Raw genomic sequence first — 57,671 nt, forward strand, 5'->3', positions numbered from 1 at the left:
TTTGACGAATGTATGCAATAGCTTGAGCTTCTGGAACCAAATTGGCTTGGATGAGTTCAGCTAACGTCTGCCCCGGAATATATTCCATGACTAGGTAAGGTCGTCCGGCAGCTTCAAAGGATTCGATTACCCTGACTAAATGCTGATGCTGACAGCCGCTCAAGAGCCTACCAAGGGCAATAAATTGCCGCTTGAACTGGTCACCATGGGGATGGTGGCACAGATTGTCGCTGAGGGTTTTGATCACCACGGTTTGACCAGACTCAGCGTTGATAGCTAGGTAGGTTATGCTAAAGACACCTTTGCCGAGCTGGCTATGAAGAACATATTTGCCGTTGTGCAAGACTGTGCCTGCCTTTAAGTCCATGAAAGTTCAGTTCAACTCCCACCTATGCTAACCTTAAGTGGTGCAGAATGGTTGACACGCCCTAGGTTTCGTTCCTCGTTTTTTGAGCAATCTTGGATCAAGGAAAAACCAGGATAACTATCAGCTAAATTATTCAGCTTCATTATTCTATGCTAGGAGTCGTTAATCAGGAGCAAAGATTACCAAGGGTTCCCAATTAGGGTAAAAGCGCTCCAATAGTAGGGATGTCGTAACTCCACATCTGGCAACTTGGCTAAGGCTGGTGGTAAAGGAAAACTGCCCTGATCCGTTACCAACTGCCCTCTCTCCAGACGGACTGTACCCCTGAGCAGATTTAACTGAGCTTTCCGTATCGCCTCGGCTTTCACTGGGACTTCCTGTAATTTTTCGTAAAACGTTGTCATTAGCCCCAGGGTACCCTCATCGCTGACATACCAGAGACTTCCCAATGCGGACTTGACCCCCGCTAGCACTGCTAGACCGGCAAATCCTAATTCGGCTTGCTCGTCTCCTAAGGCAGTACGACAGGCACTTAAGACCAACAACTCTACCTTAGGCTTACTTAAGCCTAGTTTATGGAGCTGGTTAAGTTGCAGCTTGGTATCCCACAGCTGGATGTAGGAATTACTGGGCTTACCGGCTAGGAATTCACTATGGGTAGCCAAATGAACGATACCAAAGGGTTGTGAGGCACGAGCTTTTCTCAAATTTGCTACGGTGAACGCTTCGTTAAGTAATGCCTTTCCTGACCAGAGTTTTTCTGTAACCATCGATAACTCTACAGGAACGGCTGGTAATGGGTTTTTGTTCTTAAAGTAGGATGCTCCCATGGCCAAGACTTGAAATTTCCTAATGTCTACATAGTTCATGTTGGTTAATGATAGAGTTGGCATTAAACCAAGGCTATATCGTTCTACAATAAAACCAGTGCCATCATGGAGTGCTGCCATGGGTAAGGAGCGCAAACCAACGTCCATGATAAAGGCAAGATTATTTATTTTTTTGGCTTTTAGCTCCTGCTCTACCGGACTAATCAACCAACGATACAACTGCTGAGCCAAGGGTAGGTAGACATTTGCGCTTTCGAAATTGGTGATACTCTTTTGGAATTCCCGAGCAACAGAGAGAACTTGCGATCGCGTTGCTCCCTGCACCTGTTTTCTAATTACTGTTCCCGAAGCCGTAACGACTAGTAATTCGAGCTGTGTATCGAGATTTTCTTCCCAGTGTGACCTAGTCTTTTGCCGATTTTCCGTTGTCTCTCGTTCCGGTTTGGTTGACGTCAATCCCTTGGAATTAAATGGCTTTCCCTTGGTAGTTTCCGCTTTAAATCCCGGTTTAAAGAACAGGTAAATTATGGCAGGTTTGAGTCCAGTAATAGTTTCAATTTTGCCTAGGTGGGCTTGGGCTTCTTCCAGGGTAACTATGGGAGTTTTGCTAATGCCTAGATGTTTTTCAAACGCATAGGTGAAGCCTCCCTCAAGTTGTTTAACATCAGCTTCTGCTTCTAGGGTAGAGTTAGATAATTTCCTGGTAACTAGCCGTGGTTCCGATTGTGCCGGGGATTGACTACTATTAGTATTAGGAATCTCTGCTTCTAGGGTAGAGTTAGATAATTTCCTGGTAAATAGCCGTGGTTCCGATTGTGCCAGGGATTGACTACTATTAGTATTAGGAATCTCTACTTCTAGATTAGAGTTAGATAATTTCCTGGTAACTAGCTGTGGGTCCGATTGTTCCAGTGATTGAATACTATTAGTATTAGTAATTTCTGCTATAGGATTTGTTTCTATTGGATTGAAATTCATTTTGTTTAAATTCAGATCAGCTTCTCTTTTAGTAGACTGCTCTTCTATTTCATTGGAGTCGGTTTGAGTTGGCCTATTGGAATTTGGAATCAAATTGGTAGCCATTGCTTGACCTTGGCTAGTCAAATTTGAAGATGGCTCCCCAGTCTTAATTTCTATATCACCTGAATCTGAGATCGTCGAAGTCAAAAAGGATCCTGGGGGAAGAATGGTAGAATCACCTGTAGAAATAGCTCCCTCTGTACCATTAGTACTGCTATTTCCCACCTCAAAGGGGGTTTGCCCGTTTCCCCCATGACCGATGGTGATTTTTCCTCCACCATCTCCCCCAACTGTAGCAATGCTCACTGCTGTTTCTTTGCCCTCGATTTAAGGTATTAAAGGTATCAGTGGCTGTAAACNTATCTTCTGTGGTAATTTCCACATTCCCGCCTTTGCGATCGCTACCACCTTGGGCATTGATCCAGCTAACCTGAATATTACCGCCATCGAGGGTAACATCCCCTCCCTTGCCAACTGTTGCTGATGAGTTAAGCTCTTCCGTGCTCAGAGTCTCAGACGCTGTGATTGTAATCGCTCCACCATCTGTGTTGATATCACCTACAGTGACATTAACGCCATCAATGGTGATCTCTCTACCCAAAGTAGTGATCGATTGGGTAGGATCCATTGAAAAATCCCCACCGTCAATGCCATCAGCATTAGCAGTAAACTTTAGGGATAGGGGATTAGCACCACTAACCCCTTGATCAGAGAAGTTCAGAGAGACGTTAGGGGCAATGGTAATATCATTACTAGCGTTGAGAACAATGTTGCCCAAGACTTGTTCTAGGGCATTCGCGCTAAGGCCAGGTGTCCCCCCATCCCCGGACAAAATTTCCATCACATCAAAACCAAGGGGATTATCCCCTAGCTGCTGACCAGCAATCCCTGTCCCAGGTACAATAGTAATGTTATTGTGGTCGAATGTAATCGTGCCGTTTTGACCAACAGGGGCGGTGAGATCAACTTTTTTGCCATCAAAGATTAAAGTCTGTTGGCTAGATATCTCAACTGTCCCACCATCTGGTGTTTTATCACTTCCGGCCTGTGAAGTTTGCTCTTGAGCGCCACGGGCAGTAATATCCCCGTAGAATGCTGTAGTTTCCTCTGACCAGACAGTAACTCGACCTCCGTCTCTATCTGCCGCTTGTCCATCAACCTTAATCACGGAATCACGGCTGACAAAGGTGCGATTGGCATTTAATTTCACATTGTCTGGATTGTCTTGGGGGTTCTTCCCAATCCACACCTGGCCACCATTACTACCGGAAGAGTTAATCGTGGCATCAATTAGAGCAATGCGATCGCCTAATACTGTTACACTGCGTCGCCTAAGTTCTTGGTTGGAAACATCTAGGGTACCGGACACAATGGTTGTTCCTGTCTCAGTGGGAACTATGGTGCCAGAATCCGTCAGCTGTACTGTTCCATTGGAATTGGCACTGAGTCCGGTCTCAACGCCTTGGGCTGGTCCTGTGAGTAGCTCTGGTATATCTAGTGCGGTAATTAATGGTTGCCCATCTAGTGTACGAGGGGGGTCAATCTCTAGATTCAACAAATTTCCAGATTGAGAAATCTTAACCAAACTTTGCCCTGGTACAGCAGCGATAGTAATATTGCCTCCCGGTGCGTTCAGTTGCCCAGTGTTAATCACACTACCCCCGATCAAGGCGATCCGTTGATTGTCTGGCACTTCCAGGTCACCAGCGTTAATGATACTTCCAGGTTGGGCTAAATCAAAGGCAAAGCTAGTGGGCTCACCAATTAAGTCCTGGTACCTCTTATTGTCACCAAAGGCATCAAACCAATTCCCGTCCTCAAAGCCAATCCCAGTTGCTGTGGTTGCTGTAAAGGAAGCAGGGACATTCAGTCGAGCATCAGCCCCAAAAATAATCCCTGCTGGGTTCATTAAGTATAAGTTAGGGCTCCCATTACCGCTTATGATTTGAATTAGACCATTAATAATTGAGGGATTACCGCCTACGACTCGCCCCAAAATATTCCTAACCTGGGGATTATTAGGGATAAAATTGGCAATCTGACCGGAATCGAGTCCAAATTCCTCAAAACTGTGGAACAGATTCGGTTGATTGCTATTAGAGAGGCTACCACCAGTGATCTCGAAGCTTTGACCATTAGGAGTTACAATTGTCCCTGCACTGTCTTCTGCTGAAGTGATTTGTGCTATTGCTGGTAGCCCACTTGGGGAGAGCAACATGGCTACCCCCCAGGGCATGACTTGAGCTAGAGATAAGCGGTTGAGGAATGAAGGAGAGATTTTTCCCTTAGAGCCTTGAGGGGGGAAAATCTTGCCCTCTAGGGGACTGCACCGCCCTTGGTACTTAGAATTGCTGGGCTTGGGTCTTACTACCGGTTTCCCCATAATCTTCATAGCAACCCCTAACGTTCTCTGTCTATTAGTCATGCAGTGTAGTGTTCATGCACCTAGTTGGAAACAGCTGTAGCACCGATCCACTAGGGTAAGGCCATGGTAATTTTACTAATTTAAAACTAAAATAGCCATGGTAAAATAGCCATGGTAGGATAGCCATCCTTAGTGATCACTGATCACAGTAACAGAATAGGTGTAACTTATGGGATATTCTGTCTAGCTGACAACAGCTAAATGGTTGTCTTGTGGTACCTGCTGAGGTGCTTCTGCAGGTAATCCTACAATATCTTGGTACATATTGATATATTCCCTGGCTGACTTCTCCCAACTAAAGTCTTGGCTCATAGCTCGTTGCTGCAAACTCCGCCATTCTTTCTTGTAGCGGAAACCTTCCCAAGCCCGAACCATACAAGTATATAAATCTAACGGTTCGTAGCGGTCAAAGCAGTAACCCGTTCCAGTTTGGTTGATAGGATCATGGTGGGAAACCGTATCCACCAAACCGCCAGTACGTCGTACAATGGGAATACAGCCGTAACCCATGGCCAGCATTTGGCTAATCCCACAGGGTTCAAAGCGGGAAGGCATTAAGAATACATCACTACCAGCATAGATCCGTCGAGCTAGAGGATCGTTATAGAGGATTTGAGCAGACATTCGTCCTGGATAGCGGGATGCGATTTCCCACAGTTGGGTTTCATAGTAGCGCTCTCCCGTACCTAGGACTAAAAATTGACAATCGGTGTAAGCTAGGAAACCCTGTAAAACTTGCACGAGCAGGTCAATCCCTTTCTGTTCCACTAAGCGGGAAACCATACTGATCAGACAGGTATCGGGATTGATGGCTAAGCCGACTTCTTTCTGGAGGGCTACTTTGTTTTTGCTGCGGATGTCGAGAGTATCAGCGGTGAAGTTGTGAGGAATGTAGTTATCGGTTTCGGGATTGTAACTTTCTGTATCAATCCCATTGACAATTCCAACAGTTTTACCACTGATAAATGACAGCAAACCTTCTAAGGACTCACCGTATTCAGCAGTTTGAATTTGTTGAGCGTAGGTGGGAGAAACAGTATTTACCCGGTTAGCATACTGTACAGCTGCCGCCATAGTATTATGACCTTGCATATACCAGGGACACCAAGTCATTTCTTCTAAGCGCCAGCGCTGGGGGCCTTGATAAGCCAGGTTGTGAATTGTGAAAACTGTGCTGATATCTGATGATTGGTTCATCCAAACGGGAATCATGCCCGTGTGCCAATCATGACAGTGAATAACATCAGGCTTCCAGTAGTTCCAAGCAAACTCAGCTGCACCATTGGCAAATAGGGTGAATCGCCAGTCTTCATCATCTCCAGAGTAGATTTGGCGACCAGCAAAGGCAGCATGACCAAATAAATATAAGGGGACATCAGTCTTGGGTAGTAGGGTTTCAAACACATTGAAGTGTTGAAACATAGCATCACCGGACCAGACTGGTTCCTCTTGAATCTCCATTTTATCGGGCAAAAAGCCGTAGTAAGGCATGAAAATTCGGACATCCTGTCCCAATTGCCTCAAGGTTTTGGGTAATGATCCCACTACATCCCCCATACCGCCAATTTTCGCGATGGGAGCTGCTTCCGCCGCAACGAATAGAATCTTCATCTGTTAGTTGTAAATTATTGGTTGTTAGTGCCTAGGAAATAGCTGCAAGCTTGAAGGATGAAGTGCATTTGATCAAGCCTGAAACATGGAGCAGAACTTTTCAGGAATTGACCTTGAACTCCTATCAGACTTGATCGAAGAACCTTCAGCTTTCCGGCTATCAAGGCTTACTGTAGCCTGAGCAAAAATTCTACGGGAAAAGAAAAAGGCTATGGCTTAAAAAACCTTTTCCTTAGCCTTTTCCTACACTGAAAGCGGATCAGGAAAATTATAAAATCTATAACGCTTGGCACAGGAATTGAATTGACTTTTCAGCTATATTCCTATTCCCGCTCGATTTGAGCCAAAATTTCAGCCAAAATCTCTTGTGCTCCTTGTTTTTTGAGCTGTTCGGCAAGTTCGAGTCCCAAATTTTCTGCCTGACTCTGCTCCCCTTGAATGGTATCTTTGACAAGTTTTTGCCCATCCACACTAGCCACTATAGCTGTTAGGGTTAGGGTATTGCCTTCCAACTGAGTGTCTACACCGATGGGAACTTGACAGCCACCTTCGAGCGCCCTTAATAATGACCGTTCCGCGTAACAGCGTTGAGCAGTGGGGGGATGTGCGATCGCATTGAGCAGTTCTAAGACTTCTTGATCATCCTCACGGCATTCAATTCCCAAAGCCCCTTGTCCCACAGCATGGAGTGATATCTCTGGTGGTAAAATTTGGTGAATGCGATCGCTCATGTCCAGTCGTTTTAGCCCAGCTACTGCTAAAATTAGTGCATCGTAGTCACCAGCATCCAGTTTGGCCAGTCTGGTGTTTAGGTTACCTCTGACATCTTTAAAACTCAGATGGGGAAAATGGTAGCGCAGCTGAGCCAGCCGTCTGAGGGAGGAGGTTCCAATGATCGAGCCTTCTGGCAACGTTTCTATCTGTTTATCAAGGTGCTTTTGGTGCATTACTAAAGCATCGGCGGGGTTCTCCCGTTCTGTGACGCACCCTAACACTAACCCTTCTGGCAATCTGGTTGGCAAGTCTTTGAGGGAATGCACTGCAAAATCGATCTCATCCCTAAGCATTCCCAATTCCAGTTCCTTAGTGAATAACCCTTTATCCCCAATCTTAGATAAAGCCACATCCAGGATTTTATCTCCGTGGGTACTCATGGTCTGGACTTCAAACTCTCGATCTGGAAAATGCTTTTTCAGTTGCTCTTGTACCCAGTAAGTCTGAATCAGAGCAAGTTGGCTTTTCCGAGAACCGATGCGAATTGTCCGGGCAGGACTGGTAACGGTAGAGGTCATAGGGCTGTCAATTTCTACAAGGCAGATCAATTTACTTGTTCTAGACTACCGCAGAAGGTGACGTTTCCGTTTCCATTTCTGTAATTAGCTATTTGTCATTTGTCATTTGTCAAAAACTAAGGCGTAGTATATAGCATTTATCAAATAGGTGAGGTACACAAGTTTGAGATTTTAGGGAACTCGAATCCACCCTACCTTATTAAGGGTGGCAGGGAACTCAGAAGAGGGAACTTCGGATCAGGTAAAAAATCCTGTCTACCTCATTAATATGACAGCGGTATTCGCATCTTATTTTGAAATGCCTACTGGATATGAGAGTCATACGATTAGTATTTTTGCTTAGAAATTTTTAAATCTTTGTTAGGTGCGCTTTCCGGAGACGAAACCTTGAAGAGGGTCGCCTTATTACAAAAGTTTTAACCCTTTTACGTATAGCCAGTAACCCATAAAGGCGACCCTCTTCTTACGGTAACTTCGTTCCCGCATTAAGAATTTAATTCGCTACGGGTCGCACCTTTTGATGCAAAGCGCGAGTGGGGCAAACCACGGCAGTTGCTCATGGTTTGAACGCGCCCCGCGTCGGCAGGCCTTGAAGTTACCGTAAGAGAGGGTGGCCTTATTAAAAAATATTTAACCCTTTTCTGCATAACCTACTGACATTAAAGGCGACCCTCTCTAAGGTTTCGTCTCCGGGGGAACCCCCAAGACCGCATTGCCTCCCCGTGAGGCTACTGCATCGCTTTTGAGTAAGGCTTCTATAATTTAGATACCTTTGCATTGATTAATATGAGAACCACTATAACTCAATACTAATGACTCAAAATTTCACTACTTGAGTGGTGGGATGAGTTAACCTTTATCAGCGACGCCAAAATTTTTTTCAGTGATAGTATAGCGCTTTTTATCCTCATGAGGTACACATTTTTTTTTACCTCTTCCCTCTTCCGAAGTCCCTGCTCCGAACCAGCACACCGTGGCCTACGGCCTCAGTACCTGCTCCCTAAAACCCAAAAACTTGTACCTTACTAGATTAAAAACCGCTATATTCAAACAGACATCATGGCTTTGTAAACAATTGTATAGTCGCTGAGGGGGTGACATGCAAGCTGAAATCCTTACTGGGTAATATTTTCAGCCGATGTGTTACAAAAAGATACATGCTGTTTTGGGCTGACCTTGGATGTAGTTATAAGGGTTTGAGCTTGCCATTAAATCACAGGAGGGTCAATTTGGGAGTTTATCTTTTCTAAGAGAATTGGAATCAAAGGCTTATCTAGTAAGCTTTTCAGGGCTCATGTCACCCCCTCAGGTATAGTCGTTATGTTGAAATATATTGAGTTCACAGTAAATTTTAAGTTACTTATACTATTGTTGTACTAATTGGTTGAGGTGCAGTGTAATTGACTTAATCGGGAAGAGGTAAATGGTGGGAGGGAAAGAAAGGTGGAAATTACCACTAAACTTTCGAAATTTTTCCTAAATTTTGCCAATTTTATCTTGATTATCTAAATTTTACTTCTATGACCACAACTGCCCCAGAAACCAAGGCATATTCGAGTCTAAGTAATAGTGGTTTGTGTAAATAGTTAACGGGTTGACTCGAAAATATTTCCTTTACCCCCACGGAAATTCCTCCCCTAAAACGGTTTTATCCTGACTTAATCAGGGTGCTCGCTAGATTCGCGCTTATATAACATTGATTATTTAATAGTAGGTCACGTCGCCTGCGGTTGCTGAGGAAAAGGACCGTGAGAGGCTGATGGGTGCTTAAAAGTTAAAGATTTGCAAATAAATATTGCAGGAATTTAAGCAATGCCAAGTTTCAACACTGATAACCCCTGTATGCGAGTTGGTATATTGCATTCCTTAAGGGGAACTATGGCAATTAGCGAAGCCGCCCTGGTGGAAGCTGAGCTGATGGCGATCGCAGAAATTAACCAAACCGGAGGAGTTCTTGGTCAATATATCAAACCGATCGTTGAGGATGGGGCATCGAAGTCAGCGGAATTTGAGAGCAAGGCCAGAAAACTGATTCAAGAGGATCAGGTAGCCACAGTCTTTGGCTGCTGGACGTCTGCTTCTCGTAAAGCAGTTTTGCCCGTATTTGAGGTGTTAAATTCTCTGCTATGGTACCCCCTACAATATGAGGGTCTGGAATGTTCCCCAAATATTTTTTATACCGGGTCTTGTCCAAATCAACAAATTGAGCCAGCGGTGAACTGGCTGGTGAAAAATTACGGTAAGCGATTTTATCTGATCGGTAGCGACTATATTTTCCCCCTGACTGCCAACAAGATTATTAAAGCGCAACTGAAACAACTGGGGGGAACAGTGGTTGGGGAAGATTACATTCCTCTAGGCACTCAAGATATGGGTGAGGTGATCACCAAAATTAAACAAGTTCGACCAGATGTGGTCTTCAACACCCTTAATGGTGACAGTAATGTAGCCTTCTATCGCCAGTACAAATCCTCTGGAATTACAGCTGATCAGATTCCGATTATGGCAGTGAGTGTGGCTGAGGCGGAACTGCAAAGGATAGGGGATACAGCGGCGGGACATTATGCCAGCTGGAGCTATTTCCAGAGTCTGGACACTCCTAATAATCAACGGTTTGTCCAGAATTTTCAGCGTCGTTACGGAGCTAACCGAGTGACTAGTGACCCCATTGAAGCTGCCTATGCTCAGGTTTACCTCTGGAAACAAGCCGTGGAATCCGCTCAATCATTTGAGGTAGACCGGGTAAGGGTGGCAGCTTATGGTCAGAAATTTGATGCTCCGGGAGGATTAATCCAAATCGAACCCAATCACCATATTGGCAAAGAATGCCGGATTGGACGGATTTTGCCGACTGGACAATTTGAAATTCTGTTTACCAGTGAACGTCCGATTAAACCCCTACCCTGGTTAGGGGTTGAAACCTGTAACTGTGCCTCAGATGCACGAACTCACCAATACAATGGGTCGGCTAGGGCCACACCATTGATCGAACCCTACAGCACAAATGTGGTGATTGAATTATTGGCTGAGGTTGCTCAATGGATTGAAAAAGCTAGGTATCTAGAGACCAATGCACAAGCATTAGAAATGGCAACGGAACAGTTGAAACATGAAATAGTTGAGCGGCGACGAATTGAAGCAGAACTCCAGAAAGCCTTCGATGAGCTGGAGCTCAAGGTTGAACAACGCACAGCTGACTTAAAAGCATCTAATGCTCAGCTTATGATGGAGGTGCGAGAGCGTGAGCAAGCTCAAGAAGAACTCAGGGCAGCTAAAGATCAGTTACAGGCAGTGTTGGAAGCGGTACCAGGGATTGTCTCTTGGATTAGTTCGGATTTGCGCTACTTGGGTGTGAATCGCCATTTAGCCAAAACTTTTAACTTGTCCTCAGAGGGGTTTGTGGGTCAAGACATTGGGTTTCTTCAGGCTAGCTCAGAGTTTAATGACTTTGTCAAGGAGTTTTTTGCTAGCCCAGAGCAAGATGCTTGCCGAGAGGTTTTTGCTATTGTTAATGACGAAAAGCGAAACTATGTAATTGTTGCCCAGAAGTACCATCAAGGCTCAGCCGCTTTCACCGTTGGGATTGATATTACCGAACGTCAGCAGGCTCTTGATGACCTGCGCAAGACCAAAGATCAGTTACAGGCCGTGTTGGAGGCAGTACCGGGAATTGTCTCTTGGATTAGTTCGGATTTGCTCTACTTGGGTGTGAATCGCCATTTAGCCAAAACGTTTAACTTGTCCTCAGAGGGGTTTGTGGGTCAAGACATTGGCTTTCTTCAGGCTAGCTCAGAGTTTAATGACTTTGTCAAGGAGTTTTTTGCCAGCCCAGAACAAGATGCTTGCCGAGAGGTTTCGGCTATTGTTAATCACAAAAAGCACAATTATGTGATTGTTGCCCAGAAGTACCATCAAGGCTCAGCTGCTTTCACTATTGGGATTGATATTACCGAGCGTCGGCAAGCTGAAGAAGCCCTGAGGCAAGCTGAAGCGAAATATCGCAATATTTTTGAAAATGCTGTAGAAGGCATCTTCCAAACCACCCCCTCAGGACGTTACCTCAGTGCTAACCCAGCCTTAGCTCGCATCTATGGTTATGAGTCCCCAGAAGTATTAATTAATACTGTCACGAATATTGAGCAGGAACTTTATGTTGATCCGAACCGTCGCTCCCAATTCATCCAGTTGTTGGAAGAAAATGGTACCTTAGTGGATTTCGAGTCCCAAGTCTATCGCCAGGATGGCAGTTTGACTTGGATTTGCGAAAATGCCCGTGCCATTAAAGATGAGCATCGCAATCTGCTCTATTACGAAGGTACTGTGGAAGACATCTCTGAGCGTAAGCAAGCTCAGGAAGCCTTGCAAAGAGCCAATGAAGTGTTAGAAACCCGAGTGGAGCAACGGACAGCAGCACTACGGGACGCCAATCATCAACTACGGATTGAGATTGTAGAGCGCAAACACATCGAAGCAGCACTACGTAAATCCGAAGCTGAGTTGCGGGTGCTATTTGGGGCGATGACCGATGTGATTACCGTTTTTGATGCTCAAGGACGATACATGAAAGTAGTCTCCACCAATTCTGAAGTTTTATATAGTCCAACGACCGAACTACTTGGTAAGAGTGTCTACGAGGTTTTTCCCCCCAAGCAAGCTGAACTTTTTGTCACCCATATCCGGCAAGTCTTAGATACTAAACAAACCCTGAATATAGAATACAGCTTACCTATAGGAAATTATCAAGTAGGAAGTATTAAGGATGAAATTAGTTCTAACTCAGACTTGAATGGCCACAAACTTTCGGACTTCGATTCCAAGAATATAGGGCATCACACTAACAAATATTATCACAATTCATCCGATTATGAAAAATTTTCGGAATTCAATGGCCAAAAGCTAGTGGAGCAAACTGAAAAACCCTTTCATACTTCACACTTTAGAGGTGATAATTCCCAGGTGTGGTTTGCTGCGAGTGTCTCACCCCTGCCAAACAATTGTGTGATTTGGGTCGCTCGTAATATTACAGAGCGCAAACGGGTTCTAGATGCACTTCAGGAAGCTGAAGAGAAGTATCGTAGCATCTTTGAAAATGCCGCTGAGGGGATTTTTCAGATTACACCAGATGGGCGGTATCTCAGTGTCAATCCAGCTTTAGCTCGGATGTATGGCTACTCTTGCCCAGAAGAAATAGTGGCTAAAGTGACCGATATTGAACAGCAACTCTATGTCAACCCCAACAGCTATGCTGAGTTTATTGCTGCGGTTGAGGAGCATGGTGCTATCTCTGATTTTGAAGCTCGGGTTTATCGACAAGATGGCCAAATCATCTGGACGTCTCAGAATGCTCGTGTTGTGGGTGATACTCAAGGGAAACTACTATACTACGAAGGCACTGTAGCCGACATTACCAAGGGCAAACAGGCAGAAGCAGCACTGAGAGCTGAACAAGAAAAGTCGGAACACTTGTTGTTGAATATTTTACCTCACTCCATCGCCCAACGATTAAAACAAGAGCCAAAAGCTATTGCGAATCGCTTTGACGAAGTAACAATTCTGTTTGCTGATATTGTGGAGTTTACCAAGCTTTCTGCTCGCATCTCTCCCACAGAATTGGTTAATCTACTTAATCAAATTTTCTCAAGCTTTGACCAACTAGCGCAGCACCATGGATTAGAGAAAATTAAGACCATTGGAGATGCCTACATGGTGGTTGGTGGTCTACCAAACCCTAGGGATGACCATCCAGAAGCGATCGCAAACATGGCATTGGATCTCCAACAGGAAATTAGTCGTTTCCAGCGGCATGATGGGGAACCATTCCGCCTGCGCATCGGGATTAACACTGGTCCTGTGGTAGCTGGGGTGATCGGTATCCAGAAGTTCATTTATGATTTGTGGGGCGATGCGGTTAATGTGGCATCTCGGATGGACTCTCAAGGGGAACCTGGGAGAATTCAAGTTACTGCTAACACTTACGAGCGTTTACGAGACAAGTATTTGTTTGAAGAGCGAGGGATTATTAATGTTAAGGGCAAAGGAGAGATGATCACCTATTGGCTGACTGGAAGAAAGTAACTCATTGTTGAAGGTTGTTCGCCCTTGGCGTCCGAAGTAGGGTGGGTTGAGGGTTGAAGGTTGAGGGTTGAAGGTTGAGGGTTGAAGGTTGAGGGTTGAAGGTTGAGGGTTTAAGGTTGTTCGCGTAGCGTGGCCGAAAGCCCAAGGTTTAAGGTTGTTCGCGTAGCGTGGCCGAAAGCCCAAGGTTTAAGGTTGTTCGCGTAGCGTGGCCGAAAGCCCAAGGTTTAAGGTTGTTCGCGTAGCGTGGCCGAAAGCCCAAGGTTGTTCGCCTTTGGCGTTCCCGTAGGGTAGGTTGACCGCCTGCCGATCTTTGGGGGGATCAAAGCTTGACTGTTAACTAGCCCTTACCTTATTAATCCTCCATCTGCTTCTGCTTTTGGATAGAAATTTTTAGCCAGGTGTTCCTTGACGGAGTCTGATGGGAATCCTAGAGGAATAAATATTTCTGATTTACTAAAATCTAGGTTAACCATGAGCAGAGTTTCTGTTACCCAACAGATTGGTTTGATGTTAGGTATCTCCCTGGTGTTCGGTAACTGTTTGGCCAGTCGCAGTCTTGCCCAAACACTGTTTGAACTTGATGGTCGTGCTTACTTGGTGGGAGCTGATGGTGCTTTCCTGGGTTTAGTGTCTAGTAACCCTGTGGATGAAAAGTCGATTTGTAATCAGCTAGGGGATTATGGTAATCTGTCGGGCGTTGATAGTGTGTGGAATCGGGAGGGAAATTATGGGAGTTCTAAGTCACACCTCAGTGCCTATAACCCCAGCACAGAATTACCCCCTGCAATTTATTACAGAAAGGCTCAAATCGGTTTTTTGACGGTAAACCCACAAATCGAAAATTCTTTTGATCCTGATCTTTTATTTCAGGCTTTCTGCAAATAACAGCTTCATCAGGTTGTCAGGAATCGCCCTTTCTCCCCTTCTTTAACACAATAAGGAGGGGATAAGGGTAAGAAGTTAGGCGCTTTCGCCCTTTGACAACATATCGGTTAAAATATGGCAATTATAAAACTGACTCATCCTAAATCTCTCACTTCCTCATCGAAGTTTGATGTGCATGTTCGTGGCGTGACGTTACACTCACAGCCTGCTACGCTGCATATCGACCTTGAGATTGCGGGGCGGTCATTTTTTTCACACATAACCTATCAATCTATTCCCTCTTGGGATGCCTTATGGGAGCGGTATGATCAGAGCATTGAGCCTGAACTGTTGGGGGCACTTGTGGCATGGGAATGTATGCGATTTTTGGCACTGGGGGGCGAGAAGGTTGTTCTTTGTGAAGGGTTGCAATGCAGTGCGACCGTTCGTGAGTTGTGGACTGATTGCTTTCGTAAACAACTCGGCGAATGGCGCTATCTGAATCAATTGCGCTATCCATCACCGACTTATCCGAAGCTCGTGGTACAAGAACCCATTTCCCAGATTGAGTGTGACGGCTCGACTGCACCTCCACAGGCTCAGTATCCCCGTGCCGAAGTCTCGCCGCCACCACGCAAGAGCAGCTTGTTAACCAATGGTGGCGGTAAGGATACCCTGGCTGGCATGTTGTTACTGAGGGAAGCTGGTGTGCCATTCGACATGTATGAGGGCTATGTGCCAATCGCCAAGAGCAGCATTGCGCTACAGGAAGCCTTGCTTCAGCGGCTGAAAGAAGCGGCAGCCCCGCCAGAAAGCAAGACAATTAAGGTTAAGATTGAAGATAATTTCTTTAGTTGCCCTGATCACGTTTTCGAAGCGATGGGGGTAGAAGCTAAATACAATAAAATTGACTTTATAGTGGGACATACCGCCAATTATATTGGTTACTTTCCTGTCATCCTTTACCATCAATATACCAAAGTATGGTTCAATATCGAACGATCCGCCGATAACAGCATGGCCGACTGGGATGGTAATCCCATTAATCACCAATGGTGCAAAAGTGTTTAATACCAACAAAAGGCCAAGCAGATATTTACACAGATCACGAATTGCCATTGGTTTGAAGGCTTTTTCAGTACGCTTCGCGGACTGTACGACATCTCGATCTATGCCATTGTGGCTCAGCATCCTCAGCTGATGAAAGCGACACATTCTTGCAACTACGGTAAACCTTGGTGCAACCGTTGCCCTAAATGTTGTTTTTGCTACTTGATGATGTGTGCTTATTTTGATGAAGAGTTTGCTCAAGAGGTTGTCGGCTCTCAAATCAGCCTCTTTAAGATCCCAGAGAACAGAACACACTTCGAAAACCTACTCGATCGGGACAAAGTGGCTTGGGAATGTGTGCCTTCCCATGAAGAGTGCCGCTTGGCTGGGTACATGTGCTTGCAAAAAGGGATAGACTATCCCTTTTTGCGAGATTTTGCCCAATTGTCAAAGAAAGAAGCCGATCGACTTTGGAAAACATACACCGAAATTAATTGGGAAGTCGTTCCTAACAAACTTCATTCCGTCCTTTCGGCACGTTTAAGGTCAGCACAACAGTATTCAGAATCCCAATAGCAATGCTAAGTTGTATATTGGAATAGCCGGTGAAGCAAGTGTTTAATTTTACTTACGAATGAAGAAATCAGTGTTGTGGTCAATTGCCCTATTTTCAATTGCCCTATCTGTACCTTTAGTCTTAGCGAAATCTCTGTCACCTGGCTCTGAGTTAGAAACATCTTCCTCAACCTCTTCTGCTCCAAATTCCCCAGATCAAGTTTCCCCTGAATCGGATGGGCTGGCTAACAACGAGGAGACTCCCACATCCGAACTAACCTCTACCGCCACAGATCCAAAACCATCCCAATCTCCTACCCCCAAGGATGAGAATTCTACTGCTTCTAACTCACCACCCTCACCAACCCTAGCCCAAACTAAAGCTACCCAAGCATCAACCGCTAGCAACCAGGGCACGAAACAAGCTACTGCTACTACCAAGGATAAATCCCAGGATAAATCGGATAAATCAGCCAAGACTGAGTCTTCTAATCACAACAACCAGCCGCCCAGCCAGTCTGAAGCGGCTACCAAAAATCAGCAACCAGCAGCAAAGCCATTGAATGATGCTCCGATCCTAGAAATGCGAGTTGCTGTAGCTAATGGTGTTAAGTCTCTGGTAGTGGCTACCTCAACACCGGGTGAGTTGCTGGATGCTAGGGGTCAGCCCCTGGGTAAACTAACCGCCAATCAGGGAAGTAATGTTAAACCATTAGGGGACTATATTCAAATTGGTAACTATAAGACCCCCGCAGGGCTTTGGGTGAAGCCCACAAATGGAGGGTATGTATTAGTAGGAAACCGGTGGTATCGAGGGGATTTGCTATTGATTTATAAGGGAGATAGCATCTTGGCAGTAAACTACGTTGACCTTGAGCTTTACCTGACTTCGGTGGTGGGAGCGGAAGTGTATCCTAGTTGGCCAATGGCAGCTCTCAAAGCACAAGCCATTGCTGCTCGCTCCTATGCTTTGGTTCATGCGATTCGACCCGCTAGTAAATTCTATGATTTGGGAAACACTCAGCGTTGGCAAGTTTACAAAGGAATCAAATATGAGTGGAACACCACGGCTCAGGCAGTTCAAGAAACTCGCGGCATTTTTCTAAGTTACAAAGGTGGGGTGGTAGAATCCTTGTACGCGGCTTCTGACCATATTGTCAAAAATGTATTTGGTGGTCAGGGTATGAGTCAAACCGGAGCTCGTGACTTGGCTAAGCAGGGTTACACGTATCAAGAAATTTTAGGCAACTATTATCCAGGCACTAGTTTGGCTTGGATTGATACTGTTGAGGCGGATTACGATTAGAGTTTTGTGGCAATTCAGCAACCATATTCTGGAAATATGTGGATAGAATAGATATTTTGTTGTTTTCCACAGGGTGAAACTATCATGAGCCGTGCTGAAAAAGTTGTTCTAGCATATTCCGGTGGCGTAGATACTTCGGTTTGTATCCCTTATCTTAAAGAAGAATGGGGAGTCAAAGAGGTGATCACCCTAGCCGCAAATTTAGGTCAGGGAGATGAATTAGAACCAATCAGACAAAAAGCTTTGGACGCTGGGGCAACAGAATCCTTGGTTGCTGATGCTACCTACAGCTTTGTCAAGGACTATGCGTTTCCAGCAATTCAGGCTAATGCTCTTTATGAAAGTCGCTATCCCCTCTCTACTGCTCTGGCTCGTCCCCTGATTGCTAAATTATTGGTGGAAACTGCTGAAAAATATGGTGCAGATGCGGTAGCTCATGGTTGTACCGGTAAGGGCAATGACCAGGTGCGTTTTGATGTGTCGATTATCGCCCTTAACCCCAACTTGAAAATATTGGCACCAGCTAGGGAGTGGGGGTTCTCTCGTGAAGACTCGATCGCATATGGTGAGCGCTTTGGTATTCCCTCACCAGTCAAAAAGTCTTCCCCCTACAGCATTGACCGTAACCTGCTAGGGCGCAGTATTGAAGCGGGGGTGCTTGAAGATCCGATGGTAGAACCACCAGAGGAAGTTTATGCCATGACAAAAGCGATCGCAAATACGCCAGATGAGCCAGAATATATTGAAATTGGCTTTGAGCGGGGTGTCCCCACTATTCTTAACGGTAATCTCCTTGACCCCGTGACTTTTATTAGTCAACTGAACGAGTTGGCTGGCAATCATGGTGTGGGACGGATTGACATGGTTGAGAACCGGGTAGTCGGTATCAAAAGCCGAGAAATTTACGAAACACCAGCCCTATCGGTGTTGATCCAAGCTCATCGTGACTTGGAAAGTCTGACCTTGACTGCTGATGTTACCCAGTACAAGCGAGGGCTTGAAGACACCTACAGTCAAATGGTCTACAAAGGCTTGTGGTATAGTCCTCTTAAGGAGGCTTTGGATGCTTTCATTCAAAAAACCCAGGAGCGGGTATCCGGTACAGTCAAGGTTAAACTTTTCAAGGGTAATGCCATAATTGTAGGGCGTCAGTCAGAGAATTCTCTCTACACTCCGGAACTGGCTACCTACACCTCGGAAGACCAGTTTGACCACAAGGCGGCTGAAGGTTTCATCTACTTGTGGGGATTACCGACTCGGGTGTGGTCAGCAAAAACCAGGAGTTAGTAATTTTGGGTTACGGTAATTGGCTAAGGTAATCCTTAACTACCAATTACCGATTGCCCTTAGCCAATCTCAATTAATCCCCGATCTCCAATTTCTGTCTACGAGACTCCAACCATTTAGGAACAACAATCGAGCCAATCACCAAGATCAGAGCAACAATCGCAAATTTAGATACCGAAGAGATTAATAGTTCCAGAGGTATCAAGCGTCCGCAAAAGTAGGATAAACTTACCATCACTGATGCCCAGATCGTAGCACCAGCGAAATTGCATAAGAGAAATTTCGGGTAAGGCATCTGAACAATCCCTGCCATTGGAGCAGCAAAGATCCGCAGTACTGCCACAAATCGACCAAAAAAAACTGCCTTAGCAGCGTTCTTACGAAATTCGGTTTTAGCCTCTGTCAGTTGTGCTTCTGTGATCCGGACTAAACCCCCAATTCGCACTAGTAATGGCCAACCACCGATTTTCCCAATCCAGTAACCACAGTTATCTCCTAGGACAGCACCAGCGATCGCAGAGCATAGGACTACCCAATAATTGAGTTCGCCGCTACCTGCGAGGAAGCCACCTACCAGGGTAATGGTTTCTCCCGGTATGGGTACCCCAGCGTTTTCCAGGGCAATCCCAAAAAAAACTGCCCAGTAGCCATAGTCGTTAGCTATGTTCTGGACCGTTTCCAACGATAAAAGCTCAAAAGACATCCAGCGTTACAAAAATTAATCCTTTTTAATATCTTGGCTCGATCGTCTCTTTTGTGTCAATTAAAGCAGTATTATAGAAAATACTGGACAAACACAAACAGAAGCAATCCGAGCTTTTATCAAAAGCTTGCTCAGTAAAATTAAAACTTGACTGGCGATTAATCCCATGCTGATATTAGGTGCATAGTGGAGCTTCTCGCCAGAGTAGCTAAAATTCACAAAGATATCAGGTTGGTACCAGCTCACCAGGACGAAGCTTTGCCCACTTCCCAGTTTCCTGCTTAAAGCTATTACACCCCACAACGTCCCATTCCATTTCGATTATATCTTCAGTAGAACGGATATTGACATTGATGGTGGGCTCAACCGCTTCAAAGTTGGGAGATTCCGTCAGGTGAGGTACCTGATGCTGGGTTTCCACAGCATGGTATGTAGTACAGCGGTCTACGTAGTGGCAGTTAATGCAAATACACATTGCTTAAACTCCAATTCCTTTATTTTAGCATAGCTCAAACCAGACATTTCTTGAGTAGCTTATAGGATAAAATAGTTAACTATTAGCTACTTTGTTTGCTACTTTATTTTCCAAAAAATTTCTGTTTCCGATTCCGAAGTTGCGATGTTCTCTATTCGATTTTAGCACATATTGATATATAGTATTCATTCTGAGATTTCAGAAAATGACTAATGACTAATTATCAAACTGCTCTATCACCCCAAAATTGGCCGTTTAACTGGGAGTTACTCCCTTCTGACGCTTGCTTGGTGGGTGGTGCGGTTAGGGATGCTGTGATCAACCGACAGTCGGTAACCCAAGACTTAGACTTTGTTTTACCCACTAAAGCAGTACGGTCAGCCAGCAAGCTAGCAAGACGTTATAAGGCCGGATTTGTGGTGTTGGATGCCCAGCGTCAAATAGCTAGGGTAGTGTTTGGCAACGCAACAGTTGACTTTGCTCAACAGGACGGGGATAGCTTAGAGGCTGACTTACATAGGCGGGATTATACGATTAATGCGATCGCATTTAATCCCCACACCAAGGAATTCATTGATCCATTACAGGGTATCTTGGATTGCCGTAAAGGCATAATCCGGATGGTGTCACCAGAAAACTTACAAAAAGACCCATTACGATTACTGCGGGGTTATCGACAAGCCGCTCAGTTGGGTTTTCAGATTGACCCAGCCACCCAGTCAGTGATTAGAAAGCTAGCACCGTTATTGAGCAAAATCGCAGCAGAACGGGTACGGACAGAATTGGGCTATCTCCTCAAGTCACCTCAGGGTGTACCTTGGCTAAAAGCCGCCTGGGAGGATAATGTGTTACGACCATGGCTGCCTGATGCCACGGCTGAGGGTTTAGAGCACATGGCAGCAGTTGACCAATCCGCTGTGGTACTGGCAGAAACCTGGCCTAAGCTTGGGGTGGAATTGAAATTACAGGTGACTAAGCATTCTTTATCGTTGCTAAATCTGGCTAAGCTAGCAAATTTATTATCATCAATACCAGCAGTTGCTGAACAACAGCTGTTAGCTCTAAAGTACTCTCGTGTTCAGACTCGGATAGTAGTCAGGGCAATCCAACATTTGCCCCAACTGCTGTCTTATACTACTGCCAAGGATATCCCATTACGGGAGCAGTATTTCTTCTTTCTTAACGTTGGAGCTGTCTTTCCTGTGGTAGCGCTTTTGGCAGTTGCCAGGGGTATGGCTGTGGATACTATAGCACCGTTGATTGAGCACTATTTGAATCCCAATGACCAGGTTGCCCATCCGACACCACTAGTTACTGGTAAAGATTTAATCAAATCCCTTAAGTTATCCCCTAGTTCTAAAATTGGTGAGTTACTGACTGAGATTCAAATTGCACGGATTGAGGGCAATATCAATAGTATTAAAGGTGCTCTGGAATTTGCTGCCAAGCTCGACTCAATAAACTGTGGCTCTGAAGATAAAGACAAATAACACATGATATTAAATCCGATTAACTTATTATCATAAGCTATCAGCTATCAGCTATCAGCTTTTTAATAAAATCAGCTGACCGTTGACCCTTCTGTTGAAATCCTCAGCAAAGTTTTTAGTTAGAATTGGAGGCTATCAGCAGTCATTTTGACCGCCGATTGATAATTCGATCCAAAATAAACGCAGCGATCGCACCAACTCCAACACCAATCAAAATATGAAATACCACAAACACTACACTGTATAGTTATTTTAAATAAGGAGGAGACACTAAGAAGCACAATATTCACGAATTACTTCATCCAGAGAAGTGTCTATAGAAGTATACATTCTGGCTCTCTTTAAAGCACTAAAATCATGCTCTATATCATTGAAATCTGGAGAGTATTTCGGCAAAAATAATACTTGATGACCGGCTGACTCTACTAATTCTCTAATTGCATTTTTTCTATGAATTGGTGCATTATCCATAATTAATACTGAAGGAATTGTTAATGAGGCTAATAAATATTGGCTTAACCATCCTTCAAATACTTCTGCATTAAGACTACCACTAAACAAGGGGCTATTAAATCTTTTGATTTCTTCCTTCTTCCTGCTACTAAATTTTCTCTTTTTATTCGTTTTCCTGTTTGTTCACCATACAGTTTTTTCCCTTTTTTTGACCATCCATAAAGGCATGACTGTATTTTGTCAAACCCCGACTCATCAATGAATACAAGGCTTTTAATTCCAGATATTTTTATTAATTCTCTTAATGCTCTTAAATACTTTATTCTTTCTTTCCTATCTCTTTCCCGATAACGAAGTTCTTTTTTTTTACGAGTTATTTTCATTTTTTTGAGTGCGTATAATATTGCACTTGGGCGCACTCCAAATTTTTTGGCTCTCTCTATTAATTTAGCATCTGGATTTTCTTTGACATCTTGTTCTAAGGCTTTCCAATCTAGCTTTCTTTGACGACGTTCTACTTTATTAGCCTTTAGTTCGGAACGATTCAACCACTTGTATATTGTCGCTCTTCCTATCCCAAATACTTTCGCTGCCTCTGTAATTTTTCCACCTTTTTCTATATAGTTTATTACTTTTTTTCTGAAATCTAGACTGTATGGCATTGCTGTCAGTTATTGAAAATATACCCTTTTCATTTTACCTCATCACCGTCTTATCCTTAATTGAAACAACTATAACTCAAGCAAGGGTAGAATCCAGCTTCAGGGCAATCTAAGGATCCCTTCCGGTCTAGTTCGATCAGGATGGCTTCTAGAGGTTGTTTAGCGTCGGTTTGGGAAGAAATACCACTGACCGCTAGGCCAGTACCGACGAAGGTGATCCAAAGTTGTAGTCTTTTCTCCTGTTTCTCAGCTTGTTTGTCTCGGGCTCGATCAGCCTCTTCCTTATCTCTGAGGGCTTTTCCCAAAGCGCGATCGCGTTCTGCTTGTTCAATTTCCACAATACCTCTGATTGAGGAAATCGCTTTGTCTAACAGTGCGGAGCTATGGGCAAAATAGCTTAAGTTTATTTGAATTTGATTTTGATAAGTAGGGCTGATTTTATGCTCAAATACTGACAAAAAGCTTAAATCTTCATCCTTTGGTAATTTTGCTTTAATTTGTTGAAGCTTTTCGGAATAATTGTGAGCATTAATCTTCATTGTCAAGCTATAGCTTTCTAACTGTCTCAGCCAGTCTGAATAGTTCAAGTCTAGCTTCGGCAGTATTCTCAGCTTCTTCTTAAACTCCAACAGTTCAGCTTCAGATAATACAGCAACTTTCGCCCCCCTAGCCCCCCAATTTTGGGGGGAACTTGAGTTAAAGTCCCCCAGAATTGGGGGATTTAGGGGGCTTGCAGCTCTCGGTAGTGAGGTCAATTCATCTGGCTGTAAGCTCTGATTATCTTTACTTTGGGTGGTTTCATTGATAATTTGTTTAATGTCTTGATATCCTTGGTAAGCATCACTATACACTTCCCTGCTGATTTGATAAGCTTTAATTACTTTTTGGCGATCAAAAAATAAATCAATAAAGTATTGATAAAACCAGCAAAAATTTTCCTCCGCTCGGGCAGCATAGTTGCCATTGATATCTTCTCCTAAAAATAGCCAAACAAAAATTTGGCCATAGTCTTGAGATTGATCAGGAATGCCATATTCAAAAATCGGACTATCAAATAATTGACCTTCTTGATAAAGCGGTGGACATTTATCCTGATCGTTTTCCCCCAGAAAATTCTGCACACACTGATCAGCTATCTCTTTCCATAAATGGGAATCTTGCGCTTGCTTCTGGGGTAGCCAAGCAGTTAGCAACAGAATTTGTCCTAGGGAACTGTTAATGTTACTGGGAAGAAAGCACTGGTCTGGATTAAAATCCTTGAATACAGTCAGGTCTACGTCTTCGCTTTTCTGATTATTCTCACGTTCAGGAATCCGAATATTCAAACCCAGAGCATAACTATCATAGATCTGGAGTGGACAAGCTTGACCAGTAATCGTTATTCTTTTGCCATGATTGAGAGATAATTTACCCTCCAAAGGTAAGAGAATATTATCCTTGGTGGCTCCTGTTAGTAAAGCAATGCGGGAACCTTCGGCAACGTCTCTCAGGTCTAGCTTCTCTTGAATTTGGAATTTAGCACAAATCTGATCGTACTTGTGCCAAAGTAGTTCGTTGTCATAGTCGGTGTCTGCTTGGGAATCACTACTAGATAGATTCCTAAGATGGAAGGCAAACAGATGAATATTAGGTGCGTAGATTTTGTGAGTCATTGTTTGACATTTTTAGTAGCTATTCAGCTGTCAGCCGTCAGCCGTCAGCCGTCAGCCTTCAGATTATTTTATTCAATAGCTGTTCGCGTAGCGCATTAGCTGATAGCTGATAGCTGATAGCTGATAGCTGATAGCTGATAGCTGATAGCTGATAGCTGATAGCTCAATGCTTACCCTTGTTTTGATTGCTTACTCTTGTCTTGATTAGTTTTAGCTTTAATAGTTTCTTGGTTGGTTTCTCGCAGTTCAAATAGGTTTTGAAGAATACTTGCTTCGGAATTAGGAGGAGGCTCGGGTGACTTCTTTAATTCCTGAGTAGTTTGAGCAAATTTGCGTATAGTTTCTGTAACTTTTGTATGGTTTTGGAACCAATTTTTGAGTAAATTAACTAATTCGCCTTCTGTTTGAGTGTCTAAAGCTGCTAAAACTTGGTCTAAGTCTTGCAAGTCTTCAAGTTCAAACTTTTCAGAGTGAGTTTTGAGTACTTGCGGAAAAACTTGGATAATTTTTTTAAATTTCATATTTTTTTTGGTTTACTTAACTAAATATATGATTCTCCAATGGCGCAGTAAGCCGCCCAATAATAAGGAGAATAAAAGGGTTTGTAGTCATTTTTAAATAACTCTATTTCTTCCTCCACTTCTTCCTTAAAGTTATTCTCCAAAGTCAACTGTTTAGTTAACTGTTCAGCCCAATTTCGCAAGTCCTGTACAGTGGCATCCCGCAGCCAGAGTTGGGCTTGATTCAGGGCAACTGCTAAGGACATCTGGTTTAGCAGATTCTGATAAAATTTAATCATCAACAACGCTGTAGAAACCTCCTCTACCTTCCATAGGCTACTAACTACTGCTGGACTTCCGGCAACTAAGAAACCACTGGGTAAACCAATGTATTCATCAGTACGTTTGGATTGAACTAATCCTGTTTCGCAAGCAGAAAGGGTGACAAGGCGACATTGTGCTAATTTCTGTTGTGATTTAAGGGCAAAGATGGCATCTAAGGTGAGGCATTTGTGTAAGTCAATTACTTCACCGTCATCCAAAACTAGATGTTGTTCTGGATTTAGTTCAGCCGGTGCAGAGTTGAGGTACGCATCTGCCAGGATTAAGGCGGATTTCTGAGGCTGGTTAAGATTAAAGTAACCGTGACAGCTAAAATGGACACAGTGGTAAGTGTTGAGAGGTTTGCTATCTATGGCAGCTTTGGTGGCAGCGTTTTCCACAAGAACCTCTGTATCCGCTGGATTGAAGTAGCTTTTAATCACTTCTACTCCGATGTTAGCGTAACTTAAGTCACCCGTGGGGTTTTGAACGGCAAACAGGTGGGTAAAGTCCTGGCGTTCTCTGGTTTGAGCAAGTTGGAGTAGTTGACAGCTAGGGGCATAACTTACCCCTGCTGGAAACCGATCCATAAGAATTTGAGATGTAGCTTCTCCCTGCTGACTGTTGATAGGTAAAGCATGAAGGGGGAACAAATGTAAAACCTGATGGGGGATTAAAATTAAGCGATCGCACTCTGGGGCTATTTGCTGAATGATGTCATCAATGTGCAGGATCTCAGCCAGCAAATGTAAGCGGTTACTCAGGTCGTTTTGCCAATCATATTTTTCGTTGTTGTAGGCTTGCCAATATCCATTTTCCCAATTTAGGAACTTGTCGAAGTGGGAAGATCCAAGTTTTTCACAAACATATCTCATTAAGCTGTAGGATCCTGATTCTACCGCCCACCTCAAAAAATATATTTGCCACAATGGGATGCTCTCTTCCAAGTCTTCTAACTTAGAATGCCAAACTATATGGCGGTTGAATAGGAAACACAGAAGCTGATTTCCCGTAATGTAAAATTCTGCAATGGTGGTGCGATCATCCAGCTTCTGCTGAAATTGCTTAAACTGAAAGGTAGAACCGATAGGTAAATATTGGTCTTGTAAATCATTGCGCTGCTGTCGCAACTGTTGGAGATGTGGTGCTAAGACTTTTTGATTTTCAGCTTTGCCATGTTGGATTTGATATTGTCCTGCCGCTATTTCATCCCTGTATTGTTCTAGTTCAGTGACAACATCTGTGGTAAAGATTGTTTTCAGGTCACGGCTGAGGATCTCTTCAACTAAATTGCGGGTTTTGCTCCGTTCCACGTATTCTAGGGCTTGGGTGTAGTCCTTTAACTCTAAGCAGACTTCCACCATGCGTCGATAGACTTTATTCCATTGTTCAGCTAGTCTGGTCTTGTATTCTTCTACTCCAGAACCAGAAATAATTTCATCTCGCAGGAATTCTACTGTTTTAATGGCAGCATCAAAAGCATTGTAAGCTTCAGGGAAATTTTGAGCATCTTGGTAAGCAATACCGAGATGGTTTTGAGTCATTGCCCAATATTCGGGAAAAGCTTGACGGGTGTAAACGTCTTTTGCCGATTGGTAGCAAGCGATGGCATCTTCTAGGTTTTGTGCTTTGGGACCTGTGATTCTTTTAGAGTAAGCATTACCGAGATTGTTTTGAGTCTGTGCCCATTTTTCCGGAAAAACTTCACGGGTGTAAACGGCTAAAGCCGATTGGTAGCAAGCGATGGCATCTTCTAGGTTTTGTGCTTTCTTTCCTTTGATTCTGTTAGAGTAAGCAAGACCGAGATTATTTTGAGTCTGTGCCCATTTTTCCGGAAATGCTTCACTGGTGCGTACTTCTAAAGCCAATTGGTAGCAAGCGATCGCATCTTCTAGGTTTTGTGCTTTCTTTCCTTTGATTCTGTTAGAGTAAGCAAGACCGAGATTGTTTTGAGTCTGTGCCCATTCATAGGGAAAAGCTTCACGGGTGCGAACTTCTAAAGCGGATTGGTAGCAAGCGATGGCATCTTCTAGGTTTTGTGCTTTCTTTCCTTTGATTCTGTTAGAGTAAGCAAGACCGAGATTGTTTTGAGTGATTGCCCATTTTTCCGGAAATGCTTCACTGGTGCGAACTGCTAAGGCCAATTGGTAGCAAGCGATGGCATCTTCTAGGTTTTGTGCCTTCTCTCCTCTGATTCTGTCAGAGTAAGCAAGACCGAGATTGTTTTGAGTCTGTGCCCATTTTTCCGGAAATGCTTCACGAGTGCGAACTTCTAAAGCCAATTGGTAGCAAGCGATGGCCTCTTCTAGGTTTTGTGCCTTCTCTCCTCTGATTCTGTCATAGTAAGCAATACCGAGATTGTTTTGAGTCTGTGCCCATTTTTCCGGAAATGCTTCACTGGTGCGTACTTTTAAAGCCAATTGGAAGCAAGCGATCGCTTCTTCGAGGTTTTGTGCTTTGGGACCTGTGATTCTGTCATAGTAAGCATTTCCGAGATTGTTTTGAGTCTGTGCCCATTCATAGGGAAATGCTTCACGGGTGCGAATTGCTAAAGCCAATTGGTAGCAAGCGATGGCATCTTCTAGGTTTTGTGCCTTCTCTCCTCTGATTCTGTCATAGTAAGCAATACCGAGATTGTTTTGAGTCATTGCCCATTTTTCCGGAAATGTTTCACGGGTGTAAACTTCTTTTGCCGATTGGTAGCAAGCGATGGCCTGTTCTAGGTTTTGTGCTTTGGGGCCTGTGATTCGGTCAGAGTAAGCATTACCGAGATTGTGTTGAGTCATTGCCCATTTTTCCGGAAATGTTTCACGGGTGCGTACTTCTTTTGCCGATTGGTAGCAAGCGATCGCATTTTCGAGGTTTTGTGCTTTCTCCCCTTTGATTCTGTTACAGTAAGCAAGACCGAGATTGTGTTGAGTCATTGCCCATTTTTCCGGAAATGTTTCACGGGTGCGTATTTCTAAAGCCGATTGGTAGCAAGCGATGGCAATTTCGATGTTGCTGGCTTGGTCACCCAAGGGGAATTGCTGAATTACAGTGCTGAAGTTAACAATACCTGCTGCTAAGTATTTCGCTTCATCTGCTTCTGCTTCCGCCAGTTGAATTGTTGCCCAAACCCGCCATAATTCTGCTAACTTCTGATTAAGTTTGTCTGTATTTGCTGCCAGTAATCGGTAAATTACCTGCTTATTACCCCTACTGTTTGCGGTTGCTTGTAGTACCTGCTTTAGAAAGTCAAGTTGGGCATCAGATGTATTGTCAGGCATTGCCATCAACTGCTCTACAATAGCTATTAAAATATTATACTATTTGAATTTAAATGGAGCATTTATATTTGAGTTGTGAACATAATCTCTTAGGTAAAGGCAAGAGGCAAGAGGCAAGGTCAGCTATCAGCTTAAGCGCTACGCGAACAGCTATCAGCTATCAGTTATCATTTATCAGTTATCACCAAACGTTTGACTGCTGATAACTGACCACAATTCAACGATAAATGCTATACTATTTTATATATTTAAATCAAATTTATTGGAAATAAAATAAACTAGTAAAACCCATGACTATTGACCAAGAAATTTTTCAAACAGTTGTGATAATGCCAGAATCCCTGAAACAAGAACTGCTGCATTATGCCAAGTATCTGATGGAAAACTACTCCCAAGATGTTTCCCCAGAGCAGCATTCTGTCAAGAAACGTCGTTCAGGTATCTTAAAAGGAACCTTTGTTCTACCATTGCCTGATGATTTTGATGAACCATTAGAAGATTTTAAGGAATATATGTAATGACTTTTTTTCTGTTAGACACCCATACCTTTATCTGGTTATCTGAAAATGACCAAAATTTGCCAAAGAGACTAAGAGATATGATTGATGTCGCAGATAGCGTTTATCTTAGTATTGCTAGTCTCTGGGAAATTGCGATTAAATTGAATCTTGGTAAGTTATCACTGCAACGAAGTTATCAAACCATTGAATCTGAACTTCAATCATCAGATATTAGTTTACTACCTATTGCATTTATCGACACTCTGCAAATTTCTAATCTCCCCCTACATCATCGTGATCCATTTGATAGAATGTTGATTGCTCAAGCCATGAATAGATCCCTGGTTTTGATTAGTCGGGATAATAAATTTGATGCTTATCCAATTCAAAGGTTATGGGCTAGTTAACTGACTGATAAGGCTGTAAGCATTCAGCCGTTTACCATTTTTAAGAGCATTTTAGCGATTATTATACAGATAATCGCTTTTTTTTTTACTCCTAAAAATCCCCAAAAAAAATTTTTTAAAACCCTTGACAATCAAAATTATAATCATTACAATAATCAATGTAACAAGTTTAGTTTTTGACCTATGCCAGAAGAATTTACTCGGAACTTCAAGAAACAACCTGCTCAACAAACTCTCAAGGGTTCTCGTGAAGCAGTAATTTATAGCATGCAGATGCTTTATTCATTGGGCTATGCGGAGATTGCCGAGTGGACCCCTCTGGAGCCTACTGATGTTCCAGGCGAAGTGATCACAACCATGACCAAGTATTGGTTGTTGCCATAACACCTTGTCTTGATGCAGTCGCTCATGGGGGAAACCACGCCAGTTGCTCATGGGGGGAACCCCCAAGACCGCACTGGCTCCCCAAGACCGCGCTGCATCGCTAAATTTCTGGGGGGGTTTCCCCCCCGGGAGCCTTGGGTTTGGTCTGATAGCATAGGATCACATCCGAATGGTTTCGGGTATTCTTCTGACATGAATCATTGAACTAGCCGTGGATAGTATTTCTACGGCTATTTTTTTTTGCTTTTGGGATGTATATATAAAGGGAATCGGGAATTGGGAATCGGGAATCGGGAATTGGGAATTGGAAGAGTGTAGGGAGTGTGGGGAGTTTGGTGAGTGTGGTAATTCTCTTATTTAGCGTTATGTAAGCATTCAGCTTCGATGTAAGCTAACATTTCATAAAATTTTGAATCGTCCTGATATTTTCCAGCCAATTTTAACCAGGGATTTTCTTGAAATTATAATTCCTTTTGGAGTACCTTAAATACAGCTTTCTTTCCCTCTAAAGGTAATTGCTTTACTAACATGATGACTTGCTCAACTGTTATATCTAAGGTAGGCATACCGATGACGTCACTTTGTAAATTTATACTTGTTTTATTATAGTTTGACCCGGTGGTGCGTTACTGTTTCTTGATAAGCTATTACCAAAGATTCTAACGCTTCAGTTCCATTCTTAACCGCTTCTTCATAAGAATCGCCATGATTCCGCCATTTTTGTCCTGGTAAATCGGGAAAACCAACTAAAAAAAAATTATCTTATTCTGACCATTGAATTATCATTTTATATTTAAGTTTGATCATCATTAAGATTACCCTCTACTTCATCAATAGCTTTTTGTACAGCGGTTTCTATTCTAATGAGATACACAGATTTTTTTCACTCTTGCCTCTTGCCTCTTGCCTCTTGCCTCTTCCCTGTTCCCTACTCCCTACTCCCTACTCCCTACTCCCTACTCCCTACTCCCTACTCCCTACTCCCTACTCCCTACTCCCGACTAATAGCTCAATTAATATAACTTTCCACTAAAGTCAAAATCGCTTGTTCTTGAAATCCATCCGCTAAATCTTTGAGCTTATTAGCAAAAGGCCGATAGTTTTCATGGAGATGTTCTATGAACATAGCGCGATCGCGAATCTTTCTCATACTGCCGAGCATGGCCAATTCGTAGAGTACTTCCATTTCCTCAGGGGGCGGCGGGATAATTGCTGCTGTCTGACTTGAGATAGTGCCATTTTTGCTCAAACCCATGTCATCAATTGGTTCATACACCCACTCAATCGGTAAATATTGCTCCAATAAAGCGAATAATTTATTCTGGTCAATGGGTTTGGACAGAAAAGCTTGACAGCCAATTATCTTACTCTTGTTATGATCCATATCCAGGAAGCTAGCTGAGACAGCAATGATGGGTATGTCTTTAATTTCAGGAATTTGTCGGATTTCGTTAACCGCTTCAAAGCCAGTTTTAACTGGCATGACTAAATCAGTCAAAATCAGGTCGGGGTGAAGTTCAGCCGCCATATATACTGCTTGTTCACCATCCTCGGCGGTGACGATATCAAAGCCGATCGGTGCGAGCATGTTGAGCAAAACTAAGCGATTTTCCAGTTGACCATCCACTACCAATATTTGGCATCGTTTACCCTTGTAGCCCTTAATTTTACCCACTATTTCCGGTTGAGCTTTGGTAACGGTTTTGACCACAGTAAAGGGGATCTCAAACCAGAAGGTAGACCCTTTACCGAATTCACTGGTTACCATCAGTTGACCCCCCATTAACTCCACCAGTTGTTTAGAAATGGCTAAGCCTAAGCCAGTGCGAGCAGAGCGCCGTTGGGTATCACCCACTTGTTCAAAGGGTTGGAAAATTGTTTCTAACTGTTCCGGGGACATGCCAACGCCGCTATCAATGACTTCAAAACGGATAACTGAAGTAGTCTGTTGTTGCTCAATTACAGCAAGTTTCGCCCCCCTAGCCCCGCAATTCTGCGGTGCGACCCGTGGCGAATTTAATTCCCCTACGGAAAGCGCACCGGTGGGGGAAATTGAGTTAAAGTCCCCCAGAATTGGGTGATTTAGGGGGCTTGCAGCTGTCTGTAGTGAGGTCAATTCATCTGAAAACGGCTGTAAACTAACTCGCAACGTTACTTGACCATGGTCAGTGAATTTAACAGCATTGCCCAAGAGATTAATCAAGATTTGTCGCAACCGTTTCTCGTCAGCTTGAATCCCATTGGGTAAATTCCCCACAGGGTCGTATTTGAACAAGATATCTTTTTCTAAGGCTCGCATGCGAATAATACCTACCACACTTTCGATGAAAGTTGGAAAATGTAAGTCACTGGGGTAAAGTTCAATTTTGCGAGCTTCAATTTTAGATAGGTCTAAAATATCGTTGATCAGAGTCAACAAATGGTTGCCGCTTTCCTCAATAATACTTAAACCATCGATTTGCCTGGTGCCTAGGTACCCGTCTTGCTTGAGGATTTGAGAATAACCAAGAATGCCATTGAGAGGAGTATGCAATTCATGGCTCATATTGGAGAGGAATTCGCTTTTAGCTTGGTTAACCGCATCAGCTGCTTGTTTGGCTTGTGCTAATTCAGCAGTGCGTTCGGCAACTTTCTCTTCTAAATTGCTGTAAAGTTGAGCATTTTCTAGGTAAATAGCAGCTTGGGATGTGAGCAGATTTAAGACTTCTAATCTATCTGAAGTAAAGGCTCCAGTGGTGAGATTATTTTCTAGATAAAGTAAGCCAATTAGTTTACCTTGATGGATGATCGGAGTACACATCAGACTCCGGGGTTGCTGACTAATAAAATAGGGGTCAGCAGCTAAGATAGTCTCAACCGTGATATCATTGATAACTAAGGTTTCCGATTTCCGTTTAACATAATTAATCGCACTTTGGGGAATATCTGGGCTTTCTTCCACTGGCATAGATTCAACGAAAGCCAGTTGATTAGAAGTTTCCATAGCCTCGATCACTAACCGGTCACCTTTAACCAAAATTAGAGCGCATTTGTCAGCTCCAGCATTCTCCATCACCACTTGCATCAAAGTCGAGAGCAACTGATCTAGCTGGATTTGCCCAGATAGAGCTTGGGATGCTTTGATCACCGTAGCCAAGTCGAAAGTGGTTGAACCGTTAGTAGTGGTGGTATTAACTCCTTGAGTGGTGAGGTTGGTGATCGTCTCCCCGGTGCTGATATTGATAGTTTTCTCGGTAAGAATAGAACTGAGAAATTGGGGATAGCGAATTTCCAAATCCTCCACCTTAGCCAATGCGCCCCAGCGACTATAGCCATAGTAGGCACAACTCAGGTAGGCTTGGGCAATAGTTTCAAAACCCCACTCCAAGTAGAATTTAGCAGCCAGTTCATTAGCCAGGGCTTCCTCTTGGATGTATTGATTTTCCTTTGCGCCAGCAATGGCGCGCTCATAATACTCCATAGCCTCAAGCTTTTGACCCAAAACACGATAGCGTTCGGCTTCTACTAAATAAAATTTGTGCAAATAATTCATCGGGGCATGGTCTGCCCATTTTTTTATTTTGTCTTGATTGTGGGCTATCTTATCTAAACTTTGTTTTTGTTGAGCGTGATTCTGTTGAGGATAGAGAGCTAAGCGAGTTAGAGAATCGTACCAATAGAAAACTGCAAAAACGAAAACGGCTGGTGCTCCATCTAAATAATTTTCGGTAATGATGGCATGTTGCCAAGCTTGCCGATAATCCTGAAATAGATAACAGAGGAATAATTTATTCAGGTGTAGGGTGTAAATTGCCCTGAGGTTATTGAACTCCTGATGGAGTGGGAGCATGATCTGTTCGTCGTAGACTTCACCCCTTAAACAACAATAATTTTCAGCCTGTCCTAGCAAGTTTAAGACCAATTGCCAGGTGATGGCCGTAAACTGACGTGGCATCTCTTGCTTGAGTTGATCAATCCCTTGATAATATTTAGCACAGGTCTGGTCAAGCTCAGCCAGCTCTTTGCCAAGCCAAAAGGAATGTTCTAAGTAGAACATTGCACAGAAGGCAGATTGGTCAAAATCTCCAGTTTCTACCCCTACAGAGTAAGCTTCTAGCAAAGGGGTTAATGTTTCTTTCAGATGCACTTTCCAGGGCTTTGTTCCGAAATTGACCAGCAACATTACTCCAGATTTAAGCTGTTTCGCATTGAACCGTGCTAATAACTTCAGAGCCAGTTGACCGAATCGATTGTTGCCATCCATATCTCCACAAAGCTGCCAGAGAATGACTGCGTAACCTGCATAGGACACAGCAGACAAAGGACAATTGCCATTTTGGAGGGAGAGATTGACCTGTTTCAAAACGACTAACGGAAACAGTAGAGGATTGGTCCTATAAGCAACTGGCATCAGTCGCCAGAGGATACTCATCGCCGCTAGTTTTTCGGGTGCGGTCATCACCGGCAAATCAATTAAGTCCTCAATCTCTTTACCTTCTAAACCTGACTGTGTCTGGTGTAGTGCCAGCCCAATCTCTTCTGGACTGGGCTGTTGGGGCAGTTCTATCCCCAATAACTTCAGGACTTGGAGCCCGGTGGTAATGGCTTGCTCACCGTGGCTTTGAGCTTTATAGGCTTCAATCGAGACTTCATACGCTGTGATTTTGTCCAGTAGTGTTTTCCCTTGTGCCAACACCACCTGGACCATTTGCTCCATCTGCTCAAAGTCTGTATTGAGGTATGCCACCTCGGCGGCAGCTTGAGATAGGGCTAGGCTTAGGTCATACTGACGTTGCCAGCTATTTTCTCCTAGCAGTTCCAGACCTACTGTTAAATATCTCAGAGCAGCCCCATAGGCCGTCGCCGCCTTCGCTTTTTCTCCAGCAATACGATTTAATTGAGCTAATTCATCTCGCTGAGCTTGATCGGTGATTAACTCCACACCATAATTCAACTGGTTGACAATATCAAAAATCTTCTCTTCTCGTTTTGCTGTCGGGATATTTTTCAACAGCAGTTGCCCAATGGTTAGGTGGGTTAACTGTTTCTGGTCTTCCGGAATCAGAAAATAAGCCGCTTGCTGCACTCGGTCATGTAAAAACTTGTAAGTTGGGGATTGGTGTTCGCGTAGCGTGGCCAATTGCTGATTGCTGATTGCTGATTGCTGATTGCTGATTGCTGATTGCTGATTGCTGATTGCTGATTGCTGATTGCTGATTGCTGATTGCTGATTGCTGATTGCTGATTGCTGATTGCTGATTGCTGATTGCTGATTGCTGATTGCTGATTGGGATAATTTGGCCTCAGTGCTTGATGGTGAATTACTATTAACGGTGAAGAACTTGTAAATTTCAGTGGTGGGTAACACCAACCCTTCTTGCAGGGATTTCCATAAATAATTCGCCGTATCGATTGGGGATTTATCATGAATAATCGCCAGGGTATCCAAATCAAATTGGTGGCCAATACAAGCCGCTACTTTCAAGACATCCTGAGTTTCTTTTGGCAACTTCTGTAACTGAAGTGCCATAAATTCTACCACATCATCCGTGAGGGCCAAGGGTCTAATTTGAGCAATATCACACTGCCAATACCCTTGATCAAAATTAAAGGTGATTAATCGGTCGTGATGGAGGGATTTCAGGAATTGGGTCGCAAAAAACGGATTTCCTTTAGTTTTCTGAGCGACTAGTTCGGTCAGGGGTTCGGCCAGTTCTATCCCACAAGTCAGGGTATCGGCAATCAGATGGTTTAAGTCGGATTTACTCAGGGGGTCGAGGGTAATTGTATTGAGTGAAACGCCAACGTTGGCCATCTCGGACAACGTGAGCATCAATGGATGAGTAGGATTTACCTCATTATCTCGATAAGCACCAATTAGCAGTAGATAGGAGGTATTAGTTTCTGCCATCAACACTTGCAGCAACTTCAGGGAAGCCGAATCTGCCCACTGCCAGTCATCGAGGAAAATCACTAGGGGATGTTCCTTAGTGGTGAAAACTTGGATAAATTTACTAAAGAGCAAATTAAACCGATTTTGGGCCGCCGTACCGGAAAGTTCGGGAGCAGGAGGCTGTTTGCCGATAATCCCTTCTAATTCTGGAATCAAATCCACCATCACTTGACCATTCTCACCCAAAGCAGACAGAATTTGTGCTTTCCACTGCATAAGTTGGCTATCAGTTTCCGTGAGTAATTGCTCCATCAAGTCCCGGAGTGCTTGGACGATGGCACTAAAGGGAATATTACGCTGGAACTGGTCAAACTTACCTTGGATGAAGTAACCCCGCTGCCGCACAATTGGTTTTTGGACTTCATTGACCACAGCGGTTTTACCAATCCCGGAAAAGCCAGCTACCAGAATCATTTCTGTAGATCCTTCACTGACTAGCTCAAAGGCGACCAGTAAGGTATTTACTTCGGCTTGACGCCCGTAGAGTTTTTCCGGAATTACGAAGCGATCGGACCTAGGAGCCGCTACGCGATCGCAAATATCTCGACTGCCCAACTTAATGTCAGCGATCGCGCCAAATCTTTGCAAGTGATAGGAACACTGTTCTAGGTCATACTTGAGTCCCAAAGCACTCTGATAACGGTCTTCAGCATTTTTAGCCATCAGTTTACTGATAATTTGGGACAGGAGTGGGGGAATAGCGGGGTTCAGCTGGTGTGGAGCTAATGGTTGTTTAGCAATATGACAGTGAACCAACTCCATCGGGTCAGTAGTGCTAAAAGGTAACTCTGTGGTGAGCAGCTTGTAGAAGGTTACCCCAGTAGCATAAAAGTCACTGCGGTAGTCAATTCCCCGATTCATCCGTCCAGTTTGTTCCGGAGACAGGTAAGCCAGGGTACCTTCGAGGCAGTTAGGACTAGTCAGGATTTGGCTTTCTTTCGGGAGTAGGGAGGCAATACTGAAGTCAATGAATTTGACTTGACTGGTGGTGGGATTAATCAGGATATTCCTAGGCTTGATGTCTTTGTGGATCACTCGGTGGCGATAGAGTTCATCCAGGATGGAGGCGATTTGAATCGCGATGTGGAGAAATTCCTGAAGTGACTGCTCACGGATCATACCGGGATGCTCTAGCTGATCCGTTATCCGTCTTTGGTGCAAGCTATCAGTGGTATACTCTTCCAGGGAGATGCCACCAAAGTCTTCCATCACCAATACCAAGGTATTGTGGTAGGACTCCAAGCTATAGATTTGGATAATTCCGGGATGGTCAAGATTTTTGGCAATAGTGTACTGATTGCGGAACTGGACAAGTTCCTGGAAGCTGGGATAGGGATTATTCAGCAGTTTGAGTACTACTGGTGTGTGGTCTGAGTTCCTAGTGCCACGATAAACTAGGGTTCTCGACCCATGGTAGACCAGGTCAGTGATGCAATAGCCTTTAATGTTGGGAGCAGTTGTGTTCATGGGTGACATACCTACGTGAGGGTATAGGGCATCTGGACCAATTCAAGCGGACTCACTTTATAGATTTCCCGTTTCCGCCAGACTAGGTAACATTGAGCCAGGCACTCAGCAGCTAGGTGCCATGGAATGCTATCGGATCAAGAAAGCTAAACTAAGGAAAATTACCCAAGTGAAGCTAGCGGGGAATCTCAACCATGCTCAAACCCAAATTAACCTTAATTGCTTTCCTATCAACTACTGGAATTGCCAGTGCTGTTTTGTTGGGTTCAGTTAGTCCAGCTGAATCTTGTATGTACAAGAAGTCGATTAACTACATAAGATCTGAGCAAGTGAATTGGTTACGCTCTCCTTGGGCAGCGGTTATTACCTTGCCAGGACTAGCTATGGCAGCAGCTTTGTACCTGGGTAATCGCTATTACTTAAGCGATCGCCAGTGAGCTTGTAAGCATATGCGCTACAGATGGTGCTACTTGAGGTGCGGTCAGCTGTCAGCCCTCAGCCCTCAGCCCTCAGCGGTCAGCGGTCAGTGGTCAGCCATTCGTGTAGCGTCAGTATTGGCCTTTGGCTGATAGCTGATAGCTGATAGCTGATAGCTGATAGCTGATAGCTGATAGCTGATAGCTGATAGCTGATAGCTGATAGCTGATAGCTGATAGCTGATAGCTGATAGCTGATAGCTGATAGCTGATAGCTGATAGCTGAATGCTTACAAAAAAATTGATTAAAATAGTATAAAATATACTAGTCCTAAATCAGTGGAGAAATCACTATGATTCAACAGGAAGAGGAAGTAACTTATACCCAAAAGACAGAGCGCATCCAAGCCTTTACCCAACTGATTAAGTCAGTGGCTCCACTGATTTGGACTGTAGTAATTATTATTGTATTCATTCCCTTAGTCAGCAAACTTATAATCCCCCATTCGACCAATCCTGCTCAAATTACCCCCTCGACTGAACCAACAGTTGTTATTGAACCTCGTCCCGACTTTAGTAAAGTTAATCAAGCGGTTGCTGATGCCGTTAAAGCATCTCACGCCAGTGCTGAAGGGTTTGCGGCCCAGGAGTTAGATGTTTGGGAAGCAGAGTTAATCCCCCGTGTGGATAGTTTTTTGGATTGGTATTTTGATTATTTCAATCAGAAAAAGATGGAGCTTTCAGTTCCTTTTATGTGGGGAAAGTATGCTATCATGCATCAAATCAATACCAAGCTACCCTCTGGCAAGGAAGCGATTGACGCCAAACTTACCGAGACGTTCCAAAAAGAATTTTCTAAACGAGTACTGGTTCCTCAAAATGCTCAAATGAGGATGGAACTAATCACGAATGATACGATTGAATTATATATGGCTGAGTTGGGCAACAATCTTAGTGACATCCAAAGCCAATATCAAATTCCTCAAGGTCAGTGGGATAGATATATTAACGAAATTTCGACGACAATTAATGATACAGAAGGTAACCTATCCAATATTTCCCTGAAATTGTTAATTGGTGGTAGTGGTTACTTGGTCGCTAAACCTATCCTGGTTTCCATGGGAGGAAAAGTAGCCAGTAAAGTTAGCAGCAAACTAGCTGGAAAAGCCGCCAGTAAAATGGCAGCAAAAACTGGTGGTTTAGTGGCAACGGAGTTAGGAGCAAGTATAATTGATCCCCTGGCTGGTATCGGTTTATTAATTTGGGATGTTTGGGATTACCGCCACACCCTTAAAGTCGAGAAACCTATTTTACGCAGCAATATATTAGGATACTTAAAACAGGTCAAAAAATCTTTGTTGAACAATCCTGAAACTGGGATTATGACAGCAATTTATCAGTTAGAAGATGGGATTTTAAAGTCAGTTGAATCGTAAGCGGTCAGCAGTCAACAGTAAGCTGTCAACAGTAAGCTGTCAGGGGTCAGGGGTCAGGGGTCAGGGGTCAGGGGTCAGGGGTCAGCTTATTTTATTCAAAAGCGTTCCCTTAGGGTGGCCTACGGCCAATGGCTAATAGCTGATTACTGATTACTGATAGCTGATAGCTGAATGCTTACCTTCAACCTTGGCCTAAAGGCCACGCGATCGCTGAAAGCGGGACTTCTTCCATCGCGTTCAACCTTAAACCTTAAAAGATTGATCAATTTGGTCTATAAATGTGCCCAATGCCTTGACATATCGCCACAAGTTAGATTAGACCATCAATAATATGTGCTTATAGTTTAAACCGGATTGGATATTACTCAACCTGGGGCATCCTATGGAAATTTCCTTAATTAAACAAGGGCAATTAAATGCCCAGAACTGGTCTGGCACTGATATAACACCAGACGTGTCAGTGGTGGTACCAATCTACAATGAGGTGGAGAGTTTGCCCCACCTGATTCATGCGATCGCATCCACCTTAACCGATACTAAGCTCACCTATGAGCTTATTTGTGTCGATGATGGGTCCACAGATGGTTCAACCCAACTGCTCAAGGAACAAGTCCTCTCCCGCCCTGATTTGCGAGGGGTAATTTTGCGTCGCAACTATGGTCAAACTGCTGCGATGGCAGCTGGGTTTAATTATGCTCGGGGTCGTGCCATTGTTACCTTAGATGGTGACCTACAAAATGATCCAGCCGACATTCCCATGCTGCTTGCCAAACTTGAGGAAGGATATGACTTGGTTAGTGGCTGGCGTAAAAAACGGCAGGATGCGGCTGTGACTCGTTTACTGCCATCCAAAATTGCCAACTGGCTGATTGGACGCACCACTGGGGTTAAACTCCATGACTATGGCTGTTCTCTGAAAGCTTATCGCTCGGAATTGGTAGCAGACATGAACCTGTACGGTGAGTTACATCGGTTTTTACCAGCCTTGGCATTTATTGAGGGGGCAAGAATTACCGAGTTACCCGTGCGTCACCATGCTCGTCGCTATGGTAGTAGTAAGTATGGTCTGGGGCGAACGTTCCGGGTGCTAATGGATTTGTTGACCATCTTCTTTATGAAGAAATTCCTCACCCGACCCATGCATGTATTTGGATTACTAGGTCTGAGTTCCCTAGGCACGGGCATAATCATTGGGACTTATCTGACCATTCTCAAGCTAGGTCTTAATGAAGATATCGGGGATCGGCCTTTACTAATCTTGGCAGTACTCTTGATCTCGACTGGTGTACAACTGTTTAGTCTTGGTCTACTAGGAGAACTACTGATGCGTACTTACCACGAATCTCAGGGAAGACCGATTTATCGGGTCAGAGAAGTGGTGTCCTTTAATGTTGAACAACCTTAGTGATAAGTAGGTGAGCTTAATTATCCGTAAAATAGCGATTGAGATTCAAAATGCTGAAAACCCCTTTAATAAAGGGTTTCAGCTTTATTTTCGTATTTTGAGTTTTAACGTTTATTTATGCCCACCTACTTATCAATTGGAAATCAAGTTGGTTAGTGGCTAACCAAAGTATCATCGTAAGCATTCAGCATTCAGCCCTTAGCTGTCAGCTAAGGGCTGAATGCTGAGCTCAAATTTAAATGCATATTAGCTTAGCCGCTAACCAAGGCGATTTCTTGAAGATTGGGAATTTGTAAAGATTATATGAAGTTTCTCATCAAGATTTCATTAAGCTCCAGATTACTAGTTGATTTGGAGAATTTATTTAGGTTCTAATTAAAATAGATTTTTTTCATAACACTTAGTTGGGCAGTATGGTTCATCCTCATGGAATAAAGTAGGAGCAGTTTTAGTTTATAGTTAAAGCATTATTTAATCCATTTGTATCGGTGTTTACCATTGAGTCATACATTCTTGCTAAGTCAGGGGTTTTAGTCATAGCTGAAATTAACCACTGGTGATTGTAAAATTATCTTAAGCTCTACCGGAAACTTACTGAGCAATAGTGGAGTTTAAATCAAGCTGGCTTGGAAATGGGGCGCTCTTGATTAGAGTGCTTTAAATATAGGGGGAGATAAACGTGTATTTAACGAGCAAAACTGATCGGCTTACTGATCGGCTTGAGGTCAAAAGCAGCAGGGATGAATTGACTGTCTGGGAGAATCAACCAGTCTCCTATGATGAACGAAATGTCAGTAGGATGAACATTCTATTACTCGCTCCTCATCCGTTTTATCAGAATCGTGGCACACCCATCGCAGTCAACCTGGTTTTGAAGGTGCTTTCTGAACGGGGAGACCAAGTTGATGTCGTGACTTATCCTGAAGGGCGTGACATCAAGTATGAAAATATCAAGGTATACCGAACCCCTAAGCTACCCTGGGTTCGCAATATACGACCAGGCTTCTCCTGGAAAAAAATCGTCTGTGATTTTTTCATGTTGCTTGCTGTAATTCGCCTAGTGACTAAGAAACGCTACGATTTGGTTCATGCTGGAGAGGAATCAGTCTTTATCGGTTTAGGGCTCAAAATCCTGTGTAAGATTCCCTATATCTATGACATGGATTCATCTCTAGCCCAACAAATGATTGAAAAGTATCCTTTGCTACAGATTTTTTCGTCACTATTCAACTTTTTTGAAGGACTGGCTGTGAAGAATGCCAAAGTTGTGGTTTCAGTTTGCGATGCTTTGGCAGCAGATATTCAAAAGTACAAGCCCAGAAAAACTGTAGTTATTCCAGATATATCGTTGCTTAACTCTAATCTTTAACAAATTAATAAAAAGTCTTTAAAGTTAGACTAAATATTTAAAACCTCCATACTTTATAATTTGAGTTAAATAAATTTATAATTATTGTTAATAATGAACAGAACATATTGTTTTGATGTCCTAAGAATACGTTTTATTTTGTAAGGAAAGATAATTCTAGTAAAAATGTGCAGGTTTGTGTTAAATTTTGCTTAAAGATTCAACAGTTTCAAGATTCAACTTCAAGATTCAACTTCAAGATTCAACTTCAAGATTCAACATTGGTGTAACTATGTATAGTACTATTTATAGTAATCTCAGACGTGAGCTAGGAATCCATAATGTCCTCCTGATGTATGTGGGCAATCTGGAGACTTATCAGGGGATTGACCTACTTCTAGACAGCTTCGCGTTGACCCTTGAGCAGACTGATCAGGCTAACTTAGTCATTATCGGTGGAGAAGCGGACGACATTCGGAAATACACGAATAAGGCTCACTGTCTTGGGATGGAAAAACATGTCCATTTTTTAGGACCGAAACCAGTTGAGCATCTGGCTATCTATTTGGAGCAGGCTGATATTTTAGTCTCTCCGAGAATTTTGGGTAAAAATACCCCGATGAAACTCTACTCCTATCTCGATAGTGGAAAAGTATTGTTAGCAACAGATTTACCAACCCATACCCAGTTGCTAGACAATCAGGTTGCTCTGCTGAGGAGGCCAGATGCCAAAGCTTTCGCGAAGGGAATGCTTGCTCTGATCGCTGATGAAACCCTACGACTGAGGCTGGGCAGTGCTGGCAAGAAATTGATTGAGAAAAGGCATACTTATGCAGCTTTTCGGGAAAAATTAAACAGTCTTTATGATTGGCTACATCACGAGTTAGTAGAGCATATAGCCTAAGCAGACAACTAATGAAAAGGAACCTAGTAGAGTTAGCCAGAAACTCTTACGATCTATTAGTCATCGGTGGTGGGATCTATGGAGCTTGCGTAGCTTGGGAAGCAAGCCTCAGGGGATTGTCAGTTGCCTTGGTGGAAAAAGCTGATTTCGGTGGCGCTACCTCTGCTAACAGCTTGAAGACCATCCACGGGGGATTACGGTATCTCCAGCATGCTGACCTGAAACGGATGCGTGAATCGATTCATGAACGCACCAGTTTAATGCGGATTGCGCCTCACTTAGTTCATCCATTACCAGTGTTGATTCCCACCTACGGCCATGGGATGAAGGGAAAAGAAGTGCTATCTGTGGCACTTACTATCAATGACCTAATCAGTTGCGATCGCAATCGCCAACTCGATCCCCAAAAACACATATCCAATGGTCGGGTCATCTCTAAGCAAGAGTGTCAGCAGCTGCTTCCAGGAATTCCCCACCAGGGGCTAACTGGAGCAGCAGTCTTTTATGATGCTCAGGTCTACAACTCTGAACGGTTGACCCTATCTTTTCTGCGCTCAGCTGAGCAAGCTGGGGCAGTGGTGGCTAACTACGTAGAAGTGACTGGATTTCTGCAAGCTGGAAATCGGGTCACTGGTATTCAGGGGCAAGATGTGTTAAGTGGGAATCAATTCGACATCCGCGCCAAGACTGTGGTCAACACCAGCGGACCATGGACAAATCGGGTATTGAGTTTACTGAAACAACCCCAGCAGCAACCCCAGCAGCAACCCAGAGTTCCCCTTGCCAAAGCCATGAACCTGGTGATTCGCCGTCCCCTCTGCCAAACCTATGCTGTGGGTATTTCCACGCCATACTCCTATCGTGACTCCGATGCCATAGTTAACAAGGGGTCTCGCTTACTATTTATTGCGCCCTGGCGTGGTAAATCCCTGGTAGGTACATCCTATGCTGTTTGGGATCAAGACCCGGATAACTTAAACATTACCCAACAGGATATTCAAGACCTGCTCGATGACATCAACCAAGCATGGCCATCGGTTAAACTCAACCAAGCAGATGTAGCTTTCATCCATGGTGGCTTGCTTCCTAGAACTGGCATTACTGAGACAGGATTGCCACAACTGGCTAAACACTATCAACTCTTCGATCATGCCAAAGAAGAATTGCCAGGATTGATCTCAGTGGTTGGGGTGAAATATACCACTGCCAGAGATGTGGCTGAGAAAGTGGTTGACCAGGTATTTCGGTCATGGGGCCAAAAGCCTCCCAACTCCCTGTCATCAGTTACACCAATTTACGGTGGACACATCGAACAATTTGAAGTGTTTTTGCAGACGGAAATCCTTAAGCAACCCTATGGACTGGGGCAGGAGGTAATGCGCCGCCTCGTGTATAACTACGGTAGTGCCTATCAAGATGTACTGCTATATTTGGAGCGAGTATCAGATCACTCCTGTAAACCTACTGATGATTTGGCTGTACTCAAAGCTGAAGTCTTGCATGGGGTTGTTGAGGAAATGGCTCAAACATTAGGTGATGTGGTGTTCCGGCGGACAGAACTGGGTAGTGCTGGTCATCCCGGAAATGAGGCTCTCAGAATCTGTGCTGAGGTGATGGGTGCGGAATTAGGATGGAGTCGGTCACAAATAGAGCTAGAGTTAGACAAGGTTAATCACATTTTTAATATGGGAGGTGCATTAACTCAGGACAAAAGTATTGGAATTGAAACCCTTAACGGTCCAGTGAGTTTAGCCCAGAAGATCCTTTGAGGTTGTGGTGCAAGATTTTAGCTGAATGCGATTGAAGCAGCAGCAGTTTATGGAAATCAGGGAGATTCTAACAAAAATCCATGGTAGCTACCGCTCAAAAGCATCAATTAATCCTGATTGATGGTCACGTTCACCTTCATGACTGTTTTGATATCGATCAACTGCTGACCTCAGCTTGGGAAAATTTCCAGCGATTTTCTGGTCAGGCAGGTGATAGAGAAAATTTTCAGGCTGTATTATTGTTGACAGAAATAGAGCATCAAAAATGGTATAAAAAGTTAGCTGATTTAGCTCAAAACAATAATCAGTCTAGGGTAAGCCAGGGAAAACCTTGGATGTTCCACCGTACCCAGGAAGATTTATCCTTATATACCTGTAACGCCTTAGGGCAAGGAATGTTCTTAATTGCTGGTCGCCAAATTGTGACAGCGGAAAACCTGGAAGTATTAGCGTTGATCACTGACCAAAACCTTGAAGATGGTTTACCCTTAGACGTAACGATTAAAGAAATCCTTGCCGCTGGGGCAATCCCTATACTGCCCTGGGGAGTTGGTAAATGGATCGGACATCGGGGAAAACTGTTACATAAGCTCTTGGAAGACAAGAATTTTCCCAAGCTTTTTCTAGGAGACAATGGTGGACGTCCTGTATTCTGGTCACGACCAGTTTTGTTCAAACAAGCAGAGAAAAAAGGATGGCGGATATTACCAGGAAGCGATCCACTTCCTTTGGCTTCTGAATCTTGTCGTCCTGGAAGTTTTGGATTTACTATCCAGGGTTCCTTGAGTAATGAAGAACCAGGAAAAGATATCAAGGAAATGCTACTCAATCCCCTGACACCTATTCAGGCCTATGGTTCTCTAGAAAACCCCTGGCGATTTATTCGTAACCAATTAGCAATTCAGTCTAAAAAAAATAGCAATTAAAACTAAACAAATGACTAAAGGAATTTAACAGTGGTGTCTACAGGTGATTTTACCGAAACAGCCGATATCGAAACATCTTCTGAGGATTATGCCTCCCGTTTTGCCGGGGAAATTGGGGCTTGGCTACTGAAAGTCCAGGAAGACGCAACCTTGAAAATGCTAACTCCTTATCCTAAAGCCACCATCCTTGATGTGGGAGGAGGACATGGTCAACTCACAGGGGCTCTGATTCAAAATGGTTATCAACTCACTGTGCTTGGTAGTGCGGATGTCTGTAAGGGGAGGATTCAGAATTTTCTTGATGCTAATCTTTGTTCCTTCAAGGTGGGCAATGTTTTGGATCTCCCTTACCCAGACGGAGCGTTTGATGTTGTGATCAGCTATCGATTCTTGGCTCATGTGACTCAATGGCAGTCTTTTTTAACAGAACTAAATCGAGTAGCAAAGCAAGCAGTAATCCTAGACTATCCTACAGTCAGGAGCGTAAATGCTATTGCCCCCTATCTATTTAAGTTCAAGAAAGGATTGGAAGGAAATACACGAGAGTTTATCTGTTATAAAGAACATGAGCTTCTAGAATTTTTTCAATCTATTGGTCTGAGCAAAGCTGAGCGCTATCCCCAATTCTTTGTGCCTATGGTACTCCATCGCACTTTAAAATCTCCTAGCTTCTCTTCATTTATGGAGAAGTTAGCTCGACTCTCAGGCTTGACTAATTTGTTTGGTTCACCCGTAATTTTAAAGCTTACCAAGACTTAAGCCAGATGCCGATTAAAATTAATTGTATAAACTTGCTTGGTTAAATTCCAATATTTTTTAGGTTAGCTAAGACAGTAGAATATGGAAGATACTCAATTCAAACTCCCAACTGGCAGTCGCGTCTTAGTGACTGGAGCTACAGGGTTTACAGGTTCAGTTCTTGTACGTAAATTAGTCGCACAAGGTTTAGATATCGTCGCTATTGCACGTCCTAGTTCTAAAATTGAGCCTTTTAAAGACATTAAAATTGAATGGATTAGAGGGGATGTTTTTGATGAAGAGTTAATCAAGAAAGCCATCAAAGGAGTTAACTATATCTTTCATATTGTAACTCCTTTTCGAGAAGCAAAATCTGCTGACAATGTCTACTACAATGTCCACGTTGTAAGCACACAATTGCTAGCAAAGTACGCTTTAGAAGAGCCAGAATTTCAGCGTTTTGTTCACGTTTCAACAATTGGTGTTCATGGTCATGTCGAAAATCCTCCTGGTGATGAAAATTGTCCAATGCATCCTGGAGATATATATCAAGAAACCAAACTAGAAGGAGAACTGTGGATCAGAGATTTTGCTAAAAAGGAAGGCTTACCAGTCACTGTGGTACGACCATCAGGAATCTACGGTCCTGGGGAGAAACGGTTTTTGAAAATTTTCAAAATGGTTGGCCGTAAGTGGATACCAATAATTGGCAATGGAAGTAACTTACTGCACTTAATTCATGTTGATGATTTGACCAATTTTTTTATACTATCAGCCACCCATCCTCAAGCAGTGGGAGAAGTTTTTATTTGTGGCAGTAAGGAGGCGATAACCTTTCAAAAAATGGTCTCTATTATTAGTGAATACTATGGAATTTCCTTTAAATTCATTAGTTTGCCAGCTGCGCCACTGTTTGCCTTAGGTGATTTTTTGGAATTCATCTGTCGTCCCCTGGGCATAGAACCACCTATTTATCGAAGACGGCTAGCGTTTTATACAAAAGACCGCTCATTTAACACAGCAAAGATGATAAATTTACTGGGGTTTGTGCCTGTCCATTCCGATGAAGAAGGGTTAAAGGAATTAGCCCAATGGTATCTTGACCAAGGATGGATATCTATTAAAAATCCTAAATTAGTTTCCGAACAAAAGTTAACCTAGTTGAGAATAGCATTGATTATGATAGCCAATAAAGAAAAAAAATTGATATCCAAAGTTTCTTTAACAGAGCAACTCAATAAAAAAGATTCTTCTTTATTGAAGAGTTATCAAGCAAAGGTTATAGGAAATAATAAGTTATTATCTTTAGTTCAATATGAATTAGCTACTTTTTTATTTGGTAATCTGGCTGGTGGAGCTGGATATCTATTGAGAAAAAATTTTTTTTCTCCCCTTTTCAAGGCTGTAGGTTCTGGAGTTATTTTGGGGAAGGGAATTGTTTTACGTCATCCTGGAAATATTACTCTTGAAAACCGCATCGCTATCGACGATTATGCTCTCCTGGATGCTAGCGGTGCTGGAGAGGATGGAATAACTATAAAAGACGATGTTATTGTTTCCAGGAATTGTGTGATTCAGGGAAAAACTGGTCCTGTAGTTATTGGTAAAAAAACTGATATTGGATGTAATGCTATTATCTCCTCAGGTGCTGGCATTTTTATTGGCAGTTCTGTCTTAATTGCTGGTAACTGTTACATTGGGGGTGGTCGGTATCTATCAGATCGTTTGGATATTCCCATGATGGAACAGGGAGTTTATTCTAAAGGACCAGTGGTGATTGGTGATGATGTTTGGTTGGGTGCCGGAGCAATTGTTCTCGATGGAGTTCGGATTGGCAAAGGGTGTATTGTTGGTGCAGGTGCTGTAGTTACCAAAAACCTTCCTGATTATGCTGTTGCGATTGGGGTTCCAGCTAGGGTAATTCGAATGCGTCAGCAAATCCAAGTCTAAACGTCAATATTTGTACCATATCTTGGTCTTGTATATAATTCCTTTATTTTAGCAGGTTTAATAAGCTTCCTCGATAAAAATTATGAGTAATTTAAGAGAAGTTAAGTAGATGAATCAAACCAAAAATTTGAGTCTAGCACCGACTTCCCAATCTAAATCAGACCTAGGTATTTCAGAGTCCCCAATCTTCATCTTTGGATGTCCTCGTTCTGGAACTTCCCTTCTGAGTCGGATTATTGGCTGCCATCCACGAATTGCTATACCATTCGAGTCTCACCTCTATAATACGTTTTATCCCTGGCTGAAGTACTACGGTAACCTACAGCTGATTCAAAACCGTGAGCGTCTGGTAGACGATATCCTGACAACCGAGGTCATGAGAGACTGGTCTCCCCCTCCCAATCGTGAGCACACCCTTGAAGCTATCTATAGATTTGACTTTCACGGCATAGTTGATGGCATCATGGGTGCCTGGACTAATGCCCAAGGTAAACAACGCTGGGGAGAAAAGACGCCTGCCCATATTTTCTACTGGCGCGAAATTTTCAATGCTTTTCCCAATTTGCAAGTGCTTCATATAGTGCGAGATGGCCGCGATGTGGCTCTATCCTGGAAGGGTTCTCGCTTTGGTCCAAAGCACATCTACCCACTTGCTCAAAAATGGCGAGAGTATCTTGAAACTGTGGAAGAGTTGAGAACGGCTCTCAATGATGACTCTTTTTTAGAAGTCCGATACGAAGAATTATTGTTGGAACCTGAAGGTATAGTTCGAAAGATTTGCACCTTTCTTAAGGAGGAATTTGCCCCTGAAATGTTGGAATTCCATAAGGTTGGTGCATCCTATCCAACTGACCAGAAAAACCAGAAAAATCTTTCTAGACCTCCTCTGACCAGTAACGCTGGCAAATGGCGCAGTGAAATGACAGAGCGTGAACTTCGTATCTTTGAAGCTGTAGCAGGAGGAACACTTGAGCGCTATGGGTACGAGAGGCAGTGGCATCAACCTCAAATTTCGGGTCTAGAGGTGATGCAATTTCGGTTCCTTGAACATCCACCACGGAAAATACTGGCAATGCTTAAAAACACTAAAGGTCATATCGACGGCATCCGGAGACTCAAGATCTATTGTCGCCTCAGATTGGGAATTTAGCAACTGATAGAAACAGTGGAGGAGATATCTAGTGGCACCAATTAATGCCACCTTCAACAAATTTGTCAAAGGAGCTGGTTTATCCTTCCTTGGTCAAGTCATAAGTACTGCTTTCAAGTATGTAACTCAAGTAGTGCTTGCTTGGCTTCTGGGTGCAGAAGTCTTCGGACTTTACACCTTGGCAATGATCATCTACCAACTCGGAGAACTATTTTCTAGGATGGGGCTTGAAACTGGAGCTATACGCTATGTCTCAATCCATCATGGTACAGATGATAATGGTCGGCTCAAAGGAGTTTTACTACAGGGGATTGGACTACCTTTCCTCAGCGGTATAGTATTTGGAATCGGTCTATTTTTGGGATCTGACCTTATTGCCCAGGGGATTTTTGGTCAACCAGACCTTGCTCTTGCACTGCGGGTGTTCGCGATCGCTCTCCCTTTCGGGGCTAGTATGACAGTAGGAGCATTTGCTACTACAGGATTTCAGATAACAGCATACAAAGTTTATGTTTGGGAGCTTCTGCTACCATTAATTAACTTAATATTAGCTGTAGTACTATGTAAAGTTGGCTGGGGACTGTGGGGGGCAGCGATTGCTTGGCTACTTGCTGTAATCGTGTCTTTAGCTTTCACCGTCCATTTTATTCGAGGTATCTTTCCTGCCCTATTGAGCAGAAATATCACCCCTGTCTTCGAAACCAGGCAACTACTTGCCTTTTCCCTCCCTTTATCTTTCGGAAGTTTTTTGTGGCTGGTGATGCTCTGGACAGACTCTTTAATGCTGGGATATTTTCGACCTGTAGCAGAGGTGGGGATTTACCGGGCCGCTTCCCAGACAGCACTGTTGATGACTCTGTTCACTCGCTCGTTGGTAACAATCTTCACACCGATGATTGCTAACCTTTATAGTAACGGAGAGCTTGAAGAATTAGACAAACTCTTTAGAACTGCTGCCCGCTGGAGCTTCTCCTTGACTGTACCTCTGTTCTTAATTGTGGTAGTAGCTGGTAAAGATATCCTACGTGTTTTCGGTTCAGAATTTGAAATCGGATCGTTACCTCTAACAATTCTAGCAGCAGGGCAATTAGCAAGAGCTGGTCCGGGAGGATTAGCCATGCACGTACTAGCAATGTCAGGGCATCAATATCTCAAGCTCTTTGGGGACGTGGTGTTAGCGATCACCAACATCGGATTAAATATGCTCATGATTCCACGATGGGGACTGATGGGAGCGGCAGTGGCAACAGGAATCAGTATTTTAGCAGTAAATCTGCTGCGTATCTTGCAAGTCTACCTAGTTTTGCATATTCATGGGTTCAACTGGAGCTACTTAAAAACCATAGGGGCAGGAACTCTCGCTGTTTTGATCGGTCTCGGTGTACACTCTTGGGTTTCATTTATGCCTTACCTTCTGGTATTGGTTATTACTGCTGGAGTTGTGTTTCTAGTTTATGTACTGCTGTTATGGGCAATGGGCATAGAGAAAGCGGATCTGATCATCTTGAGAAAGATGCAACAGCGCTTAGGGCTATTGAAGAATTGATAATCTCTATTGATACTATCTATAGAAATGCAGAACTATTTGTACCGATTACGCCAGAGGCGAGTTCAATTAAAAATATGTTTATTATTGATTTTTTATAGTTGTTTAAGCTGGGGATGTGTGGAGCAATCCAAGGCAAAAAGAGGTATTGCTAAAGTGTCGAATTTGCCTTATTCCACGATTAAACCTCAAGTTATTGAACTTAAGCCTGCTGCCAGCGATCGCCGTCTCGGTGGACTGATTGCAGCAGACATCAATGATGATGGTCAGAAAGATTTGATCATTACTAAGCCAGGTTATATAGCAGCTTACAGTCATTCTGGTAAAGCACTCTGGAGCAAGTCAATCAATATCCAGGTAACTGGGAAGTCAGAGAGCCAAGGATTGCCAGGAAACCAGGCCCCCGGTGTCCAAGCAGCTGATGTAGATGGAGATCAAAAGACAGAAGTTCTGTTTTTAACCAAGGACAATACCCTCCATATTGTTGAGGGGTTCAATGGAGAGACTCAGAAAACTATAAAACTCCCATCTCCAGAAGGTACAGAGGGTTGGGAGCACTTAGTAGTAGCCAATTTCCGGGGCAAAGGCGATCGCGATTTACTACTTCAGGCCACTAATGCTGAAGGATACCGTATGGGTCGTTATCTAGCAGCCTATCCCCTAGACAACCTACTCAAAGGTGAAAACCTTCAACCATTGTGGAGCCGAGATGATTTCCTTGCCAATGCTCACAATGGGGCACGGGTGGCAGATCTCGACGGAGATGGCAAAGATGAGGTTTTGGGTGGGACAATCATCTCACCCGACGGAGAGATGTTGTTGAAAATTCCCATAAAAGGTCATATTGACTCCCTGTTTGTGGCTGATGTGCGTCCAGACATTCCAGGATTAGAGGTAGTCGCTCTGGAAGAGGGGGGTGGCAATCGGGTTTTCCTTTATAACCGCGATCGCGTAATTTGGAAAACCCACTACAAGCATCAAGAACCACAAAATGCTGCCATTGGTGATTTTGACCCCCAACGACCGGGATTAGAAGTGTGGTGCCGCAGCCGTTACCAGAAGCACCAGAAACCCTTTGTCTTTGATGCCCAAGGTCAACTGATTGCTAACTATCAAATGGATGATGTTGCTCCCAAGGGATGGACAGACAAAGGTGTAGAGGTGATCGTCCCGATTGATTGGACAGGAGAGTCGAGGCAATTAGTGGCTGTCAAAGAGCGCCATAAACCAGGAGACGTGGGGATTTTCGATGCCCTGAGTGGGCAATTTCTCCATCGGTTCAAAGAACAGGCGGCGAGACTTTACGTTGCTGATGTATCTGGGGATTGGCGGGAAGAGGTGATGGTTCTCAATGGGAATCAGCTGGACATCTACAGCAACCCCGAACCCAATCCCAATCTTGATCGCCCACGGCTATGGACTCAAAACCACTACCGCCGCAGTAAGATGACTTGGAACTACTACAGTCCATAAACTAAAAACCATGGAAAAAAGGTTAGCTGCTAGGAAAAAATTGATTCTTACGATCATTAAATGCGGCGTTTCCATAGCGCTACTGTCTTGGGTGTTGCGCAAGACCAATCTGCCTGACATTTTCCTAGCTGTGAGTTCTGCCAACATTCCTCTGTTAATGGCAGCGTTTGTGGTCTACTTAGCCAGTTACTACATCAGAGCTCATCGGTGGCGGGTACTACTTTTGGCTCAGAATGTGAAAGCTACCATCCCTTACTTGTATAAGTCCTACATGGTCAGCATTTTCTTCAGTAATTTTTTGCCCTCCACCATTGGTGGGGATGCTGTTAGGGCTTATGATGCCTGGCGGTTGGGAACGAGCAAATCAGTCGCACTAGCCACTGTGTTTTTGGATCGTTTCCTCGGTTTACTGGGTTTGATGCTGTTTGGCCTCGGGGCGCTGTTTTTTTCTCAGACATTGATTGCCCAGTTACCATTACTTAATCTGTGGGTGATGCTAGGTACGGCAGCAATTATGCTTGTAGTCTCGATGATTTTCATACCCTCTCAGAAGATTTCAAGGGTTATTAGCAAGATCAAACTACCCTTTTGGCACCCCATAAAAAACAAGGTATTGAATATTATTAAAGCTTTCCTAGCCTTTGGGAACCGCAAACATGCCTTGGCTATGTCTATGGGGTTGTCACTGATGGTGCAAATCAGTGTCATCGCTCATTATTACCTAATTGCAAAGGCCCTGGATTTACCGGTTCCCCTTCTTAGTTTCTTTCTGATCATTCCCCTAGTCTCCTTGATCATGGTGTTGCCTGTATCGATCAACGCCATTGGTCTCCGTGAGAATGCATTTGTATTCTTTTTTGCGGCTTACGGCTACAATATTGCCAGATCCGAAGCCATTGCCTTTGCTTGGCTGGCTTACGGAATCGTGATCATTCAGGGGCTGCTGGGGGGAATTGTATACGCTTTGCGCAAGTAAAGGTGATTAACTCAGATCAGGTGATCGGCTGATCAGGTAAGGTCATGATCAGGTAATCGGATGATCAGGTAATCAGGTGTAATGGTGATCAATAAACAATAGTCAGAGCAATTATAAATTACCAATTACCAATTACCAAATATAAATTACCAATTACCAAATATGAATTACCAATTACCAAATATAAATTACCAATTACCAATTAATCACATGCCATCACCAGTAGGACACACATTTGCCGGTATTTGTGGATTTGTTCTGGCACGCCCTTATGTAGCTTGGCATCAGCAAACTCGGCTGTTGTATGGTTCAGTATTGCTCACGAATTTGCCAGACATAGACATTCTGCCTGGATTGCTGCTGCTGGGAAATCCAGGAGCTTTTCACCGTCAGGCTACCCACAGCTTGATAGTAGCCGCCATAATTGGCATCTTCGTTGCTTGGCTAGTGGGGCGTTGGAAGTTAAATCGGCTCCGATGGGGAATTTGGGCAGCTCTAGTTTATGGAAGCCACCTCCTGTTGGATATGCTAGTAGCTGACCCAACAGCACCTTTCGGAGTCCAGGCACTCTGGCCTTTTTCCCTAGAGTATTTTATTTCACCTATTACCATCTTTGCCCGATTTGATTATTTTAATCCAGAATTGGGTATGGTATGCACCATCTTGAGTATTCCTAACTTCTTGGGAATACTGTGGGAAATCGTAGTACTTACACCCTTGGTAGGACTGGCATGGTATGGGTTTGGGAAAACTGACGGCAGAAAACCATTGGCAAGATAGAGGCCAAGGGTGATGGGGTGATCAGGTGATCAGGTGATGGAGACAATAATAGATCTTTTGCATAAATGTCTAAAACAAGGCTGATAAGTAATATGGCCGTGTGTCCCAATTTACTTTGGTAAGAGGTTAATCGTTCTTTGTTGATGGCGATCAACCATCTTTCCTGAGCCATGATGAACCCTGGTCTGATCATGGTGGTTCTTAATACTGATTCTAGATAAGGTTGGTCAGGTGCATGAAAGCAGAAAAACTTAATTCAACAGAAACCTCAATCCAAGCAGATTGGCTTTGGCAATGGATTCCCATCGCCTTAATTTTGCTATTGGCGGCTGGGTTGTATTTCTATCAACTCGGCACAGAGAGCCTGTGGGTGGATGAACTCTACAGTGTTAATGATGCCAAACGCTTACCAGGCCATCTGGGTCTAATCCGCCCAGTGTATTTCATCCTGCTGTGGCTGTGGATGCAGTTTGGCACCAGCGATGCTTGGTTGCGGGGGTTGTCTGTCTTGTTTGGATTGGGCAGTGTATTTCTAACTTACCAGCTTGGTCGTCGTGTAGGGGGAAAGCCAACGGGCTTGATTGCTGCCCTCCTCTTGGCTCTATCGCCCCTGTTCATCAATTTTGCCCAAATGGTTCGTATGTACACCCTAGGCACTTGTCTCGGTCTAGGTGGTACCCTAGCGCTAGTGCATGCTCTTGAGAATCCTACTACCACCTCAATGGCTTGGTGGGCTAGCCTACGACTGTTGGTAACCCTAACTGCACCACTAAATGCCACCCTGCTCTTCGCGGACATCTGGTTAGTATGGTTTCGGTTTCGCAAGCAACGCGCTACATTATTAGCTTTCGGCAAATGGCTGTTACTGGTAATCCTGTTGTGGTTACCATCTTTGTTATCTCTATTGTCTGGAACCCTGCCCTTCCTAAGCAAGGCTCTTAATCTCATCGCCAAAATTGATCCATCGGCTACTCGACACTCATTTCCCAGTTTTGTGGATGTTTTACGTAAGTTAAAGAATTTTACTGCCTTTCCGTTTCCTTCCACATCGAAGCTGAGTAGCTTGTTTTATCAATCCTACAGTCTACTATTAGCTGGCTTGATCGGTATTGCCATAATCCACAAAAACCACAAACCACGCCTGTGTTGGATTGCTGCTTGGGCATTTATACCGTCAGTGATGATTTTTTTAGTTTCTAAACGATTATGGATAGACCGCTACATACTGTTTTTATCCCCATACATTTTGATTATTCTGACCGCTGGCTTGATGGGATTGTGGCGTTGGAAACGGAGTTTGGCGATCGCAGTAGCAATTATCTATACTATTACCGTTAGCACTGGACTAGTACGCTATTACACCGTGCAGGATCGCCAAGATTGGCGCAGTGTAGCACAAACAATTAGCATTAATGAAAAACCTGGTGATACCATCTTTTTATCCATAGGTTCGCAAAAAATGACCTCAGCGCTGGATCATTACTATAGTGGAGATGCTCCGATCTATTCCCGAAGTAAACTTTGTCCTTCTGATCGAGTCAAAAAGCCAGTCGTAGAGCAAGCACTAAATAACTTGCCACCTATTCCCTCGCGGCTGTGGCTACTGTGCGGCACAGGTTTTGACGAACAAAAGTTTCGCACTGTTTTCAAAGAACATTTTAATCTGGAAAGACACGAAGAATTTACTAACGAGAACTTTTATAGACAGAATGATTTAATGCATCTATTTCTGATCATACCAAATTCTGCCAATTCTACTGATTCTCGCAATTCTACTGATATAAAAAACAAATCAACATCGGTCTAAGCTCTAGGGCTTTGATTATTGAGTTAGTCGGTCTAAGCTCTAGGGCTTTGATTATTGAGTTAGCATGAAAGCCAACAACCACAAAACACCAGCGCTCCTAGAGGGAGGAAATTGGTTCCGACCATGGATGCCCATTACCTTAATCTTAGTATTAGCGACTGGATTGTATGTCTATCAACTTGGTACAGAAAGCCTATGGGTTGATGAACTCATTAGTATTCATCGTGCCAAGCACCTAGAGCAAGTCTTTAATGGTACACGCCCCCTCTATCACATCCTCCTACAAGTCTGGATGATAGTTAGCAGTAGTGATACTTGGCTGCGGGGATTGTGCGTTGTGTTTAGTATTGGTACTGTTTTTGTTACCTATCGGCTTGGTCGGCGCTTAATGGGAGAGTCCACTGGCTTAATTGCTGCCCTAATCGTTGCCCTCTCACCCCTGTTTATCCATCATGCCCAAGAAGTCCGGATGTACGCACCGAGTACATTCTTTGGTGTTGCTGGCACACTGATCTTAACCCACGCCCTAGAACGTCCAACTACTCCCTTACTTTTAGGATGGGCTGCTCTGCGATTCTTGGCAATTATCAGCACACCCCTTAACGTAGCGCTGCTGCTCCCAGACATCGTTGTGTTTGGCTGGAAGTATCGCAATCAACCTCGTGTTTTGTTCCGTTTCGGGGTCGGACTGTTACTGATTGGTATTTTATGGCTGCCATGGGTGTTTCCACTAGTAACTAAGAGCGCCAAATTTATGGGAGGTGTAAAAGTACCCGGTACATCAGTTCGTGATCTCGGTGGACGCACTAGTCCTGGTGTACTGGATGTGATCATGCAGCCAGGTCGCTTGACAGCTTGGCCCTTTGGTCGAGCCAATTCCAATGCCATCTACTGGTTTTACAATGCCTACTCTGTCATGTTGACCTGCTTGCTGGGTGTTGTGCTATTCAACAAACCACGCTCAGCTAAGCTGGGTTGGATTGCGGCTTGGGCGTTTTTACCCTTAGTTCTGTTCTTTTCAGTGTCCCAAGTCTCTCGTTCTCTTTGGGTCAATCGTTACCTACTCTTAGCAGCTCCATACCTATTTATTCTTTTAGCAGCCGCTGGGATCGGCATTTGGCATCGATGGCGTATTGGTGCCTTGGTGATAGCGCTGATCTATGCCATTGCTGTTGGTGGTGGGCTAAAGCGTTACTATACCGTGCTCGATCGAGAAAATTGGCGTGGTTTAGTAGAAACCATTGCGACCAAAGAACAACCGGGTGATGTGATTGTTTGGTCCATTGGTCAGAGAATACCTGTGGCATTGAATCATTACTATCATGGCTCTGCAAGTATTGAGATTAAGGATGTACTCCCGCCATCGGTTAGAAAAAACGATCAGCAAGCGATAGAAGGTTGGATTAGCAGTTTACCTTCAACCCAATCTCGTTTATGGCTAGTTTATGTCAAGTCGTCGAAGCTATTTCGGTCTGTTGTTAAAGAGCAATTTCAGATTAAAACCCGAGAGAAACCCATTGATGGGATAGAAATATTTCTGCTTAAACCACGTTCTGCTGATAAAACGTCTCAGGAGTAGACTTCGCCGCAGTTGTCTATTGAACTAAGCCTAGAACTAGTTATTGCCGGTTTTTAGCGATCGCAATTTCCTGAAATAACTCAAAGCGCAATTAAATCAAGAATGGGTAGTGGTAAAGATGTAGTGGTTTGGCTACGGTCTGGTAAAGCTAACGGGAGCGAAAATCACGTATTGTGTACCACAACCAACTCCCCAAAGCTTTCATAAGGTAGTAGTAGCACCATAGTGACTGGGTTATGGAAATAGTTGCATGAACAACTATCTTTGATATCTTTGATAGTATCTGTCCTGGCTTCTCTCTTCGTACCTTCGATCCTCGAACCTTTGACGGTTATTGTCCCAGTTCATATCCGAACGCAGATCCCTTTCAAATTGCTGCAAAATCCTGCCCAAAACATCTTTCATATTCTCCTTATCGTTATAGTTGTAGGTACGACACTCCCTGGTGTTGTAGTACTTACGGCGGTCTGGAACCCGACGCCGTTGACCTCTGTAGCGGCGACCGTAATATCCATGACGATAGCCACGACTAAACTCGCCCCCTGCGGTGCGCTCTTCATAAGCTATACCC

43 protein-coding genes and 2 pseudogenes (1 of these 45 running past the window's edge) are annotated in these 57,671 nt (G+C 43.7%); 29 read left to right on the forward strand and 16 right to left on the reverse strand.

Annotated elements, in window-relative coordinates:
• From LYNGBM3L_RS07235 to hemC, 5 genes are all read right to left on the reverse strand, one after another.
• Positions 1-367, reverse strand: a 367-nt coding sequence (locus LYNGBM3L_RS07235) for a serine/threonine protein kinase (RefSeq protein WP_044492407.1), incomplete at its 3' end; no start/stop codon positions are given.
• Between the two features lie 179 nt (positions 368-546).
• Positions 547-2,523, reverse strand: a complete 1,977-nt coding sequence (locus LYNGBM3L_RS07240) for a CHAT domain-containing protein (RefSeq protein WP_008180888.1) — start codon at positions 2,521-2,523, stop codon at positions 547-549.
• Positions 2,444-4,642, reverse strand: a complete 2,199-nt coding sequence (locus tag LYNGBM3L_RS07245; protein WP_075873604.1) for a two-partner secretion domain-containing protein — start codon at positions 4,640-4,642, stop codon at positions 2,444-2,446. The genes LYNGBM3L_RS07240 and LYNGBM3L_RS07245 overlap by 80 nt, the downstream gene beginning before the upstream one ends.
• Positions 4,643-4,825: 183 nt before the next feature.
• On the reverse strand, positions 4,826-6,253 hold the full coding sequence (gene glgA, locus LYNGBM3L_RS07250; RefSeq protein ID WP_008180891.1) for a glycogen synthase GlgA: 1,428 nt from the start codon (positions 6,251-6,253) through the stop codon (positions 4,826-4,828).
• A 323-nt stretch (positions 6,254-6,576) separates the two neighbouring features.
• Positions 6,577-7,545, reverse strand: a complete 969-nt coding sequence (gene hemC, locus LYNGBM3L_RS07255) for a hydroxymethylbilane synthase (protein WP_008180892.1) — start codon at positions 7,543-7,545, stop codon at positions 6,577-6,579.
• A 1,812-nt stretch (positions 7,546-9,357) separates the two neighbouring features.
• Between hemC and urtA the strand changes: the two genes are divergently transcribed.
• Positions 9,358-13,620 carry an urea ABC transporter substrate-binding protein gene (urtA, locus tag LYNGBM3L_RS07260; RefSeq protein WP_044492408.1) on the forward strand — a complete coding sequence of 1,421 codons (4,263 nt, stop codon included), beginning with the start codon at positions 9,358-9,360 and terminating at the stop codon, positions 13,618-13,620.
• Position 13,621: 1 nt separating this feature from the next.
• Here urtA and LYNGBM3L_RS45510 read toward each other — a convergent pair whose 3' ends face one another.
• Together LYNGBM3L_RS45510 and LYNGBM3L_RS48460 are read right to left on the reverse strand one after the other, a co-directional pair.
• Positions 13,622-13,765 carry a hypothetical protein gene (locus LYNGBM3L_RS45510; protein WP_193374690.1) on the reverse strand — a complete coding sequence of 48 codons (144 nt, stop codon included), beginning with the start codon at positions 13,763-13,765 and terminating at the stop codon, positions 13,622-13,624.
• A 199-nt stretch (positions 13,766-13,964) separates the two neighbouring features.
• Complete coding sequence (locus tag LYNGBM3L_RS48460) at positions 13,965-14,093, reverse strand: hypothetical protein (protein ID WP_008180894.1); 129 nt, start codon at positions 14,091-14,093, stop codon at positions 13,965-13,967.
• Here LYNGBM3L_RS48460 and LYNGBM3L_RS07265 point away from each other — a divergent pair.
• The 5 genes from LYNGBM3L_RS07265 to LYNGBM3L_RS07285 all read left to right on the forward strand — a co-directional run bounded on the left by LYNGBM3L_RS07265 (position 14,092) and on the right by LYNGBM3L_RS07285 (position 18,682).
• Positions 14,092-14,505, forward strand: a complete 414-nt coding sequence (locus tag LYNGBM3L_RS07265) for a hypothetical protein (RefSeq protein WP_008180895.1) — start codon at positions 14,092-14,094, stop codon at positions 14,503-14,505. The genes LYNGBM3L_RS48460 and LYNGBM3L_RS07265 overlap by 2 nt on opposite strands.
• A 186-nt stretch (positions 14,506-14,691) precedes the next feature.
• Complete coding sequence (locus tag LYNGBM3L_RS07270) at positions 14,692-15,555, forward strand: hypothetical protein (RefSeq protein ID WP_131826946.1); 864 nt, start codon at positions 14,692-14,694, stop codon at positions 15,553-15,555.
• A gap of 129 nt (positions 15,556-15,684) precedes the next feature.
• Complete coding sequence (locus LYNGBM3L_RS07275) at positions 15,685-16,110, forward strand: MurL C-terminal domain-containing protein (RefSeq protein ID WP_131826947.1); 426 nt, start codon at positions 15,685-15,687, stop codon at positions 16,108-16,110.
• A 58-nt stretch (positions 16,111-16,168) separates the two neighbouring features.
• Positions 16,169-17,395, forward strand: a complete 1,227-nt coding sequence (locus LYNGBM3L_RS07280; RefSeq protein WP_008180900.1) for a SpoIID/LytB domain-containing protein — start codon at positions 16,169-16,171, stop codon at positions 17,393-17,395.
• An 84-nt stretch (positions 17,396-17,479) separates the two neighbouring features.
• Positions 17,480-18,682 carry an argininosuccinate synthase gene (locus tag LYNGBM3L_RS07285; protein ID WP_008180902.1) on the forward strand — a complete coding sequence of 401 codons (1,203 nt, stop codon included), beginning with the start codon at positions 17,480-17,482 and terminating at the stop codon, positions 18,680-18,682.
• Positions 18,683-18,755: 73 nt separating this feature from the next.
• On the opposite strand, the gene LYNGBM3L_RS07290 is transcribed toward LYNGBM3L_RS07285, so the two are convergent.
• Together LYNGBM3L_RS07290 and LYNGBM3L_RS07295 are read right to left on the reverse strand one after the other, a co-directional pair.
• The gene (locus tag LYNGBM3L_RS07290; protein ID WP_008180904.1) at positions 18,756-19,385 is read right to left on the reverse strand and encodes a DedA family protein; all 630 of its coding nucleotides are present in this window, start codon (positions 19,383-19,385) and stop codon (positions 18,756-18,758) included.
• A 226-nt stretch (positions 19,386-19,611) separates the two neighbouring features.
• On the reverse strand, positions 19,612-19,860 hold the full coding sequence (locus tag LYNGBM3L_RS07295; protein WP_044492409.1) for a Ycf34 family protein: 249 nt from the start codon (positions 19,858-19,860) through the stop codon (positions 19,612-19,614).
• Between the two features lie 212 nt (positions 19,861-20,072).
• Here LYNGBM3L_RS07295 and LYNGBM3L_RS07300 point away from each other — a divergent pair, with 212 nt between their 5' ends.
• On the forward strand, positions 20,073-21,350 hold the full coding sequence (locus tag LYNGBM3L_RS07300; protein ID WP_008180908.1) for a tRNA nucleotidyltransferase/poly(A) polymerase-related protein: 1,278 nt from the start codon (positions 20,073-20,075) through the stop codon (positions 21,348-21,350).
• Positions 21,351-21,620: 270 nt separating this feature from the next.
• On the opposite strand, the pseudogene LYNGBM3L_RS07305 reads toward LYNGBM3L_RS07300, so the two are convergent.
• The 4 genes and pseudogenes from LYNGBM3L_RS07305 to LYNGBM3L_RS07320 all read right to left on the reverse strand — a co-directional run bounded on the left by LYNGBM3L_RS07305 (position 21,621) and on the right by LYNGBM3L_RS07320 (position 28,213).
• Positions 21,621-22,465: pseudogene (locus tag LYNGBM3L_RS07305) on the reverse strand (IS630 family transposase).
• Between the two features lie 56 nt (positions 22,466-22,521).
• Positions 22,522-24,117 (reverse strand): hypothetical protein, encoded by a 1,596-nt coding sequence (locus tag LYNGBM3L_RS07310; protein ID WP_008180915.1) that lies wholly within the window; start codon positions 24,115-24,117, stop codon positions 22,522-22,524.
• Positions 24,118-24,287: 170 nt separating this feature from the next.
• Positions 24,288-24,638, reverse strand: a complete 351-nt coding sequence (locus LYNGBM3L_RS07315; protein ID WP_008180917.1) for a hypothetical protein — start codon at positions 24,636-24,638, stop codon at positions 24,288-24,290.
• A 20-nt stretch (positions 24,639-24,658) separates the two neighbouring features.
• Positions 24,659-28,213, reverse strand: a complete 3,555-nt coding sequence (locus tag LYNGBM3L_RS07320; RefSeq protein WP_008180919.1) for a CHAT domain-containing tetratricopeptide repeat protein — start codon at positions 28,211-28,213, stop codon at positions 24,659-24,661.
• 284 nt (positions 28,214-28,497) lie between these two features.
• On the opposite strand from LYNGBM3L_RS07320, the gene vapB reads away from it, so the two are divergent.
• From vapB to LYNGBM3L_RS42970, 4 genes are all read left to right on the forward strand, one after another.
• Entirely contained in the window at positions 28,498-28,725 is a 228-nt protein-coding gene (vapB, locus tag LYNGBM3L_RS07325; protein ID WP_008180922.1) for a type II toxin-antitoxin system VapB family antitoxin, read from the forward strand.
• Positions 28,725-29,114: a type II toxin-antitoxin system VapC family toxin gene (locus tag LYNGBM3L_RS07330; RefSeq protein WP_008180924.1), complete on the forward strand. Its 390-nt coding sequence runs from the start codon at positions 28,725-28,727 to the stop codon at positions 29,112-29,114. The genes vapB and LYNGBM3L_RS07330 overlap by 1 nt, the downstream gene beginning before the upstream one ends.
• Positions 29,115-29,297: 183 nt before the next feature.
• Positions 29,298-29,498 (forward strand): hypothetical protein, encoded by a 201-nt coding sequence (locus LYNGBM3L_RS07335; RefSeq protein ID WP_008180926.1) that lies wholly within the window; start codon positions 29,298-29,300, stop codon positions 29,496-29,498.
• A 211-nt stretch (positions 29,499-29,709) separates the two neighbouring features.
• Positions 29,710-29,859: a hypothetical protein gene (locus tag LYNGBM3L_RS42970; RefSeq protein ID WP_154659699.1), complete on the forward strand. Its 150-nt coding sequence runs from the start codon at positions 29,710-29,712 to the stop codon at positions 29,857-29,859.
• Between the two features lie 242 nt (positions 29,860-30,101).
• On the opposite strand, the pseudogene LYNGBM3L_RS50175 reads toward LYNGBM3L_RS42970, so the two are convergent.
• Positions 30,102-30,305 (reverse strand): annotated as a pseudogene (locus tag LYNGBM3L_RS50175) (type II toxin-antitoxin system HicB family antitoxin).
• A gap of 56 nt (positions 30,306-30,361) precedes the next feature.
• Between LYNGBM3L_RS50175 and LYNGBM3L_RS42975 the strand changes: the two are divergent.
• Positions 30,362-30,520: a hypothetical protein gene (locus LYNGBM3L_RS42975; RefSeq protein ID WP_154659700.1), complete on the forward strand. Its 159-nt coding sequence runs from the start codon at positions 30,362-30,364 to the stop codon at positions 30,518-30,520.
• Here LYNGBM3L_RS42975 and LYNGBM3L_RS45515 read toward each other — a convergent pair.
• The gene (locus tag LYNGBM3L_RS45515; RefSeq protein ID WP_008180933.1) at positions 30,508-36,897 is read right to left on the reverse strand and encodes an ATP-binding response regulator; all 6,390 of its coding nucleotides are present in this window, start codon (positions 36,895-36,897) and stop codon (positions 30,508-30,510) included. The genes LYNGBM3L_RS42975 and LYNGBM3L_RS45515 overlap by 13 nt on opposite strands.
• 194 nt (positions 36,898-37,091) lie before the next feature.
• On the opposite strand from LYNGBM3L_RS45515, the gene LYNGBM3L_RS07345 reads away from it, so the two are divergent.
• From LYNGBM3L_RS07345 to LYNGBM3L_RS07425, 17 genes are all read left to right on the forward strand, one after another.
• Entirely contained in the window at positions 37,092-37,334 is a 243-nt protein-coding gene (locus LYNGBM3L_RS07345) for a hypothetical protein (protein ID WP_008180935.1), read from the forward strand.
• 332 nt (positions 37,335-37,666) lie between these two features.
• Positions 37,667-38,749 carry a hypothetical protein gene (locus tag LYNGBM3L_RS07350; protein ID WP_008180936.1) on the forward strand — a complete coding sequence of 361 codons (1,083 nt, stop codon included), beginning with the start codon at positions 37,667-37,669 and terminating at the stop codon, positions 38,747-38,749.
• A 382-nt stretch (positions 38,750-39,131) separates the two neighbouring features.
• Positions 39,132-40,154 carry a glycosyltransferase family 2 protein gene (locus LYNGBM3L_RS07355; RefSeq protein WP_008180938.1) on the forward strand — a complete coding sequence of 341 codons (1,023 nt, stop codon included), beginning with the start codon at positions 39,132-39,134 and terminating at the stop codon, positions 40,152-40,154.
• Between the two features lie 679 nt (positions 40,155-40,833).
• Positions 40,834-41,523 carry a glycosyltransferase family 4 protein gene (locus LYNGBM3L_RS07360; RefSeq protein ID WP_008180942.1) on the forward strand — a complete coding sequence of 230 codons (690 nt, stop codon included), beginning with the start codon at positions 40,834-40,836 and terminating at the stop codon, positions 41,521-41,523.
• Between the two features lie 271 nt (positions 41,524-41,794).
• Positions 41,795-42,406, forward strand: a complete 612-nt coding sequence (locus tag LYNGBM3L_RS07365) for a glycosyltransferase family 4 protein (RefSeq protein ID WP_008180944.1) — start codon at positions 41,795-41,797, stop codon at positions 42,404-42,406.
• Positions 42,407-42,417: 11 nt separating this feature from the next.
• On the forward strand, positions 42,418-44,175 hold the full coding sequence (locus LYNGBM3L_RS07370; RefSeq protein WP_008180946.1) for a glycerol-3-phosphate dehydrogenase/oxidase: 1,758 nt from the start codon (positions 42,418-42,420) through the stop codon (positions 44,173-44,175).
• Positions 44,176-44,255: 80 nt separating this feature from the next.
• Complete coding sequence (locus LYNGBM3L_RS07375) at positions 44,256-45,101, forward strand: hypothetical protein (protein ID WP_008180947.1); 846 nt, start codon at positions 44,256-44,258, stop codon at positions 45,099-45,101.
• Between the two features lie 33 nt (positions 45,102-45,134).
• Entirely contained in the window at positions 45,135-45,860 is a 726-nt protein-coding gene (locus tag LYNGBM3L_RS07380; protein ID WP_229414352.1) for a class I SAM-dependent methyltransferase, read from the forward strand.
• A gap of 81 nt (positions 45,861-45,941) precedes the next feature.
• The gene (locus LYNGBM3L_RS07385; protein WP_008180951.1) at positions 45,942-47,000 is read left to right on the forward strand and encodes an NAD-dependent epimerase/dehydratase family protein; all 1,059 of its coding nucleotides are present in this window, start codon (positions 45,942-45,944) and stop codon (positions 46,998-47,000) included.
• A 42-nt stretch (positions 47,001-47,042) separates the two neighbouring features.
• Positions 47,043-47,789 (forward strand): acyltransferase, encoded by a 747-nt coding sequence (locus tag LYNGBM3L_RS07390; protein WP_229414354.1) that lies wholly within the window; start codon positions 47,043-47,045, stop codon positions 47,787-47,789.
• 109 nt (positions 47,790-47,898) lie between these two features.
• Positions 47,899-48,939, forward strand: a complete 1,041-nt coding sequence (locus tag LYNGBM3L_RS07395) for a sulfotransferase family protein (RefSeq protein ID WP_008180956.1) — start codon at positions 47,899-47,901, stop codon at positions 48,937-48,939.
• Between the two features lie 31 nt (positions 48,940-48,970).
• Positions 48,971-50,485 carry a flippase gene (locus LYNGBM3L_RS07400; RefSeq protein ID WP_008180958.1) on the forward strand — a complete coding sequence of 505 codons (1,515 nt, stop codon included), beginning with the start codon at positions 48,971-48,973 and terminating at the stop codon, positions 50,483-50,485.
• Between the two features lie 156 nt (positions 50,486-50,641).
• Positions 50,642-51,958, forward strand: coding sequence for a rhamnogalacturonan lyase family protein (locus tag LYNGBM3L_RS07405; protein ID WP_229414356.1), 1,317 nt, complete (start codon positions 50,642-50,644; stop codon positions 51,956-51,958).
• 10 nt (positions 51,959-51,968) lie between these two features.
• The gene (locus tag LYNGBM3L_RS07410) at positions 51,969-52,934 is read left to right on the forward strand and encodes a lysylphosphatidylglycerol synthase transmembrane domain-containing protein (RefSeq protein WP_008180961.1); all 966 of its coding nucleotides are present in this window, start codon (positions 51,969-51,971) and stop codon (positions 52,932-52,934) included.
• A 162-nt stretch (positions 52,935-53,096) separates the two neighbouring features.
• Positions 53,097-53,714, forward strand: a complete 618-nt coding sequence (locus LYNGBM3L_RS07415) for a metal-dependent hydrolase (protein WP_008180962.1) — start codon at positions 53,097-53,099, stop codon at positions 53,712-53,714.
• A gap of 235 nt (positions 53,715-53,949) precedes the next feature.
• Positions 53,950-55,521: a glycosyltransferase family 39 protein gene (locus LYNGBM3L_RS07420; protein WP_008180963.1), complete on the forward strand. Its 1,572-nt coding sequence runs from the start codon at positions 53,950-53,952 to the stop codon at positions 55,519-55,521.
• 64 nt (positions 55,522-55,585) lie between these two features.
• A complete protein-coding gene (locus LYNGBM3L_RS07425) occupies positions 55,586-57,100 on the forward strand; it encodes a glycosyltransferase family 39 protein (RefSeq protein ID WP_008180964.1) in 1,515 nt (504 codons plus the stop codon).
• A gap of 258 nt (positions 57,101-57,358) precedes the next feature.
• Here LYNGBM3L_RS07425 and LYNGBM3L_RS34720 read toward each other — a convergent pair whose 3' ends face one another.
• Positions 57,359-57,671, reverse strand: the 3' portion of a protein-coding gene (locus LYNGBM3L_RS34720) for a hypothetical protein (RefSeq protein WP_008180965.1). It continues 194 nt past the right edge of the window; 313 of the gene's 507 nt are visible here — the last part of the coding sequence; its start codon lies off the right edge, out of view; it ends in the stop codon at positions 57,359-57,361.

Source organism: Moorena producens 3L, from assembly GCF_000211815.1.
GTDB classification, from domain to species: domain Bacteria; phylum Cyanobacteriota; class Cyanobacteriia; order Cyanobacteriales; family Coleofasciculaceae; genus Moorena; species Moorena producens.

Bases quoted from the DNA above. Each gene is read 5' to 3' on its own strand.
- LYNGBM3L_RS07375 (WP_008180947.1), top strand. From the start codon at position 44,256: ATGGTAGCTACCGCTCAAAAGCATCAATTAATCCTGATTGATGGTCAC.
- LYNGBM3L_RS07335 (WP_008180926.1), top strand. From the start codon at position 29,298: ATGCCAGAAGAATTTACTCGGAACTTCAAGAAACAACCTGCTCAACAA.
- LYNGBM3L_RS07310 (WP_008180915.1), bottom strand. From the start codon at position 24,117: ATGACTCACAAAATCTACGCACCTAATATTCATCTGTTTGCCTTCCAT.
- LYNGBM3L_RS07385 (WP_008180951.1), top strand. From the start codon at position 45,942: ATGGAAGATACTCAATTCAAACTCCCAACTGGCAGTCGCGTCTTAGTG.
- LYNGBM3L_RS07395 (WP_008180956.1), top strand. From the start codon at position 47,899: ATGAATCAAACCAAAAATTTGAGTCTAGCACCGACTTCCCAATCTAAA.
- LYNGBM3L_RS07350 (WP_008180936.1), top strand. From the start codon at position 37,667: ATGATTCAACAGGAAGAGGAAGTAACTTATACCCAAAAGACAGAGCGC.
- vapB (WP_008180922.1), top strand. From the start codon at position 28,498: ATGACTATTGACCAAGAAATTTTTCAAACAGTTGTGATAATGCCAGAA.
- LYNGBM3L_RS07300 (WP_008180908.1), top strand. From the start codon at position 20,073: ATGACTAATTATCAAACTGCTCTATCACCCCAAAATTGGCCGTTTAAC.
- hemC (WP_008180892.1), bottom strand. From the start codon at position 7,545: ATGACCTCTACCGTTACCAGTCCTGCCCGGACAATTCGCATCGGTTCT.
- LYNGBM3L_RS07295 (WP_044492409.1), bottom strand. From the start codon at position 19,860: ATGTGTATTTGCATTAACTGCCACTACGTAGACCGCTGTACTACATAC.
- glgA (WP_008180891.1), bottom strand. From the start codon at position 6,253: ATGAAGATTCTATTCGTTGCGGCGGAAGCAGCTCCCATCGCGAAAATT.
- LYNGBM3L_RS42975 (WP_154659700.1), top strand. From the start codon at position 30,362: ATGAGATACACAGATTTTTTTCACTCTTGCCTCTTGCCTCTTGCCTCT.
- LYNGBM3L_RS45515 (WP_008180933.1), bottom strand. From the start codon at position 36,897: ATGAACACAACTGCTCCCAACATTAAAGGCTATTGCATCACTGACCTG.
- LYNGBM3L_RS07370 (WP_008180946.1), top strand. From the start codon at position 42,418: ATGAAAAGGAACCTAGTAGAGTTAGCCAGAAACTCTTACGATCTATTA.
- LYNGBM3L_RS07275 (WP_131826947.1), top strand. From the start codon at position 15,685: ATGAAAGCGACACATTCTTGCAACTACGGTAAACCTTGGTGCAACCGT.
- LYNGBM3L_RS07280 (WP_008180900.1), top strand. From the start codon at position 16,169: ATGAAGAAATCAGTGTTGTGGTCAATTGCCCTATTTTCAATTGCCCTA.
- LYNGBM3L_RS07290 (WP_008180904.1), bottom strand. From the start codon at position 19,385: ATGTCTTTTGAGCTTTTATCGTTGGAAACGGTCCAGAACATAGCTAAC.
- LYNGBM3L_RS07420 (WP_008180963.1), top strand. From the start codon at position 53,950: ATGAAAGCAGAAAAACTTAATTCAACAGAAACCTCAATCCAAGCAGAT.
- LYNGBM3L_RS07330 (WP_008180924.1), top strand. From the start codon at position 28,725: ATGACTTTTTTTCTGTTAGACACCCATACCTTTATCTGGTTATCTGAA.
- LYNGBM3L_RS07410 (WP_008180961.1), top strand. From the start codon at position 51,969: ATGGAAAAAAGGTTAGCTGCTAGGAAAAAATTGATTCTTACGATCATT.
- LYNGBM3L_RS07315 (WP_008180917.1), bottom strand. From the start codon at position 24,638: ATGAAATTTAAAAAAATTATCCAAGTTTTTCCGCAAGTACTCAAAACT.
- LYNGBM3L_RS48460 (WP_008180894.1), bottom strand. From the start codon at position 14,093: ATGGTTAACCTAGATTTTAGTAAATCAGAAATATTTATTCCTCTAGGA.
- LYNGBM3L_RS07425 (WP_008180964.1), top strand. From the start codon at position 55,586: ATGAAAGCCAACAACCACAAAACACCAGCGCTCCTAGAGGGAGGAAAT.
- LYNGBM3L_RS07415 (WP_008180962.1), top strand. From the start codon at position 53,097: ATGAATTACCAATTACCAAATATAAATTACCAATTACCAATTAATCAC.
- LYNGBM3L_RS07320 (WP_008180919.1), bottom strand. From the start codon at position 28,213: ATGGCAATGCCTGACAATACATCTGATGCCCAACTTGACTTTCTAAAG.
- urtA (WP_044492408.1), top strand. From the start codon at position 9,358: ATGCCAAGTTTCAACACTGATAACCCCTGTATGCGAGTTGGTATATTG.
- LYNGBM3L_RS07285 (WP_008180902.1), top strand. From the start codon at position 17,480: ATGAGCCGTGCTGAAAAAGTTGTTCTAGCATATTCCGGTGGCGTAGAT.
- LYNGBM3L_RS07265 (WP_008180895.1), top strand. From the start codon at position 14,092: ATGAGCAGAGTTTCTGTTACCCAACAGATTGGTTTGATGTTAGGTATC.
- LYNGBM3L_RS07365 (WP_008180944.1), top strand. From the start codon at position 41,795: ATGTATAGTACTATTTATAGTAATCTCAGACGTGAGCTAGGAATCCAT.
- LYNGBM3L_RS07355 (WP_008180938.1), top strand. From the start codon at position 39,132: ATGGAAATTTCCTTAATTAAACAAGGGCAATTAAATGCCCAGAACTGG.
- LYNGBM3L_RS07345 (WP_008180935.1), top strand. From the start codon at position 37,092: ATGCTCAAACCCAAATTAACCTTAATTGCTTTCCTATCAACTACTGGA.